This is a genomic window from Sphingobium lactosutens, from assembly GCF_013393185.1.
In the GTDB taxonomy this organism is placed as follows: Bacteria; Pseudomonadota; Alphaproteobacteria; order Sphingomonadales; family Sphingomonadaceae; genus Sphingobium; species Sphingobium lactosutens_A.
In genome coordinates, this window is the sequence record NZ_QJQX01000070.1 from 57,216 (window position 1) to 113,687 (window position 56,472).

Below are 56,472 nucleotides of genomic sequence, written 5' to 3' on the forward strand. Positions count from 1 at the left end.
TGGCATGACGACCTTTGCCTTGCCGGACCTGCGCGGCCGCGCTCCGATCCATGTCGGACAGGCGCCGGGTCTGCCCAATTATGATCTGGGTCAGATCGGCGGCACCGAAGATGTCACGATCACTGTAAACAACATGCCGGCTCACAACCATTCGGTCGCGGCGACCAACCTGCCCGCCAACAAGGGCGGTCCTGGCGGCAAGTTTCTCGGTTCCGACGCGAACCTCAACAAATATTCCGACACGGCTACGCCCAATGTCACCATGAACTCGCAAATGGTCGGCGTGACCGGTGGTGGCCAGCCGTTCAGCGTGCGCGATCCCTATCTCGCCATGCGCTGGTGCATCGCCATCTACGGCATCTATCCTTCGCGTCCCTGATCGGGCGGCAGGGGGCGTTGTGAGGGTACGGGGCCACGCAGCGCTTCACCGGACATGTCGTGCGGCCGCCTGTCCCGACGCCGCACGACCTGGCGGCGAGAAGCCCGTGAATGACATCAATGAATGAAAAGGGGTGAATGACAGGCGTGCGTGCCGGGCCAGACCGGGGGCAAATCGGTCTGGTCGGACGACATGCCCGACATGTCACCAATGTGGACGATTCCGCCGCAATATTGCGCGCGGCGACCGCAACAGGAGGGAATATGCACAATATGATCGGAAAATTGTTTCTGGGGCTGGGGATTTTCCTGGCCGCTCCCCTATCGGTCGCTCATGCGCAGGCGACACGCACCTGGGTTTCCGGTGTCGGTGACGACGTCAATCCCTGCAGCCGCACGGCGCCCTGCAAGACCTTTGCCGGCGCCATTTCCAAGACGGCTGCGGGCGGCGCGATCAACGTGCTCGATCCGGGCGGCTTTGGCGCCGTCACCATCACCAAGTCGATCACGATCCGGTCGGATGGTGCCGAAGCCGGAATTCTGGCAGCGGGAACCAACGGCATCATCATCAATGCAGCCCCCACCGACCGCATCGTGCTGGAAGGGCTGGATATCGATGGCGGTTCGCCCATATCGCCCGGGATCGACGGCGTCCGCATCCTGGCCGCGGGCGAAGTCGTGATCAACAAGTCCGTCATCCGCAACTTCATCGGCGGCGGCTCGGGTACGGGCGTCAATATCAACGCATCCACCAAGGTTCGGGTGACGATCGCCGACAGCGTCATCAACAATAATCTTTACGGCGTGCGCATTCCCGCCCTTGCTACCAATGACATGCACCTCAAGATGTTCGACACGTTGCTGGTGGCGAACAGCACGGCAGGCCTCAGCGTCGCTGGTGCCGGGAATGACGCTCTGATTTCAGGCAATAAGTTCATCGGTCCGAAGTCGCTGGAGATATTGACCAGTGGAAAGGTCACTTCCTATGGCGACAACGTGCTGACCAGTGGCAGTACGCCGACGACCACGGTTCCCCTGGGCTGATCTTTCCGCACAGGCCTGATGACGAAAGCCGCCCTGCCCTTTGGCACGGGCGGCTTTTTCATGGCTGACCACAGGCGGGATAGTGGATTCGCGCGCCCGTCAGTCGGGAGAGGTCGCGCATCTCTTCGCCCAGAAGAGCATGGACGAACGCCCGATCCTCCGCACGTGGTTCGGACGGATAAGCGATGGCCGGACGCTGATGCGCCCGGACCGGCGGCGTGCGTGGAAACGGGGCGATGTCGAGGAAATCGCTGATCCGCGCCAATACCCCGTCCTGATCGCGGGCCAGATCCTCCGCGGTCAGCAGCAGCAACTGATCGTCGGGAAACAGGGACTGCACCCGGCGCAACTGGCTCCCATAGGCCCCTCGCGCGACATAGCTGAAATGGCGATGGCCAGCGTCCCCTATCGGCAGGTTCCGCAGCCGGTCCCGCTCCGCCCTGATGGCGGCGGCGAAGGGCAGCTTTTCCCTGCCGCGCGCATATTGCATGCACCAATGCGACCAGGCCCGTTCGAACGGATCGCGAAACAGCAGGATCAGCCGGGCGTCGGGATTGTAGCGCTGCAACCGTTCCATCGACTGGGGCCAGAAGCAATAGATCGGCGTGACGTCGAACCGATGGCCGTCGCCGCTATTTTCGAAGTGAAGCTCCAGATCGCCATAATCGGGCGCTGTCCAGTCGCGACGTTCATCGTCGAAAAAATGCAGTTCCTTGCGGCTGGGCGCAGCCAGGGCGGGGTGGCTGCGGAGCAATTCAAACAGGCTGGTCGTCCCCGCTTTCTGGACGCCCACGATGAAATAGTCGATCCTTTTCGCCAACATGCTCCCCCAGGCGGCCCTTCATAAGATATGCTGCTCATCCTGGGCGACGGGCAAGATACTGTCAAAATAAAGGGCAAGCCAAATGTCGCGATTCCCGTGCGGCGTCGGACCGGTTTCGCTTGTGCCAGCTTCTCGCGCCATCTCGTCCCCATCATATCGTCAAGCATCTGGTGTAGCGCGACATGCAACCCGACTGATCGCCAATGGGCGGGCGGCACAGGGCGCCGCCCGCCGGCTTTCTCTTATCGGTCGGCCTTTTCCCGCGCGGCCAGCTGGCGCGCGGCCGTTGCTGCGGCGTCGGCGGCGGTGACGATGCCATCCTTGTCATTATCCTGCTCGGCAAAGGCGCGCGCGCCCGACGCGTCATATTCGGCCTGGGTCATCTTGCCGTCCTTGTCCTTGTCGAGGACACCGAAACGGACATGGGCCTGGCGCATCTGACGCTGGCGTTCCTCGGTCTTCTTGTCCTCGCTCCGATCGGACGCGGCAAGCTGCTGTTCCAGCCGGGCATGATATTCGCCGACATATTCCTCTTCCGACAGCCAGCCGTCGCCATTGGCATCGGTCGCCTTGAAGCGGGCGACGCGGCCGGCGTCGAATTCGGCGCGCGTGACCTGGCCGTCATGATCGGCGTCATAGTCGTGGATGAAGGCCGACCCTTCATGCGGCGCGGCGACAGCGGTGCCGGCTATCCCGAGCAGGGCGACGGCGAGGGGAAGATGGATTTTCATAATGTCTCCGAAGAAAGGCAATGCGGCGATCAGGCCGCGTCGAAGGTCAGGGTGTAGGTATAGCTGCGATAGGGCGTCTCGGACCCGGCCGGCGCCGCGCCGCGATGGCGCACCAGGATCAGATAGGTGCCGGCGTCCTCGGGCTTCAGGTTGAAGCGGCCATCGGCGCCGCTCCTGACCTGCGCCACCACCTTGCGCCCGTCATAAACGCCGGCGCTGCGGAACAGGGTGATGTCGGCTTGCGGGAGCGGCCTGCCGTCGAACAGCAGGGCGAAGCTGGCGTCCGATCCGGCGACGATCCCGTTGGGATGGGTGATGGCCTGGATCTCCAGCGCCTTGCCCAGCGGTTTCAGCGCCGCATCGGTCGGCTTGCCGCGCGTCACATAGGCGTCGGCCAGCGTCATGCTCTGCACCTCGACCTGCTCGGCATCGGCAGGCGGCTCGCCGCCTTCGCCGCGCATCTTCCATTCGCTGTCTTGCCTGAACATCTTGCCCTTGCGCCCGGCGCGCTGGCCGCTGGTGACGCGATAGGTGCCGTCGGCGGGAATCGCCGCCTCGAAGACGCTGAGGTCGCGCAGATGGGTGACGGGACCGGTCGGTAGTTGCGCCCCGTCCGGCCCGACCAGATGGAAGGGCGCGTCGCGCATCGCGACTTCGGGCAGGAAAGCGTCCTCGGCAAAGGCCGCCTCAACGGTGACATGGTCGCCCTTGCCCAGATCGAACAGGGTCGGCAGCACATAGGGCATGTGCGCCTGCGCAGCCGAAGCGCCGATGAGGGTCAGCAGCAGGACCGCGGAACGGAATCGCAATATTTTCATAAAGTCCCCTTTCTGCGTCGGCAGCTATAACTAATGAGACTCACTTGCAATATCATTTATACCTGTTAGGTGCGAGGCCGTTCGGGGCGTCAACGCCCCATCGCACATCGCCAAAAGGGGGCCGCGAATCATGAAGAAGACCAGACTGCCGCTGCTGTTGGGAACCGCACTGATCATCGCACCGATCCCGGCGCTGGCGCAGGATGAGGGCGATGCGCCGGAAACCACGCGCATGGCGCTCGACCGCATGGTCATCTCCGCCGGTACGGAAAAGGTCGCGATCGACACGCCGCAGGCGGTCAGCACGCTCGATCAGGAGGATATCGATCAGGTTCAGGCGACCACCATCGGCGACCTGCTGGAAGGGATGCCGGGCGTCAACGTTCAGGGCGGCGTCGGCCAGCTGGGGCAGGGCTTCAACATTCGCGGCATGGGCACGGCGATCGGCGACAGCGATAACCGCATTCTGCTGACGGTCGATGGCGTCACCAAATTCTACGAACAATATCGCATGGGCGCGCTCTTTACCGAGCCGGAACTGTACAAGCGGGTCGAAGTGCTGCGCGGGCCCGCCTCATCGACCCTCTATGGCGCCGGCGCGCTGGCGGGCGTGGTCAACTTCACCACCAAGGATGCGTCCGACTTCCTGAGTGAGGGCGATCCGCTGGCGGTGCGCCTCAAGGCCGCGACCGAAACCAATGCGGAAGCGCGCACCTTGTCGGGCATCGTCGCTGTGCAGCCGACCGAAGGCGTCGAACTGCTGGGCAGCTACAACTACCGCCGTACCGACGATTACAAGAGCGGCAATGGCGACACGGTCGCCGCCTCCGCAACCGAATCCGACAGCTGGCTGGTCAAGGGCCGCGTCTCGATCGGCGGCAACAGGAATCATGCCGTCTGGGCCAGCTATCAGGACTGGATCAGCGATGCGCCGCAGGTCTATGATCAGGTGTCCGCCACGACGGGCAGCGCCCTGATGCGCCGTCGCGTCCACGACAAGACGGCGGTGATCGGTTATCTTAACGATTTTAATGGCAGCAAGCTGCTCAACGTCGAGGCGCAGGCTGCCTATTCGCTGTCGAAGGTGCACCAGACCGAAACCGCCTTCCTCGGCCCGCTCGCCTATTCCGAATTTTCCTATGAAAGCTGGCAGGCGAAGGTCCAGAACACCAGCGAGTTCGACATGGGCGGCGACTGGACGACCTTCCTGATTTTGGGCGGGCAATGGAGTGAGCAGAAGCGCCGCAATCCCCGCGTCGCCACCAACGGCACGGTGACGCCGGGCGCAGGCACCCATCCCGAAGGCGACATGACCCGCTACGGCCTATATGGCCAGCTGGAGATCATCTGGTCCGACAAGCTGACCATCATGCCCGGCGTCCGCATCGACTGGACCGACCTGAAGCCCGGCGCCACGGTCGTCGGCGGTACTGTGCTGACCGATCGCGTGAAGCATGACGGCGTATCTCCCAAGCTGGCCGCGCTTTACAACGTCACCCCGTGGTTCGGCCTGTTCGGGTCGGTGGCGCGCACCGTGCGCATGCCCAATATCGACGAAGTCTTTACCCGTGCGGCGACCCCGGCCCCGCTCGGCCGTCCCAGCAACCCCGATCTGCGACCGGAGAAGTCAGACAATATCGAGGCCGGTTTCACCCTGTCCTTCGACGGACTTCTGGACAAAAACGACCGCTTCCGCGCCAAGACCACGCTGTTCCGCAACGACGTCAAGGATCTGATCATGCAGACCACGGCGGCATCGGGTGTGCCCTACTTCCAGAATATCGGGCGCTCGCGCTTCAAGGGGCTGGAGGTCGAGGCGGAATATGGCTTCGGCGGTTTCTTCGCGCGCGGCAACGCCTCCTTCATCGACGGCAAGGATCGGCTGACCGGCAATTATCTCAACACGATTCCCGCAAACGACTATCGCCTGACGCTCGGCTATGCCGATGCGGATACCGGCCTGTCGGGCGGCTGGACCGGCGAGTTCGCCGAGCGGCAGGACAAGGTGGCGACCGGTCCCTTCTCCTCCGCCGGGTCGGGCATCGCGACGCCGGGCTATACCGTCCACAACCTCTTCTTCGCCTTCAAGCCGCAGAGCGGCCCGGCCAAGGGGTTCGAATTCCGCATCGCTGTGGATAACGTCTTCGACAAACAATATCGCCGCCACCTGTCCGCGCTCGCGGCGGAGGGGCAGAGCTTCAGGTTCACCGTGGCGAACACATTCTGACGCCATGACCCACGCAGCGCATCCTTTCCGTATCGGTGGACCGGCAGCGGCATCGCTGCTGGTCAACGCCCTGCTGATCGCGGCGCTGCTCAACCTTGGCATGGGGCATGTCAGCCGGCGGACCGAGTCCCCGGCAATGACGGTCCTGTCCCTTGCCCTGCTCAAGGGGGTGGAGCAGGGCAAGGAAGAGGCGGAGACAGCGGCGCCCAGCACGCCCGCCGCCGTCCCGCCTCCGCTCGCCGATCCGCTCCTCGCGCCGCAGCCGGCGACAGTCGCAGCGGTCGCGCCGCCGGTCGTGGCGGTTCCGTCGCGCCTTTCCTTGCCGCTGCCGGTCCAGCCGGCCGCCGTACCCGCTGCCAGTGCCGCCCCGGCTGCCTACCAGCCCGCCCGCCCGGCGATGGCCGCCGCCGCTTCTCCGTCGGCAGCATCGCCTGCGCGGCGCGGCGCGGCCGACGGCCTCGACGTCAAGGCGCCGCCGGGTACCAGCCGCAGCTACGCCGCCAAGGTCCGGTCCTGGCTCTACGCGCATAAAATCTATCCCCGTCGCGCCCGGATGCGGCGGGAGGAGGGGCAGGTGCAGGTCCGCTTCGTCCTCGACCGCGCCGGCATGTTGCTGGAAGGCGCTGTCATCCGGGGATCGGGCAATGCCGTGCTGGACGAGGAAGCCGAAGCGATGCTGCGCCGCGCCGCGCCCTATCCCCGCGCCCCGGCCGAACTGCCCGGCGAGCGCATCGAGTTCACCGCCCCGATCATCTTCACTCTGCCGGTCTGATCGCGGACAGCGCGCAACGCATCGTGTCGCGTCGCATTCCTCTTGTGCCATCGGTGGCACAAATGCTATTCGGCGATCATGGATACGCTTTCGATGACAAGACCGGCGCTCCCCGACGCCGTGCAGATCGCCCCGGAGGATCAGGTCGCGGTCGCCCTGCGCGCGCTGCAGGCCGGGGAGACGGTGCATGTCGGCGGCATCGATCTGTGCATCGCGGAACCGATAGGGCGCGGGCACAAGGTGGCGCTGCGGCCGATCGCGGCGGGCGAGCCGGTCAACCGCTATGGCTGGCCTATCGGCACCGCAACACGCGCCATCGCAGCGGGCCAGCATGTCCACAGCCACAATCTCGTCACCAATCTGAAGGCCGAGGAGCCTTATGACTATGCGCCGATCGCGGCGCGGGCGCTGCGCGCGCCGGGGCAATGGCATTTCCGGGGCTATCGCCGCGCCGACGGGTCGGTCGGCACGCGCAATGAAATCTGGGTGATCCCGACCGTCGGCTGCGTCGCCCGCACCGCTGAGCGGGTGGCCCAGCGTGCCGCGAAAACGCATGCCGGCATTGTCGATGACGTTGTCGCCTTCCCGCACCCGCTAGGCTGTTCGCAGCTCGGCGACGATCTGGACGGCACCGCCCGGCTGCTGGCGGCGCTGGCGAGCAGCCCCAATGCCGGCGGCGTACTGCTGATGGGGCTGGGTTGCGAGGAGAATCAGCTGGCCGCGCTGCTGGAGCGCGTCCCCGAAGCCCGGCGCGCGCGCATCCGCACCGTTGGCGCGCAGATGAGCGCCGACGAATATGATGCCGCGGCGGAGGCGATCGACGAACTGGTCGCGATCGCCGCGCGCGACCAGCGCGAGGAGGTGGACCTCAGCGCCATGCGTATCGGCCTCAAATGCGGCGGGTCGGATGGGTTGTCGGGCCTCACCGCCAATCCCCTGATCGGCCGCATCGCCGACATGGTGACGGCGGCGGGCGGGCAGGCCATCCTGACCGAAATCCCTGAAATCTTCGGTGCCGAACGGCTGCTGATGCAGCGCGCCACGGATCGTGCCGTATTCGACGACCTTGTCGCGCTGGTGAACCGCTTCAAGCGCTATTTTATCGATCATGGCGAGCCGATTTCCGAAAATCCCAGCCCCGGCAATGTCGCGGGCGGCATCACCACCCTGGAGGAAAAGTCCCTGGGGGCGGTGCAGAAGGGCGGCCTTGCAACCCTGACCGATGTGCTGAGCTATGGCGAACGGTTGCGCCGTCCGGGCCTGTCACTGCTGGAGGCGCCGGGCAATGACGCCGTGTCGACCACCGCGCTCGCGGCGGCGGGGGCGACCATCACCCTCTTTTCCACAGGGCGCGGCACGCCGCTCGGCAGCCCGGTGCCGACGCTCAAGCTCGCGACCAACCATGACCTCGCCGAACGCAAGCCCGGCTGGATCGACTTCGACGCGGCCATGGTGCTGGACGAAGGGCTGGATGCCGCCGCCGATGCGCTGATGGCCCGAATCTGCGCCATCGCCTCAGGCGAGCCGGCACGCAACGAAGCCAATGGCGAACGCGACATCGCCATATGGAAGCGCGGCGTGACGCTCTGAATCAGGGGTTATGATTTCCGTGATTTCCGAGCCGTGAAATGTTCCATTTCACTCGAAATCACTCACGCCGTGACGCGGGCCGTGCGGTCGCGCTTGGCCTGGATCGCGCGGCGCGCTTCCTCGACCGCTTTCTCTTCGGTGGCGAAGAGCAGGCTGTCGAGCACCGCCGATAGATGCGCCCGCATCGCCGCGCGCGCGGCCGCGGGATTGCGGTCCTTCAGCCCCTGCAATACCGCGCTATGCTCATCCACCACCGGCTTGACATTGGCGGTCCGCGCCTTCTGGTGCAGCAGCGAGGCTTCGGGCGATGTGTCGCGCAGCCGCCAGAGCTGTTCGACCGCCTCGAAGACAGCCTGATTGCGGGTCGCGCGTGCGATCGCCAGGTGAAAGGCGCGATCGGCCTGAACCGATCCGGCCGGGTCCAGATTTTCCCGCGCAATCTCGGCAACCAGCGCCTCGATCTCGACCAGTTCCTTATCCGTCACCTGGGTCGCGGCCAATGCCGCCGCCTCGCCCTCGAACAGCAGGCGGGCCTCGGTCAGTTCGATCGCGCTGATGTTGAAACCGGGCACATCCTCCTTGCCTGGCAGGCGCACCACATAGGCGCCCGACCCGATCCGCACCTCGACCAGTCCCTGCACCTCCAGCGCGATGATCGCCTCGCGCACCGTCGGTCGGCTGACGCCATGCTGCTGCGCGAGTTCGCGTTCGGCGGGCAGCCGCGCCCCTACGCAATAGCGCCCGGCCGCCAGTTCCTCCAGCAGCGCGCGCGCCAGATCCTGATAGAGTCGTTCCTGTCCCCGCGCGGTCATGACCAGTTCCTTTGGCATTACCGAATGAAGGATAAGGCCTTACCAAAAAAGCGTCAACGCACCGGTCCGTGGAACTCCGCCTCGACGATGCCCAGATGCCAGCCCGGCGGCACGGCGTCGGCGCCGGTATCTCCGGCCGCCTTGGCGTTGTTCAGTTCCACCACCTTGCCGAAGGCATCCTTGTCTGCGACCGCGCCGGTCTGGCGGATGCGCAGGGTGGTTCCGGTCGTCGCGGGGAAATCCAGCGTCACATAGCCGAGCGACCGGTCGGTTATGCCCTGCCAGACCGTTTTGCCGTCCATGCTGATCTCCAGCGGATAGGCGCGCGATCGCCAGCCGACCAGCTTCAGGTCGACCGCGTTCAGCTCCACCGGCGCGGCGAAGCGATAGTCGATCCAGGCGTTGCCCGGCTGCCCGTCGCTTGACCAGCGGGTCAGTTCATTGTCGTCCAGCGTGCGTCCCGCCTCCGCCTGACCGGAACCGGCCGTGACGCCCTGCGGCAGATGGGTCGTGCGATGTGGCTGGAAGGATGGTCCCTCCGGCGTCGGCCCGCGCGCCAGCGAACCGGGCTGATGCGCCTCCGGGAAATCCGCCGAGAGGCCGCCCTTTGCCGGCGCCACCGCCTTCCCCGCGATCGCCAGATGCGCCGGCGGCAAACCCTCGGCGCTCACGGTCAGCCCGACTGTCCCCGCCTTCGTCCCCGCGCGCAGCAGCACGCGGTTGATCCCGCCCTCCAGCGGCAGATGCTGCGACAGGATATGATTATCCTCCTCCCGTGCCGTCCCGGCATAGCTGGTCGTGCCATCGACCGCATGCGCCCTGGTCACGACAGCCTCGCCCGTTGTTTCGCCGGCGCGCCGCTTGCCGGAGGAATCCCCCTGCGCAATGCCGCCGCGCCACAGCGCCGGGCCGTCGAGGGTGAAATGCAGCATGCGGTTGTCGATCGGCACGCGCCGTCCCCTGGCATCGACCGCCTCGACATCGACCAACGCAATGTCCGCCCCGTCCATGACGAAGCCGCGCGGCGAAACATGCGGCGTCAGTTTCAGCCCCACCGCCGGACCGGCGGTTTCGAGGCTGGCTTCCGATGCCTGCCCACCGTCATGCGTCGCCACCGCACGCAGCCTTCCCGGCGCGAAGGCCACATCCTTCCAGCGGAACAGGAACGTGTCGCTCCGCTCGCCCTTGCCCAGAGACCGGCCGTTCAGGAACAACTCCACCGCCGCGCCATTGGACACGACCGTCACATCCTTGCGCGTGCCGGGCGCATAGCTCCAGTGACCGATAATGTGCGTGGCGGGGGTGACGCTGTCGACCCAGTCGCTCCACATCACCTTGTGTGCGTAGAAGCCCTGCTTGGGGATGCGTACCGCATCGACCTCGCCCGAACGGCGGTAATTATTGTCGCCGCGGAAATGGGTGTTGCTGTCGCTGAAGATGATGTTGACGCCGCCCGAGCTGACCCGCGTCCCCGTGCCCGGCCGCGCCCGATAATAGTCGTTCCAGCGCCGCACATCCTCGATCGCATGGCTGTCCTGGTTGCGATTATAGTCGGGCGCATCCGTGTGGAAGGGTGGGGTCAATGCGTCCTGATAGAGCCGCGCGCTTTCATCGCGCGAATATTCCATCGCCCACATCGGATGCTTCGCGCTCTTGTTGATGTAGAGCATTTCCCCGCCATATTCGGCGAGCTTGCTGTCCAGCATCTCGCGCGATCCGATCGCCCGGCCGCCATGCGGATCATAGTGGTCGCGGATCGCCTTCAGCTCGGCCATATGCGCCTCGCTGATGCTCTCGTTACCGCCCTCGTAGAAGAGGATCGACGGGTTGTTGCGGTTGTAGAGGATGGCGTCGCGCATCACCTCCTTGCGCTGCTCCCAGCGCCGGCCGCTGGTGTCGCTTTCCGCGTCGCCCGCCGGCATAGCCTGCATCAACCCGACGCGATCGGCGGATTCGATATCCTGCTTCGACGGCGTCACATGCATCCAGCGGACCAGATTGCCGCCGCTCTCGACCATCAGCGCGTTGGAGAAATCGCTGATCCAGGGCGGGATGGAGACGCCGACCGCCGGCCATTCGTTGGAGGTGCGCTGGGCATAGCCATGGACCTGGATCGCCCGGCCGTTGAGTTCGACCATGCCGTCGCCGAAGCGGGTCTGGCGGAAACCGGTGCTGGTATCGACGCTGTCGATCACCCGGCCGCCCTCGATCAGGCTGGTGGTGACGGTGTAGAGATAGCCATAACCCCAGCTCCAAAAATGGAGGTCGCCCACCGGCTGCGCGGCGGCTAGTATCGCCGTCTCGCCCGGCGCGACCTGTGTGGGCGTTCCCTCATAGCGCGCGACGCCTTTGCCCGATGGATCGCGTATCTCCACCCGCAGCGTCAGGTTGCGCGCACGCTCGCTTTCATTGCGGACCTGCGTTTCGGCATGGATGGTGGCGCGGCGCGCCTTCAGGTCGAACGCATCGGCCCAGACATATTGGCCGGTGGTGCCCAGCCCCGAAAAGAGCGGCAGCGTCTGGTAGACCGGGCCGGTCAGGTGCAGCCGCACATTCTTGGTGATGCCGCCATAGTTGACGTTGAAATTATCATTATTCCACTGGAAGCCGCTCGCCGATGCGCGCTCCTTATATTTCCAGTCATTGTCGACCCGCACCGCGACGACATTCTCGCCCGGCCGCAGCGCGGCGGTGATGTCCGCGCCGAACGCCATAACGCCATTTTCGGACAGGGCGACCGACCGGCCGTTGACCCAGACTTCCGCCGCCTGCCGCACGCCCTCGAACTCCAGCAGCGCCTTGCCGCCCCCCGTGCCCAATCGCCCGTTGCGGGGGAGGGTGAAGCGCTTGCGATACCAGATGATGCCGGTCGACAACTGCTTGATGTCGCGGGCGAAGGCCTCCGTCTCGTTGAAGGCGTTGGGCAGCGTCACGGTACGCCAGCCGCTGTCGTTGAAGCGCGGCTGCTCCGCCCCGGCCGGGTCGCCGGTCATGCTCAGCCAGCCGGGATTGAGATTATAGCTCTGCCGGGGCGAGGCGACCGCGCGGGACGCATCATGGGCATAAGCCGACAGCGAAATAGACAATGCCGATCCCGTCGCCAGCAAGGCTAGTCCGATCAGCGCGCCGCGCATCGTTCCTCGGTCAGACCCGTTCCGCATGCCGCACCCTCTCCTGATTTGGTCAGGCCAGTTTGGAGCGCTTGCGCAGGTTGGTCAACCATAATCCCAAAAAGCGGCGATATGGTTCACATGGTGAAGACTGTCAGTCGGAAAGCCGCGTCACGATCGCTTTCGCCGCGCGCGTCACATCGTCCCAGGTCACATCGAACCCGGCTTCGTCGCCAAAATAGGGGTCGGTGACGCCGCTCCCCTCGCGCCCTGGCACCATGTCCATCAGCAATTGCAGGCTGGCGGTCCCGTCCGCCGGGCGGATGCGCTTCAGGTTGTGCAGATTGTCCGCGTCCAGCGCGAAGACATGGGTGAAGCGGCGGAAATCCTCCGCCGTTACCTGTCGCCCGCGATAGCCGGAAATGTCGATCCCATGGCGCAGCGCCACCGCCTGCGCGCGGCGATCGGGCGGGCTGCCGACATGCCAGTCGCCGGTGCCGGCCGAATCCACGAGCAGGTCCAGCCCCGCCTTCTCCGCCTCCGCGCGCAGGGCAGCCTCCGCCAGCGGCGATCGGCAGATATTGCCAAGGCAGACGAACAGGATGGAAGGCGTTTCGGTCAATGATGATCTCCTACCTACCGCCGTTCGTTTCGAGCGTAGTCGAGAAACGATGGAGATGTGGGTTGAAGGACGCCCATCAATCCACCGCCGCCGTCGACAGGCCCAGCCCCGGTAAGCCGATCGACCGCTTGCCCGAAAAATCGGTGCGCGCGACGATCACGCCCAGCTTCTCCATATAGTCGATCAGCCGCCGCACCCGCCCCGGCGAGCTGGTGCCATAGGCGCGGCCCAGCGCCGCGTCGTCGGGGCAGGTCTGCCCGTCCAGCGCCGCGCGCGCGATCAGCAGGAAAGGCGCGAGCATATCCTCCGGCACCGGCTCCGCCGCGCGGATCGCATCCTGCCATCGCGGATCGTCGGCATCGGCCATGCCTGCCTGCGCCATGGCGAAGCGCTTGCGGAAGGCGGGCAGGTCCAGCGGCGAACGCTTCAGCCCCTTCATCCGGCAGCGCACGCCGAAATCCTGATAGAGCGCCGACACGCTGGGCGCGGCATCACCCAGGTCCGCGACGATATCCTCCAGCACGGCGATGACGATCGGCTCATTCTCACCGAAATCCAGTTCGGGCGCGGCGGGCTTGGCCGACGGCGTGTCGGCCAGCGCGCGCATGATCTCCTCGGCCGGGCGCGGCGGCGGTTCGGCGCGCGGGGGCGGAGGCGGCAGCGCCTCTTCCTCGACTTTTGCGAAGAGCAGTTCCTGAAAATCCTCGCTGGTGGCGACCGGGGGCGGCATCAGCTTGTGGGTGCCGCCGCGCGTGCCGGTCTTGACCGCGCCGATCTTCACGGCGACCGGCCGCCGCGCGATCGCGGGGCCAAGGCCAAGGAAGCGGCCGCGCTCCAGATCGCGGATCTGCTCCGCCTGCCGCCGCTCCATGCCGAGCAGGTCGGCCGCGCGCGCCATGTCGATGTCGAGGAAGGTGCGCCCCATCAGGAAGTTGGACGCTTCGGCCGCGACATTCTTGGCGAGCTTGGCGAGGCGCTGGGTCGCGATCACCCCGGCAAGGCCCCGCTTGCGCCCGCGACACATGAGGTTGGTCATGGCGGCCAGCGACAGGCGGCGCGCCTCGTCCGACACGTCGCCGGCGGCGACCGGCGCAAACATCTGCGCCTCGTCCACCACCACCAGCGCGGGATACCAATGGTCGCGCGGCGCATCGAACAGGGTCGACAGGAAGGTCGCGGCGCATTTCATCTGCGCTTCCAGTTCGAGGCTGTCGAGGCTCAGCACCACCGACGCGCGATGTTCGCGGATGCGCGTCGCCATCTTGACGATCTCGCGCTCATTATAGTCGCCCGCGTCGATCACCACATGGCCATACTCGTCGGCCAGCGTCACGAAGTCGCCTTCGGGATCGATCACCACCTGCTGCACCATGGCGGCGCTCTCCTCCAGCAGGCGGCGCAACAGGTGCGACTTGCCCGACCCCGAATTGCCCTGGACGAGCAGCCGGGTGGCGAGCAATTCCTCCACGTCGACGACGACGGCATTGCCGTGGGCGTCTGTTCCTATGCTGATGCTGGCGGTCACTGATGCCCTTTGGCCCAAGCGGGCAGGGGAGTGCAAGGGCGCGATTGGCATGCTGGGACAATCGGTCCGCTGGCCGCCGCCCTCTTCCCTGCGCTAGGACGGTAGGATTGAAGGAGCATCGAGTTGCGGTTTCCCCTGTTGGCGTCGTTCATCCTGCTGTCCCTTTCGGCATGTGGCGACGACCGGCGGGAGGAGCGACTACGCGCCGCCGGTCCCAATCCGTCGCTTGCAGCCTTGATGAAGGTCGCCGATGCCGATGCCGGCGCGCGCAAGTTCGGCGTCTGCGCCGGCTGTCACAAGGCGAGCAAGGGGGCGCCCGATTTCGGCGGTCCCAATCTCTACGGCATAATGGGCCGGCAGATGGGACAGAATAGCAGCCGGTTCGGCTATTCGACGGCGCTGGTCGAGAAAGCGGGCCGATGGGACGCCGCCACGCTCGACGCCTGGATCGCCAATCCGCGGAAGGTCGTACCCGGCACCAACATGCAGTTCATGGGCGTCGGCGACCCGCTCGACCGGGCGGACATCATCGCCTTTCTCGAACGCCAGTCGGATTGAGGCGGCGGACGGATAAATATCCATGCTCCCGCCTTGACCGATGGATTGTTGCGGTGCAGCATAACCCCATTATGGAGAGCATAGCACAAGCCCAATCCGCGCCTGCGATCACGCAGAATCCCGATATCCGCTATCTGGGGCGCCTGCTGGGCGACGTCATTCGCGCCTATGGGGGTGAGAAGCTCTACAAGCAGACCGAATATATCCGCTCCGCCTCGGTCGACCGGGCGCGCGGGGTGCAGGGCGCGGACCTGACCGACACCGGGCTGGATGCGCTCAGCCTCGACGATACGCTGAATTTCACGCGCGGTTTCATGCTCTTCTCGATGCTCGCCAACCTGGCCGAGGACCGGCAGGGCGTTGCGGCGGAGCCGGGCGCGGACGTGGCGTCGGCGGTCGCTAAGCTGGAGGCAGAAGGCGTGAGCCGCGACGCGGTGCTGGAACTTCTCTCGCACAGCCTGATCGTGCCCGTCCTCACCGCCCACCCGACCGAGGTGCGGCGCAAGAGCATGATCGACCACAAGAATCGCATCGCCGACCTGATGCACCTGAAAGACGCCGGCCGTACCGAAACCGACGAGGGCGAAAATCTGGACGAAGCGATCTTCCGCCAGATCGCGCTTCTCTGGCAGACCCGCCCGCTGCGCCGTGAAAAGCTGTTCGTGCAGGATGAGATCGACAATGTCCTGACCTATTTCCGCGACATCTTCCTGCCCGTCTTGCCAGCGCTCTATGCGCGCTGGGAACGGGTGCTGGGCGCGCGGCCGCACAGCTTCCTGCGCGTGGGCAACTGGATCGGCGGCGACCGCGACGGCAATCCCTTCGTCCAGGCGCCGCAGCTGCGATCCGCGCTGGGGCGCGGGTGCGAAGCGGCGCTCGTCTTCTATATGGACGGGGTCCACGGCCTGGGCGCGGAACTCTCGCTTTCGACCGAACTCGCCCATGTGCCGCAGGCGGTGCTGGATCTGGCGGAGGCCAGCGGCGACGCCTCGCCCAGCCGGCAGGACGAACCCTATCGCCGGGCATTGTCGGGCATCTATGCGCGACTCGCCGCCACCTATGCCGCCTTGGTGGGCAAGGCGCCGCCGCGCCCCTCCGCGCTCAAGGGAGAGGCCTATGCCAACCCCACCGACCTGCGCCACGATCTGGTGCTGGTCGCGCAAGGGCTGGCGAGCGAGGGCGACGGCGCGCTGTCGACCGGCGGCGCGCTTGGTCGCCTGATTCGCGCGGTCGAAACGTTCGGCTTCCACCTCGCCACGCTCGACATGCGTCAGAACAGCGCCGTGCATGAACGGGTCGTGGCCGAACTGCTCAAGGTCGCGGGCGTCGAGGCGGACTATCTCGCGCTCGACGAATATGCGCGCATCGCGTTGCTGCGCCGGGAACTGGCGAACAACCGGCCGCTCGGCGGGCGCTTTTCCGCCTATAGCGAGGAAACGGCGTCCGAACTGGCGATCGTCCATGCCGCAGCGCAAGCGCATCGCACTTACGGCCCGCAGAGCATCACCCACTATATTATCTCCAAGGCCGAAAGCGTGTCGGACCTGCTGGAGGTGAACATATTGCTCAAGGAAGCGGGCCTATGGCAGGCCGGCACCGACGGCGCGCCGCCGCAGGCCGCGATCATGGCGATTCCGCTGTTCGAGACGATCGCCGACCTTGACGCCGCGCCCAGCATCATGACCGCCTATTTCGGCCTGCCCGAAATCGCCGGCGTGGTGAAGGATCGCGGCCATCAGGAAGTGATGATCGGCTATTCCGACAGCAACAAGGATGGCGGCTACATCACCTCCACCTGGGGTCTCTACAAGGCGAGCCAGGCGCTGGAGCCGGTCTTCGCCGATGCGGGCGCGGCGATGCAGCTCTTCCACGGGCGCGGCGGCGCGGTCGGGCGCGGCGGCGGCTCGGCCTTCGCCGCGATTCAGGCCCAGCCCAAGGGGAGCGTGCAGGGCCGCATCCGCATCACCGAACAGGGCGAGGTGATCGCCGCCAAGTTCGGCACGCGCGACGTCGCCATGACCAATCTTGAAGCGATGACCAGCGCCACCCTGCTCGCCAGTCTGGAACCGGAGGGCATTTCGCAGAAGGACGCCGCCCGCTTCGCAGGGGCGATGGACGAACTGTCGAAGAACGCCTTCTCCGCCTATCGCGATCTCGTCTACGGCACGAACGGGTTCAAGGAGTTCTTCCGCGAACTCACCCCGATCCAGGAAATCTCCGGTCTCAAGATCGGATCGCGGCCCGCCAGTCGCACCAAAAGCACCGCGATCGAGGATCTGCGCGCCATTCCCTGGGTGTTCAGTTGGGCGCAGGCGCGTGTCATGCTGCCGGGCTGGTATGGCGTGGGTCATGCGCTGTCCGCCTTCGAGGACAAGGCGCTGCTGGCCGACATGGCGCAGCACTGGTCGTTCCTGAAGTCCGCGCTCGCCAATCTGGAGATGGTGCTGGCGAAGTCCGACCTCGGCATCGCCGCCCGCTACCTGCCGCTGGTCGAGGATCAGGCGGCGGGGGAGGCGATCTTCGGCCGTATCCGCGACGGGTGGGCACAAGCGCATGACGGCCTGCTCACTGCCACCGGCCAGTCGCGCCTGCTGGAGAAGAGCCCGGCGCTCGACACCTCGATCCGGCTGCGCCTGCCCTATATCGAGCCGCTCAATCTGCTCCAGGTCGAACTGCTGAAACGCCACCGTGCCGGCGAGGATGACGCGCGGGTGAAGGAAGGCATCGAACTGTCGATCAACGCGATCGCCACGGCGCTGCGCAATAGCGGGTAGGGTGGACGGCTATCCTTCTCCCCTTATCCTAGGGGCGGGTTATCCATTCCTTCCCTATCGTCGTTCCCGCGCAGGCGGGAACCCATGTCTCTCCACCCGATTCGATTACCGAAGGCGAGATGGATCCCCGCTTACGCGGGGATAACGGGTCATCCACCACTACGATCATACCGCTGGAACAGCTTCTCGGTGGTGATCTTTGCAATCGGATTGGCCACCAATGCGGCCAGCAGTACAGTCATCACAGCCCATCCCTTGAGGTCACTCGGTGGTGCAATGAATATCCACGAAAGCCCAAGGATCAGGATGGAGGTCGGGATAACCCAGCGCGTGACCACACGTCCAAAAGCCGGGTTTGCTCTGGCAATTCTTTTTCCCGCCAGAAAATAGAACAGAGCGGTAGCAGCCGCCACGGACAGGCCGACTGCACCAATCGCCAGCAGATCTTCCAACGCGTTCCAGCGCCATTGTTCCAAGCAGCCTCTCCCCGCAATGTCAGCAGATTTGTGCGTGAGGTGATGTTGGCTGACAGTTGCTGACCGGGCAACGCCGTATGCTCTGTCCTACATCCCGCTCCCTATGCGATAAGCCCGCCCAAGCCCCACAAACACATTGCGCCGGACTGCCCGATAGGATCAGCCCGGCGCAACATAATGTCAGAATCTGCGGGAAAGGTGCGAAGTTAAGCCCGCGCCTGTCTCACGCCAGCGGGTCGGAGGCCCAGCGCTTCAGCCGCGCATAGAGGCCTGCGATCACGCCCGCGAAGATCAGTACCGCGAGCGGCACCGCCCAGTGGCTTTCGCCCACCAGCGCCAGCGGCGCGTCGCTGTCGGTGCCCGCGACGATGCCCGCGAAGGCGACCCCGAACAGGCTTTCGCCGACGATGAAGCCGGTCGCCATCAGCACGCCCATGCGCTCGGCGAATTCCGGGTTGCTCTGGCGCAGCGCCCAGCGGTTGTAGACATGGCCGATCAGCGCGCCGACCGGGATCAGCAGGGTCAGCGCCATCGGCAGGTAGATGCCCATGCCGACCGCGAGCGGCGGCAGGCGCAGCCTGCCCGACTTGCCCAGCAATTCGTCGATCGCGATCACGACGACGCCGATGCCCGCGCCGATGCCGATCAGGCCCCAGTCGAGGTCGCCGCCCAGCACGCCCTTGGCCAGCGCCGAGATCAGCGCGGCCTGCGGGGCGGGCAGCGCGCTCGCCTTGGCGCCCGGCGCCCCGGCAAAGCCGAAGGCGCTGTTCAGCAAGTCCAGCACCGGCGGGATGACCAGCGCGCCGAAGATGACGCCCAGCACCAATGCGACCTGCTGTTTCCACGGCGTCGCGCCGACCAGCTGGCCGGTCTTCAGATCCTGGAGATTGTCGTTGGAAATGGTCGCGATGCCGAAGACGATCGCGGTGGTGAACAGCGCATAGGCGATCAGCGCCTGGGTCTGCGACGGATCGCTATGGCCCGACCCATAAATGGCGGCGAGCAGCAGCGACGCGCCCAGCACGGCGAGGATGCCGACGCCCGAAATCGGGCTGTTCGACGCGCCGATCAGGCCCGCCATATAGCCGCAGACCGATGCGATGACGATGCCCGCCACCAGCACATAGGCCAGGGTCAGCGCGATCACCGGAATGGGATTGGCGGCGATCGGCCCGCCCTGCGCGAAGATCCAGAGCAGCACGCCGATCGGCAGCAGCGCGGCCAATATGGTGCCGCCGACGATGGAGATCGGCAGGTCGCGCTCGGTAATGTCGAGGCTGGCGGCATTGCCCGACTTGCGCGTGGCGTTGGCGGCCAAAGCGGAGCGGATGCCGCTGACGATCGGGCCGAGGATCTTGAGCAGGGTCCAGATCGCCGCGACGCCGATCGTGCCCGCGCCGATGAAGCGCGCCTTCATGCGGAAAGCGGTGCCGACGATGTCGGACAGGTCCGCGCCGGCGGGCAGCGGGGCGGTCAGATAGGGGACGAGGCCGGTCCAGCTGATCAGCAGGCCGATGAACATGGCGACGCCCACCGACAGGCCGACCAGATGGCCGACGCCGATCAGCGCCATAGAAAAGCTGGTCGAGACCGATGTCGCGCCCGCGCCGAACTTGAAGAAGGTCGCGGCTTCCTCCGCGATGATCTTCGTCTTGGCGACGATCGAGAAGCTCGCGGCGGCGATGGCGCTGGCGACGATGGCGGCCAGGCCGCGCTTATTCTCTTCCAGCCCCTCGCGCGAACCTGCACCGACCTTCAGCACTTCGGCCGCCGCGACGCCTTCGGGATAGGGGAGGTCGGACCCGGTGACGAGCGCGCGGCGCAGCGGCACCGAATACATGACGCCCAATATGCCGCCGGTCGCGATGGTGAAGGCGGACAGCCAATAGGGGAAGCCCTGCCACCAGCCGATGATGACCAGGCCCGGCAGCACGAAGATGATGGCGGACAGGGTGCCGGCGGCCGACGCGATGGTCTGGACGATGTTGTTTTCCAGGATCGTGCCGGTCGCGAACAGTCGCAGCACCGCCATGGAGATGACTGCTGCCGGGATCGACGTCGCGAAGGTCAGGCCGATCTTGAGGCCCAGATAGACGTTCGCCGCGGTGAAAACGAGGGTGATGAGCGCGCCCAGAATGACGCCGCGCAGCGTCAGTTCGGCCATCCCGCTGGTCTGTGGCCCATGGCCCTTACCGTCCGTCATCAGCATCATTTCCTTAGCGTGGCAGCATATGTCGATCGGCTGGTAATAATGTTGCTTGACCGTGGATCAATCGGAAAGTGGGTCAGGAGGCGCTTTCCGCCTTGGCCTGTGCCGGTGCGACACGGTCGAGCCAGGCGTCGACCAGCCCGGTCCAGCGCTGATAGCCGCGCGCATTCATGTGCAGGCCGTCGGGGCGGAAGAGCGAGGCGTCGGGCAGGCCGTCCGGCGCCAGCAGCACCGTGCCGACGTCGAGATAGGCAAAGCCGTCCGCCCTGGCGCGGGCGGCAACGGCGGCATTGACCTGCTCCATCTTGGGGTGGAGCGTCCAGCGGATCGGGCTGGGCTTCAGCGACAGGAAGGCGATGGGCGCGCGCGGATAGTCGGAGCGCAACTTCTTCAGCAGCGCCAGTATGTCGCGCGTCACCGTTTCGGGCGCGGTGCCGGCAGCCAGATCATTCTCGCCCACATAGACGACGATCGAGCGGGGCGCGACCGGCGGCAGAAGCCGCCTGTAATAATGGAGCACATGCGCCGTGGTCGCACCGCCAAAGCCGCGGTTGACCGTGCCGATATCATGGAAGCTGCCGCTGATGTCCCACAGCCGGATGCTGGAACTGCCGAGGAACAATGTCGCGTTGCGCACCGGCGGCCCGGCGACGTTGGCCTTGGCGAATGCTTCCACTTCCCGCGAGAAGGGGAAGACCGGGTCGGCATTGGGCGGCGGCGTGGCGGCGGCGGACAGTGCGCAGGCGAACAGCAGCACGCCGAGGCCGCCGATGGGCGCCCATGATCGCCTAGTGGCGATGGAGCGGGCGAAGGCGATATTTGCCGTCTGCATAGCTGCCGAACATGTCGGTGATGGCGGGGTGGTCGATCGGCTCGTCGCTGTCGTCCGACACCAGATTCTGCTGGCTGACATAAGCGACATAGCTCGACTCGCCATTTTCGGCGAGCAGATGGTAGAAGGGCTGCTGCTTGTCGGGCCGGGCATGTTCGGGAATCGCGTCATACCATTCCTCGCTGTTGGCGAAGACCGGATCGATATCGAACACGACGCCGCGGAAACCGAACATGCGATGCTTGACCACATCGCCGATATTGAAGCGGGCATGGACGATCGGCGGGGCGGAAACACCGGCGCCGAAAATCTGAATCGTGTCTCTCATATGACCAATTTAGGACTCTGTGCCGCCGACACAAGAAAAATACCTGATTGCCGGCTTGGCAAGCGCGATTTCATTCGCTAATGGCCGCCCCTCGACCGGAACGGCCCAGCGCCGGACCTTCTGCGGAGAGGTGGCAGAGTGGTCGAATGCACCGCACTCGAAATGCGGCGTGCCCGCGAGGGTACCGAGGGTTCGAATCCCTCCCTCTCCGCCACTTACTTCCTAAGTCATGGTTTTATCGCAACAATAGTGGGTCGATCCCAAGCTCAGCCGGCTTGCGGGATGCCGGGCAGATGGGCAACATGGGGCAAGGGCCATCGCGCCCGCCAGTCTTGCGAGTATCCAGCCCATGTTTCTGTCCGCGACCGTGGCGACCAATCCCATCCCTTCTGCGAACGGGCCGCGGCGCTAGGGCGCGCCGGTCATGTGGGTGCTGCTCGGCATTGCCGTCATCGTCGCGGGCTTTCTCCTGCGCTTCCATCCGTTGCTCGTCATCCTGGCCTCGGCGGCGGTCACGGGGATCGCGGCCGGGCTTGATCCGCTCGCCATCCTCGCCGCCTTCGGCAAGGCGTTCAACGAGGCGCGCTATGTCAGCATTATCTGGATCGTGCTGCCCGTGGTCGGCTTGCTGGAGGCGAACGGGCTTCAGGAGCGGGCGCGCGGCCTGATCGCCCGGATGCGCGGCGCGACCGTTGGGCAGTTTCTAGCCTTCTACATGCTGTTGCGGCAGGGGCTGTCGGCGGTCGGCCTGACCTCCGTGGCGGGCCATCCCCAGACCGTCCGGCCGCTGGTCGCGCCCATTGCGGAAGCGGCGGCGGAAGCGCAGGCGGGTGGTCTCAACGAACAGGAGCGCGAGGAAGTGAAGGCCTGGGCGGCGGCGACCGACAATATCGGCCTCTTCTTCGGCGAGGATATTTTCCTCGCCATCGGTTCGATCCTGCTGATCAAGGGGCTGCTGGAGCAATATGGCATCATGCTGGAGCCGCTCCAGCTGTCGGTCTGGGCGATCCCGACCGCGATCGCGGCTTTCCTGATCCATGGGTTCCGGCTGTGGATGCTGGACCGGCGGCTGAAGCGTCGGCGGGCGGAGACGCAGCCATGATCACGCTGCACTGGGTCTATGCGGTGGCTGGCGCCATGTTCGCGGCCTTCGCCTTGCTTGGCGCGCGCGACCGCACCCATCCGCGACGCTGGATGAACGCCGCCTTCTGGGGTCTGCTGGCGCTTAGCATGTGGGCGGGCGACAGGCTGGGCGATGTCGGCAACGGCGTGCTGGTGTTGGGGCTGATCGGCATCGGCGCGCTGGGCGGCCTCAGCCGGGGCGACGGCGTGGTCCCGGCGGAGATACGGCAGGCGCGCGCCGACCGGTTCGGCAATCGCCTGTTCGCTATCGCGCTCATCATCCCGGCGACGGCTCTGATCGGCACCTTCCTCTTCAAGCTGGCGCCGGGCTGGTTCGACGGCAAGCAGGCGACGCTGATCGCGCTCGCGCTGGGCGTCATCATCGCCATGACGGTGGGCTGCCTGTGGCTGCGCGCCGGGGCGCAGGTGCCGTTGCAGCAGGGACGGCGGCTGATGGATTGCATCGGCTGGGCCGCGATCCTGCCGCAGATGCTCGCCAGCCTGGGCGCGGTGTTCGCGCTTGCGGGCGTGGGGGAGGCGGTCGGCGGCATCGTGCAGCAGGCGATCCCGCAGGGCAGCCTGATCGGGGCGGTCATCGCCTATGGTGTCGGCATGGCGCTCTTCACCATCGTCATGGGCAATGCCTTCGCCGCCTTTCCGGTGATGACGGCGGCGATCGGCATCCCGCTGCTGATCCGCACCTATCATGGCGATCCGGCGATCATCTGCGCCATCGGGATGCTGGCCGGTTTCTGCGGCACGCTGATGACGCCGATGGCTGCCAACTTCAACCTCGTCCCCGCCGCCCTGCTGGAACTGAAGGACCAGCATGGCGTCATCAAGCGGCAGGTCGGCACCGCGCTGCCGCTGCTGATCGTCAACATCCTCCTCATCTACTGGCTGGCTTTCCCATGACCCTCCTGACCCAAGACATTGCCGGCCGCTTTGCGACGCTGACCCTGTCGCATCTCGGCAAGCGCTATCCCTTCAAGATGGATCTGGTGCTGAACGGGCCGGAGGATGCGCGCGAACCGGCCGATCATCATCCGATCTTCCATGGCAGTTTCGACTGGCATAGCTGCGTCCATGGCTGGTGGCAGGTAATGCGGCTGATGAGCTTGTTCCCCGACCTGCCCGAAGCCACCGCGATCCGCGCCCGCGCCGACGCCATGCTGGTGCCGGACAAGGTGGCGGGCGAGCGCGCCTATCTCGCTCGGCCGATGAGCGCCGGGTTCGAGCGGCCCTATGGCTGGGCCTGGCTGCTCGCCCTGCATCAGGAACTGGCGCAGCATGACGCCCCCTGGGCGACGGCGCTGGAGCCGCTGGCCGTCGATTTCGCCGCGCGCTTCCACGCCTTCCTGCCCAAGCTCACCTATCCGCTGCGCGTCGGCAGCCATTTCAACATCGCCTTCGCGCTGGTGCTGGCGCTGGGCTGGGCGCGGGAGCGCGACCCCGCGCTCGTCGCGCTGATCCGCGACCGGGCGCTGCACTGGTTCGGCAAGGACCGCGCCTGCCAGGCATGGGAACCGGGCGGCGACGAGTTTCTCTCCCCCTCGCTGTGCGAGGCGCTGCTGATGAGCCGCCTGCTGGAACCGGCGGATTTCGCGCAGTGGTTCCACGCCTTCCTGCCCAACCTTGCGCTGGGAGAGCCAGTGACGCTCTTCACCCCCGCCACCGTGTCCGACCGCAGCGACGGCAAGATCGCGCATCTCGACGGCCTCAACCTCAGCCGCGCCTGGTGCTGGCGGGCGATCGCGGCGGCGCTGGGGGAAGGCGATCCCGTCTTTGCGTGCGCGCAGGATGCCGCCCGCGTCCATATCGACGCCAGCCTGCCCCATGTCGCGGGCGACTATATGGGCGAACATTGGCTGGCGACCTTCGCCCTGCTCGCGCTGGAGTGACAGGTCAGGCGCTGACGGCGTGGACGAACATATAGCCTTCGTTGCGGATGGTGCGGATCACCGGTCCCTTGAGGCCGGAGGCGGCGAGCTTGCGGCGCAGGCGGCAGAGCTGGACATCGATCGACCGGTCGAAATGCTCGCTGGTCCGGCCATGAACCTCGTCCAGCAGTTGCGCGCGATCCAGTACCTGGCGCGGATGCTCGATGAAGACGCGCAGCAGCTGGAACTCGCCGTCCGACAGCAATATGGAGGTGCCGGCGGGATCGAACAGCTGCCCGGTCTGGAGATCGACACGCCAGCCGGCGAAGCGCACCGCGCTGGCGGGCGCGACGCTGGGCTGCGGTTCGGTCCGCCCGCGCAGCGCCGTGCGGATGCGGGCGAGCAATTCGCGCGGATTGGCCGGCTTGCTCAGGCAATCTTCGGCGCCCATTTCCAGCGCCGCGATCCGTGTCGTTTCGGTGCAGGCGACCGAATGGAGGATCACCGGCACGCCATGATCGGCCACCAGTTCGCGCAGCAGCGCGCCGCCATTGTCGGCGTCGACCAGCGGATCGAGCACCACCAGCGCATAATCATGCTGCGCCAGCATCGTTCGCATGGAGCCGGCCGTGGGGGCGCCGTCGGCAAAAAAGCCGTAACGGGCGAACAGGTCGGCCAATTGAGCTGTCAGCGGGGCATCATCATCGACGATGAGCAGGCGTTTGTGGGGAGCGGTCATCGCCTCAATGACGCTGCCGCCAGCGCACAACCGTCTCCGACCGATCGGTCTGGTCCTGCCAGCGGAGGCGCGCCGCCAGCAATGCTTCCGATGGCGCATAATGCGCGCGCAGTCGCGCGGCCAGCCGCCCGTCCATCAGTTCGTTGATGCGCAGCGGCCGTCCGAACCGTCCTGACCCGTTCGCGCGGCGCAGCAGACGGCGGCTGATGCGATACCAGCCGGGAATATGGACCAGCCAGTTCTTGTCGGCGACGGCACGGCGGGTGAACAGGTTCATGCCCCGCGCCAGCCACAGCAGGGGCCTGCTGAGCGATGGATTGCACGCGTCGAAATCGATCCGCGACAGGTCCACCTCCAACCCGAAGCGCGCGGCGAAGGCGGAAGCGAAGCCGCGCGGATCGGCGCGAAAATCCTCATAGCGAAAGACATGGACGCGGTCCGGGCCGAACAGCATGTCATAATGGACGATCAGCCGGTGATAGTCGAAATGCTCCAACCGAAAGCCCGGTGCCTCGTCGCGCTCAGGGGCGACGGGGCTGAGCCGGTCACGGCCGAACAGATAGCGATGGAGGCCGAAGGTGCCGCCCCCCTTCACATATTGCAGCCAGGCCGCGCCGATCGCGGACACCGGATCGCGTACGAAGATCACGATGTCGGCATCGGGCAGCGCCGCATGCAGGCGATGGGCGACGTCCTTGGACAGGGCGCCGGCCAGCCCGCCATTATGCAGCCCGCCGGTCAGATTCTCCTCGCACAAAATCGCCCGATCCCGATCATATCCCAATATATGCCGCGCTTCGGCCGGATCGAAATGCAGTGCGCCCGGTGCTAGGAAGGCGGCGCGGGTGGTCCCGCGCGGCAGGTAGTTGCGATTGCGGACGGCCGGGTAGAAGACGTCCTGGAACCAGGTCGTGCCGGTCTTGTGATAGCCGATATGGACGATCGCACCCATGTCAGGCCGCCTGCGGCAGGGCCGTGGTGGGCAGGGCGTCGTCCGCCTCTTCCAGACAAAGCCGGACATGCCGGTCCCAGGAGAGGTTGGCCTGCGCCCAGGCCCGCGCGCGCTCGCCGATCCGGCTGCACAGCGCAGGGTCGCGCACCAGCAGTTCGACCGCGCCGCGGATCGCGTCCACCGACCGGCCATCGACGATGAAGCCGGTGACGCCGTCGCGCACCAGTTCGGCCGGACCGCCATCCTGCCCGACGATGCAGACCATGCCCTGCGCCATGGCGTCGGCGACCGACAGGCCAAAGCCTTCGATCTCCGCGCCATCCTCCAGCGCGATCTGCGGATGGAGGAAGATGTCGGACTGCGCATGGTGCAGCGCCAGTTCCGCGTCGGAGACATAGCCCGCCATGATGATCCGGTCGGACAGGTTCGCCTCGCGAATCACCTCGCGCACCCGCACGCTGTCGACGCCGCGCCCGACGATGACATGACGCAGCCCCGTGTCGCGCCGCGCACTGGGGATCACCGCGCGGACGGCGGCAGGGATATTCTTGCGCGCCACCAGACGGCAGACGGTCAGCAATTGCGGGCTGCCCGGCCCCTGTGCGAAGGGCGTGAGATCGCGCTGGTCCGGCATCACCACGCCGTTCCAGGCGGTGACGGTGCGGGCGTCAAGATGCGGCAGCCGATCAAGCAGCAGGTTGCGCGTCACGTCGCTGACGGCGACGATCCGACGCGCCCGTCCCAGCGTCAGCCGCAGCAGCAGGAAGGCCAGCCCGCGTGGCCGTCCAACCTCCCGGCCATGGACGGTGACGATCAGCGGCCGGGGAAAGAGCAGCGCCGGCAGCGCCGCACGCCAAGTGCAAGCATGGATCAGGTCGGGTCGATTCCCCGCCATCCAGGTGCGCAGCATCGCCCGGAACAGCCGCCAATAGACGGTCAGCATCGCCGCCGCGCCGACGTCGATCAGCATCACGCCCCCTTCCTGCACCCGGCGCGGCCCGGCGGAGGATTTGGCGAAGATGGTGACGCGCCGCCCCTGGGCTGCATAGGCGCGGCCGACTTCGCGCGCATAGGTCTGCACGCCGCCCTCATCGGGATCGTAGACACGGGCGACCAGCCAGATATGGGACGCGGAATCAGGCATTGGGCAGGGGTTCCAGTCGAGTGAGGGCCGCCATCGGCTGGACGGCTGCGGCGGGGCGGCTGCGGTGGAGATAGGCGGCCAGCGCGCGGGCGGCGCGGACCGAGGCCGGCTGGGCGCTTGTATCGAACGTATGGGCGACGCCGCGTCGTTGCGCCGCTTCATAGGCGGCATGGTTGGCGATCGCCGCCTCCGCCTCGTCGACGATGTGCGCGGCGCTTTCCAGCACCGGGCCGTAGCGCCAATGGCCATAGCTCGGATCGTCATGCCAGTCGGCACGATGGCCATTCAGGAACAGGCAGGGTCGGGGCCGGGCCAGATATTCATAGATCTGGCTGCTGACGTCGCCCAGATAAAGGTCGGCCATATGGACGTAGCGCATGTCGACGCTCGCCCGGCTGCCCAGGTCGACATGGACATGGGGCAGCGCGGCAAAGGGCGCCAGCCGCCGCTCCATCTCCGCCCGTCGGCGACGATGATCGAACAGGCGGATATGTGGCGCGACGATCAGGTTGAAGCGATCGTCGGCGGCGAAGCGCGCGATCACCTCGCGGCCCATGTCCGGCCAGGACGACAGCGTCGGCGAGAAATGCGGGTTGTAGAGGATGACCGGCCGGGCGTTGGGAAACAGCCGTTGCCGCCCCGTCCCCTGCGTCAGGTCGAACTTGGAATAGCCGGTGATGGCATAATGACCCTCGCGGATCAGCCCTTCGTCCAGCATTCGCCGCCGCTGCTTGTCGCCGGCGAGCAGGACATAGTCGAACTTTGCGATGCGCCGGTCATAGCCGACCGCCCGGTCGCCCGCGCCATGGCAGGTATGGATGAAGCGCGTGTGGTTCAGGCCAAGGCGCTTGAGCAGCAGCGAGGTCCGCTCCGGCACCACGATCGCATCATAGGCGGCAAGCCGCCGCCGCGCTGCCAGCAGCACCGGCAGCTTGGGCGGTGTCGTGCCGCCCGCCAGCCGCGCCAGCGTCTCCAGCCAGCGCCCTCCACAGCGCAGGAAGCGGATAGGCCCGGCGCCGCGTGCCGCCACGATATCGCGGGCCAGCGCCAGATGCTCGTCCGTGGCGGCCATCAGGTCTACTGCAAAGGCCGGGTCGCGCGACAGCTCGATCGCGACCGGCAGCGCGTGCAGCAACTGGTGAATCTGCGCGTTGAAGAAGAAGCAGAGCCGTTGCGGCGCGGACGCGCCGAAAGCCAGCGGGGTCTCGTCGCGTTGGACGAACCAGGCGCGTCCCATATTGTCCTCCATTCGTACAGACCCGATGGAGGCGGGATGGCGCTTTATTGTCGCGAGGGAATTTCACGATGCGTCGGCGCATTGCAGCGCCTGCAACAATGCTGACATGCGGGGCTTGGGGCAGAAATGTCCGCCCCAAGCTCCCCTTTCATTTTCCGTTCGTGTCGAGCATGTCGAGGCACAGGCAGCGCGAACGCTTCTCGACTCGCTCGAAGCGAACGGATGCGTCGCCTCAGTCGCGCAGCAGTTCGTTGATGCCGGTCTTGGACCGGGTCTGCGCATCGACGCGCTTCACGATCACGGCGCAATAGAGGCTGGGGCCGGGCGTGCCGTCGGGCAGCGGCTTGCCGGGCAGCGATCCGGGGACGACCACCGAATAGGGCGGCACTTCGCCAATGAAGACTTCGCCCGTGGCGCGGTCGACGATCTTGGTCGACATGCCGATGAACACGCCCATCGACAGCACCGAACCCTTGCCGATGCGCACGCCTTCCACGACTTCGGAGCGCGCGCCGATGAAGCAGTCATCCTCGATGATGACCGGATCGGCCTGGAGCGGCTCCAGCACGCCGCCGATGCCGACGCCGCCCGACAGATGGACATTCTTGCCGATCTGGGCGCAGCTGCCGACCGTCACCCAGGTGTCGACCATCGTGCCTTCATCGACGAACGCGCCGATGTTGACGAAGCTCGGCATCAGGATGACGTTCTTGGCGATATGGCTGCCGGCGCGGGCGAAGCTGCCCGGCACAGCGCGGAAGCCGGCGGCGCGGAAGGCGGCCTCGTCCCAGCCGGCGAACTTACTCGGCACCTTGTCCCACCAGTGGCCCGCGCCCGGGCCATTGTCGATCATGGCATTGTCGTTGAGGCGGAACGACAGCAGCACGGCCTTCTTCGCCCACTGGTTGACCTGCCAGCCGTCAGCGGTCGGCTCGGCGACGCGCAGTTCGCCCTTGTCGAGCAGCGCCAGCGCCTTGTCGACCGCCTGGCGGACGTCGCCCTGGGTCTGGAGATTGACGTTGGCGCGGTCTTCCCACGCGGCGTCGATGGTGGCGATCAGGTCTTGGCTCATGGTTCAGTCCCCAATGATGTCGGCCAGGAATGGCGTCAGATGGTCGGTTTCGAAATCGATGAAATCGGGATGATGGTCATGGTCGCCCGCTTCGGACCCGTTATTGACCCAGATGGTGGTCATGCCGATCGCCTTGGCGGGCTTCAGATTGCGGGCCATGTCCTCGAAAAAGGCGGCGCGGGTCGGATCGATGCTATGCACGCGGCACAGTTCGGCATAGCCCGACGGGTCGGGCTTGGGCACATATTGGCAGGCGTGAATGTCGTGGATCAGCTCGAACGCGCCGGTGAGGCCCAGTTTGTCGAGTACGCGTCCGGCATAGGCAGCGTCGCCGTTGGTGAAGATCAGGCGGCGGCCCGGCAGCGCGGCGATGCGATTGTTGAGGTCGTGGTCGACTTCCAGCCGGTCCATCGAGATGTCATGGACATAGTCGAGGAAGGCGCGCGGCTCGATGCCATGATGGTGCATCAGGCCCGACAGGGTCGTGCCATGCTCCATGAAATAGCGCTTCTGCGTCTGGCGCGCGATCACCGGGTCGCAGCCCAGCAGGCCCTGGATATATTCGCCCATCTTCACGTCGATCAGCGCGAACAGGTCCGCCTTCGCCGGGTAGAGCGTATTGTCCAGATCGAAGATCCAGGTGTCGACATGGGCCATATCCGCGCGCATGGCCGCGCCCTAATCCCCTGCGGATGGAAGGGCAAGCGCAGAGGGGCATTCGCGCAATATCCGTTCGTTTCGAGCGTGCCATATGGCCTGTGCCCGGCACGCCCGAACCGGAGGGAAGCGATCAGCAGCCGGGCGCTTCGCTATCCTGATAGAAGGCCTGCACCGCCGCCCAGCCTTCCTCAGCCGTCTCGACCCAGGTCAGCAGGTTGAGGTCAGTCGGCGAGATCACGCCTTCGTCGGCCAGCGCTTCGAAATCGACGACGCGGGTCCAGAATTCCTTGCCGTAGAGCAGGATCGGGATCGGCTTCATCTTGCCGGTCTGGATCAGCGTCAGCAGTTCGAACATCTCGTCGAACGTGCCGAAGCCGCCGGGGAAGACCGCCAGCGCGCGGGCGCGCAGCAGGAAATGCATCTTGCGCAGCGCGAAATAGTGGAACTGGAAGCTCAGCTCGGGTGTGACGAAACGGTTGGGCGCCTGCTCATGCGGCAGCACGATGTTCATGCCGATGGTGGTCTGGCCGACATCCACCGCGCCGCGATTGGCCGCTTCCATGATCGACGGACCGCCGCCCGAGCAAACGACGAAGTGACGGCAACCCGCCGCATTCACCGGATATTCGGCCGCGATCCGCGCCAGCTTGCGCGCTTCCTCATAATAGCGCGCCTTCTTGCCCAGATTTTCGGCGACGCGCTTCTGCTCAGGGGTGGCGGCGGCGTCGATCCGTGCCTGCACCTGATCCGGTTCGGGAATGCGGGCGGACCCGTAGAAGACGAAGGTCGATTCGATCTTCGCCTCGTCCATCAGCAATTGGGGCTTGAGCAATTCCAGCTGGAAGCGAACCGGCCGCAGATCCTCGCGCAGCAGGAATTCATTGTCCTGGAAGGCCAGCTTGTAGGCCGCGCTCTGCGTCTGCGGCGTATCGATCTGTTTGCGGGCGTCATGGGCCTCTTCGCGGGCTGGACGGAATTTGCGTTCTTCGATTTCTTTTCTTGTCATTTGCACCAACGTAGAGTGATTTCGAGTGAAATGGAACATTTCACGGCTCGGAAATCACGGAAAACAAAAGAAAACAGAGCTTATTCTGATTCAATCTGAGCAGAATAAGCTAGTGCGCAGCGGTGACAAATCCAAGTCCGTCGGACGACATAATCATTCAGCGGCAGAAGCCCCCCTTGCCCCCCATGTCGAAATGGAAATGGTCGTGGTGTGCGGCATTATAGTCGGGGCTGAGGACGGTGTTAAACCGCTTGCAGGCGCTGGCATGGATCAGGCTCAGAAACTGGCGGGTCTGCCTGTCGCCGTGCCAGTCCTTCTGGATGCTGATTCGCCGCCCATCGGACAGGACGAAGGCGGACACGTCGATCGCATTGCTGTGGGCATGTTCGCTCAGCTTGCCGCTGCCCGCGATCGGCCGGCAATTATAGGTGCCGAACGTCTCGATCTTCTCGACCTCCGCCCCCAGCACCAGCCGCGCGGCGGGCTGCACGCCATAGCGCGCCCAGGCCGCGAAATTGGCGGCGAGGTTGCAGGTCATCGCGCCCAGCCCCGTCGCGGGCACGCCGATATCGAGCAGCTTGACGCTGCCGATCGCACTGCATCCGCCACCGAAATTCTGGTCGGGCAGGGGGGTGAAGGACACGGACTGGGATTCCAGCCTGGCAAAACATTGCCGGGTTTCCATGGCGGGCTGGGCGGGCGCGCGGACCGGCTTCGATGCGCGCGGCGCCTTGCCGCGCGGCACCAGGTCGCCGCTGCATCCCGCCAATGTGATCGTGCCCGCCAGCACCATGGCCGTGGCCATAGTGCGCAGCGTGCCCTTCGCCCGCTCTTCCATGAATCGACCATTTACCACTGCAAGCAAGACGGTGGGTTAACGGCGCCAACCATTCGTCGCATTCCGACATTCGGCTTGACTCTTCCCCCGATCTCTTTAGGGCGGCCGACGGGCCACGCGGTCCCAACGCCGCGCGTGCTCTCTGTAAGGAGAAGCATTACATGACTGATTTGACTGCCGTTGACGCCACCATTGCGCCTGCTGAAAAGCCCGCCAGCCGTCCGGCCCGCCCCTTTTTCTCTTCCGGTCCCTGCGCCAAGCCTCCGGGCTGGGACGCCGCCAAGCTGGCCACTGAGTCGCTCGGCCGCTCGCACCGCGCCAAGATCGGCAAGACCCGCCTCGCCTACAGCATCGACCTGATGCGCGAGCTGCTGAACCTGCCCGACACCCACCGCATCGGCATCGTGCCCGGTTCCGACACCGGCGCCTTCGAAATGGCGATGTGGACGATGCTGGGCGCCCGCCCGGTGACGACGCTCGCCTGGGAAAGCTTCGGCGAAGGCTGGGTGACGGACGCGGCCAAGCAGCTGAAGCTCGATCCCACCGTCATCCGCGCCGACTATGGCCAGCTGCCTGACCTTTCCACGGTCGATTTCAGCAACGACGTGCTGTTCACCTGGAACGGCACGACGTCGGGCGTGCGCGTGCCGAACGCCGACTGGATTCCGGCGGATCGCGAAGGCCTGACCTTCGCCGACGCAACCAGCGCGGTCTTCGCCTATGAGATCGACTGGACCAAGATCGACGTCGCCACCTTCTCCTGGCAGAAGGTGCTGGGCGGCGAGGGCGGCCATGGCGTGCTGATCCTCGGCCCCCGCGCCGTGGAGCGTCTGGAAACCCACACCCCGGCCTGGCCGCTGCCCAAGGTGTTCCGCCTGATGGCGAAGGGCAAGCTGGCCGAAGGCGTGTTCAAGGGCGAAACCATCAACACCCCCTCGATGCTGGCCGTCGAGGACGCGATCTTCGCGCTGGAATGGGGCAAGTCGCTGGGCGGCCTCAACGGCCTGATCGCGCGCAGCAACGCCAATGCCGCCGCGCTGAACAAGATCGTGGAAGATCGCGACTGGCTCGGCCATCTCGCCACCGACGAAGCGACCCGCTCGACCACCAGCGTCTGCCTCACCGTCGAGGGTGCGGACGAAGCCTTCATCAAGGCCTTCGCCGGCCTGCTCGAAAAGGAAGGCGCCGCCTATGACGTCGCGGGCTATCGCGACGCCCCGGCGGGCCTGCGCATCTGGTGCGGCGCGACCGTCGAAACCGCCGATATCGAAGCGCTCGGCCCGTGGCTCGACTGGGCCTATGCGACCGTGAAGGCTGCTTAACTAACCTCTCCCTTTATATTCCCGTCATCCCAGCGAAAGCTGGGATCTCAGGCCTCTAGGTACGACTTCGCCGCCTGAGATCCTGACTTTCGTCAGGATGACGAATTGCAAGAAAGGCAATTCGTCATGCCCAAAGTCCTCATTTCCGACAAAATGGACCCCCGCGCCGCCGCGATCTTCCGTGAGCGTGGCGTCGAAGTCGACGAAATCACCGGCAAGACCCCCGAAGAACTGATCGCCATCATCGGCGACTATGACGGCCTCGCCATCCGCAGCTCGACCAAGGTGACGAAGGCGATCCTCGACGCCGCCACCAACCTCAAGGTCATCGGCCGCGCCGGCATCGGCGTCGACAATGTCGACATCCCCTATGCCTCGGCCAAGGGCGTGATCGTCATGAACACGCCGTTCGGCAACTCGATCACCACCGCCGAACATGCCATCGCGTTGATGTTCGCGCTGGCCCGCCAGTTGCCCGAAGCCAATGCCCAGACGCAGCAGGGCCTGTGGCCGAAGAACGGCTTCATGGGCGTGGAAGTCACCGGCAAGGTGCTGGGCCTGATCGGCGCGGGCAATATCGGCTCGATCGTCGCCAGCCGCGCGCTGGGCCTCAAGATGAAGGTCGTCGCCTTCGACCCCTTCCTGACGCCGGAACGCGCAGTCGAAATGGGCGTGGAAAAGGCCGATCTCGACACGCTGCTGGCGAAGGCCGACTTCATCACGCTGCACACGCCGCTGACCGACCAGACCCGCAACATCCTGTCGAAGGAAAATCTGGCCAAGACCAAGAAGGGCGTGCGCATCGTCAACTGCGCGCGTGGCGGGCTGATCGACGAAGCGGCTCTCAAGGAAGCGATGGATTCGGGCCATGTCGCGGGCGCCGCGCTCGACGTGTTCGTGCAGGAACCGGCGAAGGAATCGCCGCTGTTCGGCACGCCGAACTTCATCTGCACCCCGCATCTGGGCGCGTCGACCGACGAAGCGCAGGTGAACGTCGCGCTCCAGGTCGCCGAACAGCTCAGCGACTATCTGCTCGACGGCGGCATCACCAATGCGCTGAACGTGCCGTCGCTCAGCGCCGAGGAAGCGCCGAAGCTCAAGCCCTATATGGCGCTGGCTGAAAAGCTGGGCAGCCTGGTCGGCCAGCTGGAAGGCGACCAGATCACCGGCGTGGCGGTCGAGGTCGAGGGCCATGCCGCCGAACTCAACCAGAAGCCGATCACCGCAGCGGTGCTGGCTGGCCTGATGCGCGTCTATTCGGACACGGTGAACATGGTCAACGCGCCCTTCCTGGCGAAGGAACGCGGCCTCGACGTGCGCGAAGTGCGTCACGACCGCGAAGGCGACTATCAGACCCTCGTCCGCGTCACCGTCACCACCGCGAACGGCGACAAGTCGGTTGCGGGCACGCTGTTCGGCCATGCCCAGCCGCGTCTGGTCGAACTGTTCGGCATCAAGGTCGAAGCGGATCTCGACGGCCAGATGCTCTACATCGTCAACCAGGACGCGCCGGGCTTCATCGGCCGCCTGGGGTCGACGCTGGGTGAGGCGCAGGTCAATATCGGCACCTTCCACCTCGGTCGCCGCGACCAAGGCGGCGAAGCCGTGCTGCTGCTGTCGGTCGACGGCACCGTGGCCGAGGGCCTGCGCGCTGATCTGGGCCAGTTGACCGGCGTGAAGACGGTCAAGCTGCTGCGCTTCGCATAAGCTCTGACACACTCCGTTCGTGCTGAGTAGGGACTGAGCGAAGTCGAAGTCCCGTATCGAAGCATCCTTCGATACGCCATTTCGGCAAGCTCAATGGCTACTCAGGACGAACGGAGGCTGGATAATGTGGCATTATCCGCTAAAGGGCCAGACATGAGCATGATCCCGCCAAGTCTTCTCCCGGAGGGCCTCTCCGACCGCCTGCCGCCGCAGGCCGAAGCCTCCGCGCGCCTCGCGCGCCGCGTGCTGGATACGGTCGCAACTCATGGCTATGAACGGGTCATGCCGCCGCTGGCGGAGTTCGAGGATACGCTGACCCAGCGCCTCAAATCGATGCGCGCGCAGGATCTGGTCCGCGCGGTCGATCCCGTTTCCCAGCGCAGCCTCGCCTTCCGCCCGGACATGACCGCGCAGGTCGGCCGCATCGCCGCTACCCGCCTGCGCGCTGCGCCGCGTCCGCTGCGCCTGTCCTATGCCGGCCCGGTGATCCGCCAGAAGGCGAGCCAGATCCGCCCCGAGCGCGAGAAGATGCAGCTTGGCGCCGAACTGATCGGCAGCGACAGCACGGCCGCCGCGGTCGAGATCGTTAATATCGCGATCGAGGCGTTGCAGGCCGCCGGCGTCACCGGCATCACTATCGACTTCACCTTGCCCGACCTGATCGACATGCTGGCCGCCGGCCCGCTGCCGCTCGCGCCCAATGAGGTCGAAGCCGTACGCACCGAACTGGACGCCAAGGATGCCGGCGCGCTGGCCGCGATCGGTCCGCAGGCGGCCGCCTATCTGCCGCTGATCGAGGCGACCGGTCCCTTCCACGCCGCGATGGAGCGGCTGGAAGCGTTCAGCGCCAGCATCGGCGGCGCGATCGACAGCCGCATCGCGGGTCTGCGCGCGATCGCGAAGCCGATCGGCTGGGACATCACCCTGACGCTCGATCCGACCGAGCGGCACGGCTTCGAATTCCAGAACTGGTTCGGTTTCTCCATCTTCGCCGAAGGCTTTATCGGCGAAATCGGCCGCGGCGGCAGCTATGCTATCGCCCGCGCCGACGGCGCCGATGAGCCGGCCATGGGCTTCTCCCTCTATCCAGACCCGCTGATCGACGCTGGGTTCGGCGGCGAAGCGCCCCGGCGCCTGTTCCTGCCGCTCGACCATGACGCCGCCCGCGCCGCCGAATTGCGCGCGGAAGGCTGGCACACGGTCGCGGCGCTGGCGGAAGGTGAGGATGGCGCGGCCCAGCGCTGCTCGCACTGGCTCGAGGGCAGCGAACCGCGCGCCTACTGAATCGGGGTCAGCTTTCTGCCAGTCGGCGACGGATCGCGGGCGCCGTGGCGCAGGCGGGCGTTCCGTTCTTGCCGGTGCCGTTCACGACGATTTCGATGACGCCCCGCGTCTCGATCGCGCGCGCCAGCAGCGGCTCGTCAATGTCATGAATGTCGATCTTCATCCGGCGCGACCATGGCGATGACGGATCGCCAGCAGACTGGCCGACGCGAATATAGATGAAGCGCCGCACCGGGCCTTCGCGACGCACCTGATCGCCGAAAAATTTCGGCCCCGGCGCGACGCGGATCGACAGGTCGAACAGCAGCGGCTCGCCGGAGCGGGAGGCTTTCGGGTCGAGCGGCCGATCGTCCTTCTCCTGAAGGCTGTGGAGCACGCCGACAAAGGGCTGCTCGATGATGATCCGCAATCCGATGTCGGTCTGATCTGCCTTCGCCATGGGTTTCTGTATCGTGCATGGCTGCTGCAGGAAAGGTTGCACCCGCCTCATGCGCCTTGACGTGCCGCGTGCGCGGGGGTAACGCGCGCCCCGCACAGGACGCCGCCCGAACCTATGTCGGGACGTCCACTCTATCCTACCGGCATGCCGAGTCCCGTCGAAGGGCATGGCCGGTCCGCGCGGCGGGCGGAGGACTGTATCCATGGCAAATGTTACCGTGATCGGCGCTCAGTGGGGCGACGAAGGCAAGGGCAAGATCGTCGACTGGCTGTCGGAACGCGCCGACGTCGTCGCCCGTTTTCAGGGCGGCCATAATGCCGGCCACACGCTGGTGGTGGGTGAAAAGGTCTATAAGCTGTCGTTGCTGCCCTCGGGCATCGTGCGCGGCACGCTGTCGGTGATCGGCAACGGCGTGGTGCTGGACCCCTGGCATTTCCGTGACGAGGTCGCGAAGCTGAAGGGGCAGGGGGTCGACATCAACCCCGCCAATCTCCAGATCGCCGAAACCTGCCCGCTGATCCTGCCCTTCCACCGCGACCTCGATGGCCTGCGCGAAGACGCATCAGGCGCTGGCAAGATCGGCACCACCCGTCGCGGCATCGGCCCCGCCTATGAGGACAAGGTCGGCCGTCGCGCCATCCGCGTCTGCGACCTCGCTCATCTGGACGATCTCGACCTCCAGATCGACCGCCTGACCGCCCATCACGAAGCTCTTCGTGCTGGCTTCAATGAAAAGCCGATCGATCGCGCCCAGTTGATGGCGGACCTCACCGAGATCGCTGCGTTCATCCTGCCCTTCGTCAAGCCTGTCTGGCTGACGCTGAACAAGGCGAAGGCCGCCGGACAGCGCATCCTGTTCGAGGGTGCGCAGGGCACGCTGCTCGACATCGACCATGGCACCTATCCCTTCGTCACCTCCTCCAACACGGTGGCGGGTACGGCGGCGAGCGGCACCGGCCTTGGTCCCAATGCAGCGGGGTTCGTGCTGGGCATCGTCAAGGCCTACACCACGCGCGTCGGCTCCGGACCCTTCCCCAGCGAGCAGGAAAACGACATCGGCCAGCGCCTTGGCGAGCGCGGCCATGAATTCGGCACCGTCACCGGGCGCAAGCGCCGCTGCGGCTGGTTCGACGCCGTGCTGGTGCGCCAGTCGGTTGCCGTGTCGGGCGTCACCGGCATCGCACTGACCAAGCTGGACGTGCTCGACGGCTTCGAGGAACTGCAAATCTGCGTCGGCTACAAGATCGGCGACCAGACGTTCGACTATCTCCCCGCCCATGCGCAGGATCAGGCGAAGGCCGAACCCATCTATGAGTCGATCGACGGCTGGAGCGACACCACCGCCGGCGCGCGAAGCTGGGCCGACCTCCCGGCGCAGGCGATCAAATATATCCGCCGCATCGAGGAACTGATTGGCTGCCCGGTCACGCTCGTGTCCACAAGCCCGGAACGCGACGACACCATCCTCGTCCGCGATCCCTTCGCGGATTGATGTAATGGCAGGCGATCGCTTCGAGCGGCATAAGCAGCCCTGGACCCAGGATGAGATTCAGAAGCTGCACACGCTGGCCAAGAAGGGCATGGCGCTGAAGGCCATCGCCAAGGCGCTCACCCGCAGCGAGGAATCGACCAAGGCCCGTGCCAAGCAGGACGGGCTGAATATCGCCAAGCTGCGGTAAGAGTGGACGTTGCCGGGCGCCGGTGCGACAAGCCTTCCCACAGCAACAGGGAAGGCATCGCATGGCGCTCGACATCCTCGTCCTCTACGGCTCCTATCGTCGTGGACGGCTCGGCATCCGGCTTGCCGATTATCTGATCCGGGGCTTCGAGGAGCTGGGCCACAAGGCCGAACTGGTCGACGCGCAGGCGATCGGCCTGCCGATGCTGGATCTGCGCTACAGCGACTATCCACCCGGGGAAGCGCCTGCGGCCATGGCCTGGCTGGCCGAAAGGCTGACCGTCGCCGATGCGTTCGTCTTCGTCGCGGGCGAATATAATCGCGGTATGCAGCCGGGTCTCAAGAATCTGGTCGATCATTATCTCAGGGAGTTCGACCGCCGCCCCGCCGCCATCGCCAGCTATTCGATGGGGCGCTTTGCCGGAGTGAACAGCCATGCCGACTGGACGGTGACGCTGTCGGCCATGGGCATGGCCGTCGTGCCGGAACGCCTCAGCGTCGGCCAGATCGGCCAGACGCTGGACGAGCAGGCCCAGCTACAGGGCGAGGGCGGCGCGGCGCTGGAGCGCGGCTTTGCCGGTTTCGCGAAGAATCTCATCTGGTGGGCCGAGGCTGCGAAAGCCGCCCGCTGAACCAGCCGTCGATCCACACCAATAGATAGCCCGCCATCACGAAGCCGGTCGCGATCAGCAGCGCGTTGATCGCGACCTGCCCGATGCCGAGCCTGGCGACATTGATGAAGGGATAGGCATAGTGTCCCTCCATCATTCCGCGCAGCAGGGCGTAGGGCAGATAGGCGGCCGGAAAGATCGCCCAGACCCAGGGATCGCGCCTACCCAGCATCCCCTTGCGCGCGAAGGCCAGCCACCAGAGCGGCACCAGCAGCGGCGTGACTTTGTGCAGCAGCGTATCGGCCAGCAGCGCGCCGCCGCTGAGCGATAGCAGGCCGCGCAGCAACAGGCCGTAGATGATGCCGACCAGCAGGATAGACAGCAGCATGCCGCCGACCATCCGGGGCGACACGCGCTGGCCAAGCGCAACCGCCCCAAGGGTGAGGGTGACGAGAATATTGGCGAGGACGGTGAAGAAACGGATCAGGGTCCAGAGCGTTTCGCCGATCGATCCGGTCTGCGCCAGCGTGGCGTCGAACTGCACCAGCAGCCCCGCCATGCTCACCAGTGCGATGATCGCTGCGCCGATACGTTCTCCATTCATTCGGTGGCCCCTTCCCGCCCATCTTCGCCCGCCGCTATCACGGTCGCGGCCACCAGATCACCGGTGACGTTAAGCGATGTGCGGCACATGTCGAGGAAGCGATCGACCCCCAGCACCAGTCCGATGCCTTCGGGCGGCACGCCGACCATGCCCAATATCATCGCGACGACCGGCAGCGACCCGGCCGGCACGCCCGCCGTTCCGACCCCGCCCAATATGCACACCAGCATCACCATCAATTGCTGGCTCAGCGTCAGGTCGACGCCGAAGAATTGCGCGAGGAAGATCACCGTGATCCCCTCGAACATCGCCGTGCCGTTCTGGTTGGCGGTCGCGCCGATAGTCAGGACGAAGCGGGCAATGCGGCGCGGCAGGTGCAGATTCTGCTCCGCCACGCGGATAGCGGTGGGCAGCGTCGCGTTGGAGGATGCCGTGGCGAAGGCCATGACGCTCGCCTCCTGCACCGCCGCGAAGAAGCGCAGCGGCGACCGCCGCGCCAGCAGGGCGATCAGCAGCGAATAGACGCCGAACATCTGGAGCGCCAATGCCAGCAGCACCACGCCGACATAGGCCGACAGGCGGATCAGCAGATCCCAGCCGAACTGCGCGGCGAGGTTGAACATGAAGCAGGCGATGGCGATCGGCGCCATCCGGATGACGATGCCCATCAGCCGCATCGTCACTTCGAACAATCCCTCCATTGCGGTAAGCAGCCGCCGCGATTCCTTTGTCTGCACCAGCACCAGTCCGATGCCGAAGAAGAGGGCGAAGACCATCACCGCCAATATGTCATTGTCCGCCATGGCGCGGATGATGTTCTGCGGGATGATGTTCAGCAGCGCCTCCATCCCCGATGGCGTCTCGCCACTACGATCGAGGATCGCCTTTGCACCCTGTCCCGCGTCGGCCAGCAATGCCTGCGCCTGGGCGGGATCGACCCCGGCGCCGGGGCGTAGCAGATTGACCAGCAGCAGGCTGATGGCGACGGCAATGCCCGACACGATCAGCGTGTAGATCAGGGTCCGCACCCCCACCCGGCGCAGCGACCGCAACTCGCCCATCTCGGCAATGCCCACGATCAGCGCCGACACCAGCAGTGGAATGACCAGCATGAACAGCAGCCGCAGGAAGACCTGCCCGATCGGCCCGGTGACATAGGTGGTGACGGCATCGACCCAGCGCGCATCCGGCGCGGTCATATAGGCGATAAGGCCCAGGATCAGTCCGGTCAGGAACCCGACCAGCATTTGCCATTGGAGCGACAGGGCGGCCTTTTTCTCACCGTCGTCGGGCGGTGCGCTGGTCATCCCTGTCTCCTGCTTGCCCACTCCCGGTCGCCCACGCCCGCCTGATTGTCGTCCAACGTGCCATGGCTGCGCAGGTTGCAACTGCGGCAATATTTCGTTTCGCTATGGCATCAAGGGAGCATAGCCGCACCCTTAAGCGTTGCGCCGGTTGACCAGCAGGAGAAGTACATGATCGTCGATCCCGTCCCGAGCATGCGCCGCATCGCGTCCGAAGTCTGGATGCCGCTGACGGTGCTGTTCGTCTGGGACTGCGCCGTCACGATTACCTATTATGTCCTGCCCTTCAAGGCGCCCTCGCTGCCGCTCACCATCTTCGGTTCGGCGCTGGCGCTGTTCCTGGGCTTCCGGTCGAACAGCGCCTATCAGCGTTGGTGGGAAGCGCGAACCTTGTGGGGCGCGATGATCAATGCATCGCGCAGCCTGTCGCGCGCCACCCGCAATTTCCTGCCGGACCCGGAAGCGAAGGAGATGAAGCGGGAGATCATCAAGCGGCAGATCGCCTATGTGAACGCCCTGCGGTTTCAATTGCGCCGTCAGCCGATCGGCGAGGAAGTGACGAAGTTCGTGGCTGAACGCGACAAGGCCCACGCCCTGGCCCGCGCCAACCCGGCCAACGGCCTGCTCGACAGCACCGGCCGCCGGATCGACATCGCCCGGCAGGAAGGGTGGCTCGACACCATCCAGCAGGCGCAGATGGAGCGGGTGCTGGTCGATATCGCCAATGCGCAGGGCGGGATGGAGCGCATCAAAAATACGCCCTTGCCCTATCAATATCGTTTCCTGCCGACCCTGTTCACGCACATGTTCTGCGTGTTGCTGCCGATCGGGCTGGTGGAATCGCTGGGTTTTGCCACACCGCTCGGATCAACGGTCGCGGGCCTGATGTTCATGGCGGTGCTGCGGATCGGCGACGACCTTACCGATCCCTTTGCCGACAGCGTGCATGACGTGCCGCTGACCGCCATGTGCCGCACAATCGAGATCGACCTGCTTCAGTCGATCGGCGACGAAGCGCCGCCGCCGATCCAGCCGGTGCGTGGTATCCTCTGGTAAAACAAGAACGCCTCCGTTCATCGGGAACGGAGGCGTCTTTCGTTTCCAGAGGGAAGGATCGTTATCCCTTCCGCTCATCCTCGACCATGTCCGACGCGAGTTCCAGTCCCGCGCGGCCATGGGCGGGCGTATGCGCCGGCGCCTTGGGATGGGGCACGTCGATCGGCTCCTCGACCTCCAGCATCCCCTCCCACTTGGTGATGACCGACGTTGCGATCGCATTGCCCAGCACGTTGGTGGCGGTGCGGCCCATGTCCATGAAATGGTCGACCGCCAGGATGAAGGCGATGCCCTCGACCGGCAGGTCGAACTGGCCCAGCGTCGCAGCCACCACGACCAGCGACGCGCGCGGCACGGCGGCGATGCCCTTGCTCGTGACCATCAGGACCAGCAGGATGGTGATCTGCGTCGCGATCGGCAGGTCGATGCCATAGGCCTGGGCGATGAAGATGGTCGCGAAGGTCGAATACATCATCGACCCGTCGAGATTGAAGCTGTAGCCCAGCGGCAGCACGAAGCTGTAGATGCGGCGCGGAATGCCGAAACGGTCGAGCTGTTCCAGCATCTTGGGGTAGGCGGCTTCGGACGAGGCGGTCGAGAAGGCGATCAGGATCGGTTCGCGGACATAGCGGATCAGCTTGAACATCCGTTTGCCGAGGAAAATCGCACCGGCGCCGAACAGCAGCACCCACAGGCAGATGAGCGCGATGTAGAATTCGCCGACCAGCGCGCCATAGGTTTTGAGCACGCCCAGCCCCTGCACCGTCACCGATGAGGCGAGCGCGCCGAACACCGCGAAGGGCGCGACGCGCATCACATAGCCCGTGACCTGCAGCATCAGTTCGACCATCGATTCGATGACGGTGATGATCGGCTTGCCCTTGTCGCCGATGGCGGTCAGCGCGACGCCGACGAAAAGCGAGAAGACGACGATCTGGAGGATCTGGTTGTCCGCCATCGCGCCGATCATCGATGTCGGGAAGACATGGAGGATGAAGTCGCGGAAGTTGAGCGCTTCGGTGTTCACCCCCGAATCCGCGCCCGACCGGACCAGGTTGAGGCCCGCGCCCGGTTCGAAGAAATTGACGAAGATCAGGCCCAGCGTCAGCGAGATCAGGCTGGCGATGATGAACCAGGCGAGCGCCCGCCCGCCGATCCGCCCCAGCGCCGCGCTGTCGCCCATATGCGCAATGCCCGCCACCAGCGTGGAAAAGACCAGTGGCGCGATGATCATCTTTATGAGGTGCAGGAAGATGTCGGCCAGAAGGTGGAAATAGCCTGCCACATCCTTTGCCAGCGCCTGATCGCCCCCGACCCAGAGATTGGCCACGAAGCCGGTTAGCACCCCCAGGACCATGCCGATGAGGATGAAGGCCGTCAGTCTGTTTCGCATCAAATTCCTCTAAGGCCGCCCGCAGGCGCGCCCCTGCCTTATTTTTACGTCTGTCAGGCGACACCTAACAGGCGCATGGGCCGCTCGCAATCGGCGCGCATGCCCAGCCGCATGGGGAAAGACGAAGCAGCACGGTCTTTCCGCCCCCGATTTTTGGGTCCATGCCGGTGGTAACGGCAAATGTCACGGCCAGGGTCACGGCCAAGGTCACGGATATAGCAGGCCTTCGCGCCAGCCGTCCGCGGTCCGCTCGAACAGGCGGCGCTCATGCAGCCGATGCTCGCGATCCTGCCAGAACTCGATCCTTTCAGGCGTAACGCGAAAGCCCGACCAGTGCGGCGGGCGGGGCACCGGACCGTCCTCGAACCGGGCGCTGACGGCATCGAACCGGTCCATGAAGGTCTGCCGGTCCGGCAGCGGCCGCGACTGGTCGGAAGCCCAGGCGCCAAGCTGGCTGTCGCGGCTGCGTGTCGCGAAATAGGCGTCGGCAGTGGCATCGTCGACCGGACCGACCGGACCCTCGATGCGGATCTGGCGGCGCAGCGACTTCCAGTGGAGCAGCAGGGCGGCATGCGGATTTTCCAGCAGTTCGCCGGCCTTGCGCCCCTCGAAATTGGTGTAGAAGACAAACCCGTCCGGGCCATGCCCCTTCAGCAGCACCATCCGCACGGACGGCCGTCCCTGCGCGTCGGCCGTGGCCAGCGCCATGGCGTTGCTGTCATTCAATTCGGTTTCGCGCGCCTGCGCGTACCACTCGTCGAAAAGGGCGAAGGGATCGGTCATGCCCTGTCTTTAGGCGAGGGGGGCAGGGGTGTCGATACGGGGAGGCCCGTCGCCCGCGCGCCATCCTTGTCTTGCCATACTTGTCTTGAATGTATGCGCCGCATCGTCCACATAGACGGCAAGTGATGCTTTTGTGCAACAGGTAGATGAATGGCCGATCCTTATTCCACTCTGGGCGTAGCCCGCAGCGCCAGCGAGGCGGAGATCAAGTCCGCCTATCGCAAGCTGGCCAAGGAACTGCATCCCGACCGGAACAAGGATAATCCCAAGGCGGCGGAGAAATTCTCGGCCGCGACCAACGCCTATGATCTTCTGTCCGACAAGGACAAGCGCGCCCGCTTCGACCGGGGCGAGATCGATGGCGAGGGCAATCCGACCGCGCCCTTCGGCTTTGGCGGCGGCGGGGGTGGCGGCGGCGGTTTTCGCGGCCAGCCCGGCGGTGGCTTCGACACGGGCGGCACCGATTTCGGCGATATTTTCGAGGGGCTGTTCGGTGGTGCGGGTCGCCGTGCGGGAGGTGGTGCCGGTTTTGGCGGCTTCGGGCGACAGGCGCCGCCGCAAAAGGGCGCGAACGTCAATTACCGGCTCGCCGTCCAGTTCGTCGACGCCGCGACGCTCAGCCCGCAGCGCATCACGCTGCAGGACGGCAAGACGATCGACCTGAAGCTGCCCGCCGGCGTCGAGAGCGGCACGCAGATGCGTCTTTCTGGCAAGGGGCAGGCGGGGCCGGGCGGTGCGGGCGACGCGATCGTCACCATCGACGTGAAGCCGCATCCCCATTTCAAACGGGACGGCGACAATGTCCTGCTCGACCTGCCGATCACCCTCGACGAGGCGGTGAAGGGGGGCAAGGTCAAGGTGCCCACGGTCGACGGCCCGGTCATGCTGGGCGTGCCGGTCGGCGCCACCTCCGGCAAGACGCTGCGCCTGCGCGGCAAGGGCTTTACCGGCAAGGACGGCCAGCGCGGCGACCAGCTCGTCACGCTCCAGATCGACGTGCCCGCCGACGATCCGGCGATCCAGCAGCTGGTGGACAGCTGGCAGGACAAGCGGGCCGTGCGCGCCCATCTGGGCGTCTGATGCGTTAGGGCGCGAATGCCGATGCCTTCGCCCCTCTCGCCCGAGCAGCGCCGCCAGATGGCGCAGGAGGCGCGCGCCCATTTTCATCGGCAGATGAACCGGGTCCGGCCGGGTTCGCATGTCTTCGAGGTGATAAAGCGCGTCGCCGTCGGCACTTATAGCGACGGCTTCATCCATGCCGGGAACCTCGCCTATCTGTCGCTGATGACGCTCTTCCCCTTCTTCATCGTCGCGGCGGCGGTGGCGAGCATCTTCGGCCGGACCGAGGATGGCGTGCAGGCGGTCAACGCTTTCCTCATCACCGTGCCGCGCGGGGTCGCCGATGTCGTGCGCCAGCCGATCAGCGACGTACTGACCGCCCGGTCCGGCCCACTGCTCTGGCTTGGCGGGCTTGTCGGTCTATGGACGGTGGGCAGTCTGATCGAGACGATCCGCGACATTCTCCGCCGCGCCTATGGCACGAAAAGCACCAAGCCCTTCTGGCGCTATCGGCTGGGCGCGATCGGCATCACGCTGGCCAGCGTGTTCGCGGTGATGTTCGCCTTCTCGCTCCAGGTCGCGATCACCGGCGTCGATCAGTTTCTTCATCAGATCCTGCCCTGGGCGGATGAGGCGATCGCGCTGGTCGCGTCGGCGAAGCTGGTGCCGATGGGGATTACCTGCGTCGCGCTCTGGTCGCTGTTCGTCGCGCTGACGCCGACCCTCTACAAGGATCGCCGCTTTCCCAAATGGCCGGGCGCGGTGGCGACGGCCTTCTGGTGGTATGGCACGACCATGCTGCTGCCGCCTACCCTGTCGCTGCTTGGCGGCTATGGCCGCACCTATGGCAGTCTGGCGGGCGTGATGATCACCCTCATTTTTTTCTTTCTCGTCGGGCTTGGCGTGGTAATTGGCGCGGAATTGAACGCGGCGCTGGCGGAATTCCCCGAAGAGGAAGCGAACGGGGCCGTGCAGGACAAAGGGAACGGAACGATACAATGACAGGCTTGATGGCAGGGAAGCGCGGGCTGATCATGGGGCTGGCGAACGACAAGTCGCTGGCCTGGGGCATTGCGAAACAACTGCACGAACAGGGCGCGGAACTCGCCTTCTCCTATCAGGGCGATGCGCTGGCCAAGCGCGTGCGGCCGCTGGCCGAGCAGGTCGGGTCGGACTTCCTGATCGACTGCGATGTCACCGACATGGACAAGCTCGACGCCGCCTTCGCCGAGATCGAAGCGCGCTGGGGCACGCTCGACTTCGTCGTCCACGCCATCGGCTTTTCCGACAAGAATGAGCTGCGCGGCCTCTATGTCGACACCAGCCTCGACAATTTCCTGCTGACCATGAACGTGTCGGCCTACAGCTTCGTCGCCGTCACCAGGCGCGCACGCGCACTGATGCCCAATGGCGGCAGCATCCTGACGCTCAGCTATTATGGCGCGGAAAAGGTCATTCCCCATTACAACGTCATGGGCGTGGCCAAGGCAGCGCTGGAAACCAGCGTCAAATATCTGGCGATGGACCTCGGCCCGGAAAATATCCGCGTCAACGCCATCTCCGCCGGCCCGATCAAGACGCTGGCGGCCAGCGGCATCGGCGACTTCCGCTATATCCTCAAGTGGAACGAACTGAACTCGCCGCTGCGCCGCAACGTGACGATCGAGGATGTCGGCGGCGCCGGCCTGTATCTGCTGTCGGACCTGGCATCTGGCGTGACCGGCGAAATCCACCATGTCGACGCGGGCTATAACGTCATCGGCATGAAGGCCGAAGACGCGCCCGACATCGCGCTCGACAAATAAGGCGCGTGCCGACGGTCCTGCGCGAAGCCAGTCTGCGCGTGGTGATCTATACCGAAGACCATCCGCCGCCGCATGTCCATGTGTTCGGCGACGGCGAAACCAAGATTGCGCTGATCGGGCGCGATGGGGCGCCGGAAGTGGTCAGGATCGTCGGCGCCGACCGGCGCGAGAGTCGACGCGCCTTGGAGATTGTGCGAGAAAAGCGGGACGATCTGATCGAAAGGTGGAACGCTATCCATGGGTGAGCTGACCCAGGCGCAGTTTGATGAAGCGGTGAGGCGCGGCGACCGCGATCTCGCGATCAAGCCGCGTGCGCGCGCTGCCCGTTACGATCGCTCCACCGGGCAGGTCGTGATCGATCTGGTCAGCGGCGCAACATTCTCCTTCCCGGCTACGCTGGGACAGGGGCTGGAAAAAGCGACGGCTGAACAGTTGGAGGCCGTCGAAATCGCAGGTGCAGGCTTCGGGCTGCATTGGGAAGAACTGGATGCCGACCTGACGGTGGAAGGGCTGCTTGCCGGCCGCTTCGGCAGCGCACGCTATATGGCGCAGCGCTTCGGCTCTAATTGGGATAGCGAAGCAGCAGAATGAGTTTCAACAGTTTCGGTCGCGTGTTCCGGTTCAGCACCTGGGGCGAAAGCCATGGCCCGGCGATCGGCGCCATGGTCGACGGTTGCCCTCCGGGGCTGGAGTTGAGCGAGGCGGACATCCAACCATGGCTCGACCTGCGCAAGCCGGGCACGTCCAAATTCACCACCCAGCGCCGCGAAGCGGACGAGGTGCGCATCCTGTCGGGCGTGTTCGAAGGCCGGACCACCGGTACGCCGATCAGCCTGATGATCGAAAATACCGACCAGCGGTCGAAGGATTATTCGGACGTCGCCAAGGCCTATCGCCCCGGCCATGCCGACTATGCCTATGACGCGAAATATGGCTTCCGTGACTATCGCGGCGGCGGGCGTTCCTCCGCGCGCGAAACCGCCAGCCGCGTGGCGGCGGGCGCGGTCGCGCGGCTGGTGATCCCGGAAGTCGATATCTTCGCCTATGTCAGCGAGATTGGCGGCGACGCCATCGACCTTGCCAATTTCGATCCGTCGCAGATCGGCCAGAATCCCTTCTTCTGCCCCGACGCGGAAGCGGCGAAGCGCTGGGAAGCGCTGGTAAACGATGCGCGCAAGGATGGATCGTCTCTGGGCGCGGTGGTCGAATGCGTCGCGTCGGGCGTGCCGGCGGGCTGGGGCGCACCGCTTTATGCCAAGCTCGACAGCGAACTGGCGAGCGCGATGATGAGCATCAATGCGGTCAAGGGCGTGGAAATCGGCGACGGCTTCGCGGCCGCTCGTCTGCGCGGCGAACAGAATGCCGACCCGATGCGTCCCGGCAATGACGGCCCTGTCTTCCTCGCCAATCATGCGGGCGGTATTGCGGGCGGCATCTCCACCGGCCAGCCGATGAAGGTCCGTATCGCCTTCAAGCCGACCAGCTCGATCCTGATTCCCGTGGAGACGGTGACGCGCGAAGGGGAGGCGTCGGACATCATCACCAAGGGCCGTCACGACCCCTGCGTCGGCATTCGCGGCGTCCCGGTGGTCGAGGCGATGATGGCGCTGGTGCTGGCCGACCAGAAGCTGCTTCACCGCGCCCAGTGCGGCGAGCGGCCCGCCGACGACTGACGCGCTGAACCGCTCCGTCTCCACGCCCAACGGCCATTATTCGCGAGACGACTCGCTCCTGTTACGATAGGATGACATCCATCGCCCGCGGGAGGGCGAGCGGCAGAGCGTAAGCCTGGGGAGCGTCACCACGCGTCGAAGCGTTTTTCCTGAAAAACGCCAAGATTAAAAAGCGCGGATTGACGGTCAAAACGTCCCCTGAACGCCGCGACACGGGCCAGCCATGCAACCATGGCTGGCCCATTTCGTTTCACCTCCGTCAGGGACGCGACCGCGCGACCGAACAGGGGGCCAACGACCTATGCATTTCATTACCGCGCTGCTCGGCATCTATCGCGCGGAAATCGGCCTCCTCATCCTCGCCTGCATGTTCGTCGCCTTCGTGCGCGAACGCTATTCGCCGACCGTCATCGCCGTGGTGGGCGCCTGCGCCTATGGCGTTCTGGGCCTGCTCGATGAAAAGGCGATGTTCTCGGTCTTCTCCAACAGCGCGCCGCTGACCGTGGGCGCCATGTTCGTCCTGTCGGGCGCGCTCGTTCGCACGGGCGTGATCGGCCGGGTCGCGGACCTCATCATGACGCGGGCGCAGCGGCGACCGCGCCTCGCCCTGGCCGAAGTCACGCTTGGCACGCTGGCGCTCTCGGCCTTCCTCAACAACACGCCGGTCGTCGTGCTGCTGATCCCGATCATGTTCAAACTGGCGCAGGCGACCGGCTATCCGGTCAAGAAGCTGCTTATCCCCATGAATGTCGTGGCGGTGCTGGGTGGTTGCCTGACGCTGGTCGGCACCTCCACCAACCTTGTTGTCGCGGGGATCGCCGCCGATCAGGGCATGGCGCCGTTCGGCATTTTCGACATCACCCCCTATGGCGCGGCGGGCGCGGCAGCCGGCATCGTTGCGCTGCTTTGTTTCTCCTTCCTGCTGCCCAGCGACCCGCCCTCCGTAGCTGGAGAGGAAGGGAGCACGGTGCAGGACTATCTCACCGAACTCATCGTGCCGCAGGACAGCGAAGCGATCGGGCGGGAGATCGGCAGCTCCGGCCTGTTCGGCCGCTCGGTCCAGTTGCTGGGGCTGAAGCGGGGCGGCGACATCCGGCGTCGGGATCTGGCGCAGGAGGAACTGCATTCGGGCGACCGCCTGATCGTGCGGGCGGATGGCGCGGCGATCATGACGCTGCGCGAATCAGGCCGGTTCGAGATCGGGGTCGCCGCTGATTCGCGCACCAGCGCGCAGGACGGCACGGTGGTCGAGGCGATGATCGCGCCGAGCCATCCGTCCATCGGCGAGCGGCTGATCGACATACCCTTTCTCCATGCGCTGCGCGTGCGCATCATCGGCATCCATCGCGCCCGCCACATGCCGGGGCCGGAACTGGCCGAAACCCGGATACGCGGCGCGGACCGGCTGCTCGTCGCGGGCGGCGACGACGCGATGCGCGCGCTCAAGGACAATCCCCACCTGATCGGCGTCGACGTCAGCCGCACCCGCGCCTTCCGCCCGCGCAAGGCGTGGATCGCCATCGCCGCCATGGCGGGCGCGGTGCTGCTCTCCGCGTTCGACGTGGTCGGCATCGGCCTTGCCGCCGTGATCGCTGTGGGTCTCATCCTCGTCACCCGCTGCATCGACCCGGAAGAAGCCTGGGGCGCGATCGACGGCGACACGCTGATTCTGATCTTCGCCATGCTGGCGGTGGGGCTGGCGCTGGAGCAGGCGGGCAGCGTCGCGCTGATGGTGGGCTGGATCACCCCGATGATGGAGGTCGCGCCCGAATGGACCTTGGTCTTCATCATCTATTTCGCCTCGCTGCTGCTATCCGAACTGCTCAGCAACAATGCGGTGGCGGCGCTGCTGACGCCCATCACCATCGCGCTGGCGCACCAGTTGGGCGTCGATGCCCGCCCGCTGGTGATCGCGCTGATGATCGGCGCATCAGCCTGTTTCGCGACGCCGATCGGCTATCAGACCAACGCGCTGGTCTATGCGGCGGGCGATTATCGCTTCGCCGATTTCGTCCGCATCGGCGTGCCGATCAACATCGTCGTCGGGCTGGCGGTATGCAGTGCTATCGTAATGCTGGGGTAGACGGCCAATCCGGCAAGGTCGGCCCTGTTCGTCCCGTTACACGCCCGGCATCAGGGGCGAAACGACAAGGACAGTGTCATGACCAACTCGATGCTCAGTTTGGCCTTCACCCAGGTCGACGCCTTCGCCGACGCGCCCTTCATCGGCAATCCCGCCGCCGTGATGCCGCTCGACGCCTGGCTCGACGACGCCACGCTCCAGGCCATTGCGGAGGAAAACAACCTCTCCGAAACCGCCTTCACCGTGCCGACGCCAGACGATCCGGAGGCGGACTATGCACTGCGCTGGTTCACCCCCGCCGTGGAGGTGAAGCTGTGCGGCCATGCCACGCTGGCGAGCGGCCATGTGCTGATGGAGCGGGATCAGGTCCGGTTCCGCACGCGCCATGCCGGTATCCTGACGGTATCGCGCGAGGACGACGGCTATGCCCTGTCACTCCCCGCATGGGACATGGCGCCCAAGGCGCTGCCCGAACTGGCGGCCGGGCTGGGCGGGCAGCCGCTCGAATCGCACTGGCGCGACGGCGGCTACAGCCTGTTCCTGTTCCCGGACGAAGCGGCCGTGCGGGCGCTGACGCCCGATTTCGCGGCGCTCAAGGCGCTGGGCGACATCATGCTGATCGCGACCGCGCCGGGCGAGGACAACGACATCGTCAGCCGCGTTTTCGTGCCCGGCGGCGGTGTGGATGAAGACCCCGTCACCGGTTCGGCCCATTGCCTGCTCACCCCCTTCTGGGCGGAGCGGCTGGGGAAGACGCAGATCAGCGCCTTTCAGGCCTCGGTCCGTGGCGGCCGGCTGGGCTGCGCGCTCGCGGACGATCGCGTCATCCTGACCGGCGCCTGCCGCACCATGATCGAGGGACGCTTCTTCCTCTAACCCGGAAACAGCCCCATCAGCTTCGCCAGCGCCCCGCGCACCGCGCGGCGCTGGTCCTTGTCGGGCGACATGCCGATCCGCACCACCGTCAGCCGCTGCGACGGGGAAATGAGGATATATTGCCCATTATGCCCGACGCAGCCGAACAGGCTCTCGGGCGCCTGCCCCGGCATCAGCGCGCTTTCGCTGCTGTCGCGGTTCAGCCAGATGTGCAGCCCATAGGCCGGGTTGCGGCGCGATGGCGTGGTCATCAGGTCGATCCACTTTTCCGGCAATATCTGGTGCCCACTGGGCGACCGTCCCCGGCGGCGCAGCAGGTCGCCGAACCGGCCATAGTCGCGCACGGTCATGTGCACGATGCTGCCGCCGATCATCGTGCCGTTGGCGTCATATTCCGGCGTCAGGCTGGGCAGCTTGCCCGGCGCCTTCAGCCGTCCGTCGATGAACATCTGCATCGCCCGCCGCCGCACGTCGGGATGCGGGCTGCTGGTCAGCATCCGCGTCATCAGGTCGGACAGGATCATGCTGCTGCCGGTCGAATAGGCGAATTCCTCGCCCGGCGCATGGGCCAGCGGCTTGGCCTCGGCATAAGCCGCCATGTCCTGCGCGCCGTCGGCGAACAGCATCCGCACCGTATCGCCATCGGGCAGGGGATCGCCGTCCTCGACATGGTCGAGGCCCGAACTCATCGTCAGCAACTGGCGCAGCGTGATGCGCCCGCGCGGGTCGCCCGGCTGGCTCCACGCCTGCACCGGCACCGGCGCGTCCAGCGCCAGCCGCCCGTCGGCCACCATCAGCCCCACCAGCACCGCCGTCACGCTCTTGGCGATCGACCAGGACAGCAGCTTCGTGTCCGGGCCGAAGCCGGGCGCATAGCGTTCCGCGATCACCTTGCCGTCGCGCATCACCACCAGCGCGCGGGTCTGGCCCATGCCGTCATCGTCGAACAGCGGATCGATCGCCCCGCGCAGCGCGCTTTCGCCCACCACCGCGTCGGACGCGACGCTGTAGACGGGTTCCGGCCCCTGCTGCGCCGCGCGCCCGGCCAGCGTCGCCGCCACGACGAGCGCGGCGATGCCGGCGCCCATCCCAAGGCGCTTTACGATTCGGCTGTCGATCTGCATAAGCCGGCGCCCTTACATGGAGGCGTGGAAAAGAGCCATGGCGGTTCGGCGGAAATGGTGGATAACGGCGTTGCTGGTCCTTGCGGCGCTGCTGGGCGTGCTGGCGTGGCACTCGACCGGCCTCAGCGCGCAGGCGCGGGCGGGCGCGGCCTATGGCGCGCGAATCGGCTGTTCCTGCCGCTATGTCGAAGGACGCTCCATGGGCAGCTGCCAGCAGGACAAGGAACCCGGCATGGCGATGGTCCGCCTGACCGACCTGCCCGAGGAGAAGGCCGTCAAGGCCAGCGTCCCCCTCCTCGCCAGCCGCACCGCGCACTTCAGGCCAGGCTGGGGCTGCCTGCTCGATCCGGTAGGATGAGGGGCGGGATACTCGTTGGTGTTGACGCTTGAGGGCGGAGAATGGACTTCCCCACCCGTTCGGGCTGAACCTGTCGAAGTCCTGTTCTTTTCTTCGAGCCTCACTTCGGAATAAGCATGCCCTTCGACAGGCTCAGGGCGAACGGAGGCTTGGGTCTGGAAGCGACCATTTTTAGCCAGTAAATCGATCAGCTTTATAGCCGCAAAGTCGCCGAACCCATTGCCTGTAAAATACGAAAACGAACGTGGTTATCGGGATGGCACCGAAGATGGATAGTGGTGCGAGAATTTGTATGAAAAGGCTTGGAGGCGGGCATCCGGCAGGTTCCAGCGAACAAGCTGGCTCTACCGGTGCCGGGAATATGCCGAGAACGAGTAAAAAATAGAGCATCCAGAAGACCAGCGCTATCCCGGCAAAAGCCAGATAACAACAATAGCGGAATACGGTCTGCATACCGCCATCATTGGAGCCAATCTGATTGGCGTCAATGTCTATCATGCCGGGACGCCTTCCCGAAACCCGACAGTCTGCAAACCACCCCATTTCGTCATTCCCGCGAAGGCGGGAACCCATCTCCTGACCTTGCGTCCAGCACTAGGCTGGGGAGATGGATCCCCGCCTCCGCGGGGATGACGGTATAAAACAGACTGCTTGCTTCCCAGCCAAATCCACCCTCTCGCCGCCCCCCAAACCACATCCATCCCCTCATGACACTGGCCCCGCCGCCTTCCAGTCGCTAAGGCCGCCCGATGGCGCGCGACATCCCCACGCTTCTCCACGATATCTTCGGCTTCACCAGCTTCCGCGGGGTGCAGCAGCAGGTGGTGGGCCGCGTCATGGCGGGCCGGCCGACGCTCGCCATCATGCCGACCGGCGCGGGCAAGTCGCTTTGTTACCAATTGCCCTCTGCCGCGCTCGACGGCTGCTGCGTGGTGGTATCGCCGCTGATCGCGCTGATGCACGACCAGTTGCGCGCCGCCAACGCCGTGGGCCTGCGCGCCGCCAGCCTGACCAGCGTGGACGCCGACTGGCGCGAGACGCAGGATCGCCTGCGCAACGGCGACCTCGACCTCCTCTATGTCGCGCCCGAACGCGCCAGTCAGGAAAATTTCCTCAATCTTCTGCGCAGCACGAAGGTCGCGCTCTTCGCCATCGACGAAGCCCATTGCGTCTCCGAATGGGGCCATGACTTCCGTCCCGACTATCGGCTTCTGCGCCCGCTGCTGGACGAATTTCCCGACGTTCCGCGCTTGGCCCTCACCGCCACCGCCGACGCGCACACGCGCAAGGACATCCTCGTCCAGCTCGGCATTCCCGACGATGGCCTGATCATCTCGGGCTTCGACCGGCCCAATATCCGCTATGCCGTCCATCCGCGCGACGGCCTGTCGCGCCAGCTGGCCGATCTGCTGGCGACCGAGAAGGGGCCGGGCGTCGTCTATGCCCAGACCCGCGCCGCGACCGAGAAGCTGGCCGAGACGCTGGGCCGGTCGGGCCGCCCGGTGCGTGCCTATCATGCCGGCATGGACCCGCAGCAGCGCGCCGCCAACCAGGCCGCCTTCATCGCCAGCGAGGATATGGTGATGGTCGCCACCGTCGCCTTCGGCATGGGCATCGACAAGCCCGACGTGCGCTTCGTCGCCCATGCGGGCCTGCCCAAGTCGATCGAGGGCTATTATCAGGAATCGGGCCGCGCCGGTCGCGACGGCGAACCGGCTGTCGCCCATCTCTTCTGGGGCGCGGAGGATTTCGCCCGCGCGCGGATGCGCATCGCCGAACTGGAGCAGAGCCGCCAGCAGGGCGAGCGCGCGCGCATATCGGCGCTGGGCGCGCTGGTGGAAACGGCGACCTGCCGCCGCGCCATCCTGCTCCGCCATTTCGGTGAAGACCCGCCGGCGACCTGCGGCAATTGCGACAATTGCCTGACCCCGCCGGCCAGCGTCGATGCGACCGAAACCGCGCGCAAATATCTGTCCGCCGTCTACCGCACCGGCCAGAGTTTCGGCGCCGGGCATATCGAGCAGGTGCTGAGCGGCGCTACCACCGACAAGATCCGCGAGCGCGGTCATGACAGGATCTCCGTCTATGGCATCGTCGACGGCGACGAGACGACCCTGCTGCGCCCCGTATCGCGTGCGCTGCTGGTGCGCGACGCGCTGGAAACGACCGAGCATGGCGGGCTGATGCTTGGCCCCAATGCGCGACCAATCCTGCGCGGGGAGGAGGAGGTCCGCATCCTCATGCCCCCCAAGCGCACGCGGACCAAGCGCAGCGCCCGCAATGGCGCGGATGCCAACCCGGTCGGCGATCCGCTGTTCGACGCGCTACGCGCCTGCCGCCGCGAACTGGCGCAGGAGGCCGGCGTGCCGCCCTATGTCATCTTCCATGATTCGACGCTGCGCGAAATGGCCGAGCAGCGCCCGTCCAGCATCCGCGAGATGAGCCATATCAGCGGCATCGGCCAGAAGAAGCTGGATGCTTATGGGGATGCTTTCCTGGACGCGATCCGGCCCTTTCTCTGACCGCGCGCCACCTTCCTGTCCTATCGCGGCCGACCCTGCTATGGTGGTGGGACAGCGGCAGGGGCTTGAAATTATATTTTTCGAATAGGAAATATAATGTCGAAATCTACGGGAAATGTGCGAAGTTAAGCGCGGCAAATCCTATTTCCGCTGGGTGATGCACGGCCAAATGGCTTGAAACCCCGGCCCGCCCGGCGCATGGCTCCGGCAAAAGGAGAAGCCCATGTTCCGCAAGCTCACCGACCGCATCCTCGTCTCCCCGCAGATTAGTCTCGATCAGGTGGCGGAGGCCAAGGCGCAGGGCGTGACCGTCATCGTCAACAATCGTCCTGATGACGAGGAACCGGGCCAGCTCAACGGCGCGGCGGTCGAGGCGGCGGCAAAAGAAGCGGGCATCGCCTATGTGGCCGTGCCGGTCGCCCATGGCGGCTTCGCGCCCTGGCAGCTCGACGGCATGGCCGGTGCGCTGGAGCAGGCAGGAGAGGGCAAGGTCTTGGCCTATTGCCGGTCGG

Annotated in this window: 54 protein-coding genes and 1 tRNA gene (2 of these 55 running past the window's edge); 29 read left to right on the forward strand and 26 right to left on the reverse strand. The window is 65.7% G+C overall.

What is annotated here, in order from left to right:
- A protein-coding gene (locus DM806_RS19200; RefSeq protein ID WP_179044765.1) for a phage tail protein crosses the window boundary here: on the forward strand, window positions 1–379 show its 3' portion. The gene continues 230 nt to the left of window position 1, outside the view; only the last 379 of its 609 coding nucleotides appear in the window; its start codon lies off the left edge, out of view; it ends in the stop codon at window positions 377–379.
- A gap of 263 nt (window positions 380–642) precedes the next feature.
- Complete coding sequence (locus tag DM806_RS19205) at window positions 643–1,422, forward strand: hypothetical protein (RefSeq protein WP_218647575.1); 780 nt, start codon at window positions 643–645, stop codon at window positions 1,420–1,422.
- A 58-nt stretch (window positions 1,423–1,480) separates the two neighbouring features.
- On the opposite strand, the gene DM806_RS19210 is transcribed toward DM806_RS19205, so the two are convergent.
- From DM806_RS19210 to DM806_RS19220, 3 genes are all read right to left on the reverse strand, one after another.
- A complete protein-coding gene (locus tag DM806_RS19210; protein WP_179044766.1) occupies window positions 1,481–2,245 on the reverse strand; it encodes a sulfotransferase family protein in 765 nt (254 codons plus the stop codon).
- A 242-nt stretch (window positions 2,246–2,487) separates the two neighbouring features.
- Window positions 2,488–2,976: a hypothetical protein gene (locus tag DM806_RS19215; RefSeq protein ID WP_179044767.1), complete on the reverse strand. Its 489-nt coding sequence runs from the start codon at window positions 2,974–2,976 to the stop codon at window positions 2,488–2,490.
- A gap of 29 nt (window positions 2,977–3,005) precedes the next feature.
- The gene (locus DM806_RS19220) at window positions 3,006–3,794 is read right to left on the reverse strand and encodes a DUF4198 domain-containing protein (protein ID WP_179044768.1); all 789 of its coding nucleotides are present in this window, start codon (window positions 3,792–3,794) and stop codon (window positions 3,006–3,008) included.
- A gap of 130 nt (window positions 3,795–3,924) precedes the next feature.
- Here DM806_RS19220 and DM806_RS19225 point away from each other — a divergent pair, with 130 nt between their 5' ends.
- From DM806_RS19225 to DM806_RS19235, 3 genes are all read left to right on the forward strand, one after another.
- Entirely contained in the window at window positions 3,925–6,021 is a 2,097-nt protein-coding gene (locus DM806_RS19225) for a TonB-dependent receptor domain-containing protein (RefSeq protein WP_179044769.1), read from the forward strand.
- Between the two features lie 4 nt (window positions 6,022–6,025).
- Window positions 6,026–6,793: an energy transducer TonB gene (locus tag DM806_RS19230; protein WP_179044770.1), complete on the forward strand. Its 768-nt coding sequence runs from the start codon at window positions 6,026–6,028 to the stop codon at window positions 6,791–6,793.
- A 93-nt stretch (window positions 6,794–6,886) separates the two neighbouring features.
- Entirely contained in the window at window positions 6,887–8,383 is a 1,497-nt protein-coding gene (locus tag DM806_RS19235) for a UxaA family hydrolase (RefSeq protein ID WP_256869400.1), read from the forward strand.
- Between the two features lie 62 nt (window positions 8,384–8,445).
- Here DM806_RS19235 and DM806_RS19240 read toward each other — a convergent pair whose 3' ends face one another.
- The 4 genes from DM806_RS19240 to DM806_RS19255 all read right to left on the reverse strand — a co-directional run bounded on the left by DM806_RS19240 (window position 8,446) and on the right by DM806_RS19255 (window position 14,452).
- The gene (locus tag DM806_RS19240) at window positions 8,446–9,195 is read right to left on the reverse strand and encodes a FadR/GntR family transcriptional regulator (protein ID WP_179044772.1); all 750 of its coding nucleotides are present in this window, start codon (window positions 9,193–9,195) and stop codon (window positions 8,446–8,448) included.
- Window positions 9,196–9,248: 53 nt separating this feature from the next.
- On the reverse strand, window positions 9,249–12,356 hold the full coding sequence (locus DM806_RS19245) for a glycoside hydrolase family 2 protein (protein WP_256869401.1): 3,108 nt from the start codon (window positions 12,354–12,356) through the stop codon (window positions 9,249–9,251).
- Between the two features lie 103 nt (window positions 12,357–12,459).
- The gene (locus DM806_RS19250) at window positions 12,460–12,927 is read right to left on the reverse strand and encodes a low molecular weight protein-tyrosine-phosphatase (protein WP_179044773.1); all 468 of its coding nucleotides are present in this window, start codon (window positions 12,925–12,927) and stop codon (window positions 12,460–12,462) included.
- A gap of 76 nt (window positions 12,928–13,003) precedes the next feature.
- Window positions 13,004–14,452, reverse strand: coding sequence for a helicase HerA domain-containing protein (locus DM806_RS19255; RefSeq protein WP_179044774.1), 1,449 nt, complete (start codon window positions 14,450–14,452; stop codon window positions 13,004–13,006).
- 123 nt (window positions 14,453–14,575) lie between these two features.
- Between DM806_RS19255 and DM806_RS19260 the strand changes: the two genes are divergently transcribed.
- Window positions 14,576–15,010 (forward strand): c-type cytochrome, encoded by a 435-nt coding sequence (locus tag DM806_RS19260; RefSeq protein WP_256869402.1) that lies wholly within the window; start codon window positions 14,576–14,578, stop codon window positions 15,008–15,010.
- Between the two features lie 71 nt (window positions 15,011–15,081).
- Entirely contained in the window at window positions 15,082–17,784 is a 2,703-nt protein-coding gene (gene ppc, locus DM806_RS19265; protein ID WP_179044835.1) for a phosphoenolpyruvate carboxylase, read from the forward strand.
- A gap of 149 nt (window positions 17,785–17,933) precedes the next feature.
- Here the strand turns inward: ppc and DM806_RS19270 are convergent, their stop codons facing one another.
- From DM806_RS19270 to hspQ, 4 genes are all read right to left on the reverse strand, one after another.
- Window positions 17,934–18,260, reverse strand: a complete 327-nt coding sequence (locus DM806_RS19270) for a hypothetical protein (RefSeq protein WP_179044775.1) — start codon at window positions 18,258–18,260, stop codon at window positions 17,934–17,936.
- Window positions 18,261–18,483: 223 nt separating this feature from the next.
- Complete coding sequence (locus tag DM806_RS19275) at window positions 18,484–20,424, reverse strand: OPT family oligopeptide transporter (RefSeq protein WP_179044836.1); 1,941 nt, start codon at window positions 20,422–20,424, stop codon at window positions 18,484–18,486.
- Between the two features lie 121 nt (window positions 20,425–20,545).
- Complete coding sequence (locus DM806_RS19280; protein ID WP_179044776.1) at window positions 20,546–21,301, reverse strand: GDSL-type esterase/lipase family protein; 756 nt, start codon at window positions 21,299–21,301, stop codon at window positions 20,546–20,548.
- A complete protein-coding gene (gene hspQ / locus DM806_RS19285) occupies window positions 21,258–21,629 on the reverse strand; it encodes a heat shock protein HspQ (RefSeq protein WP_179044777.1) in 372 nt (123 codons plus the stop codon). Before hspQ ends, DM806_RS19280 begins: the two co-directional genes overlap by 44 nt.
- A gap of 124 nt (window positions 21,630–21,753) precedes the next feature.
- Between hspQ and DM806_RS19290 the strand changes: the two genes are divergently transcribed.
- From DM806_RS19290 to DM806_RS19305, 4 genes are all read left to right on the forward strand, one after another.
- A tRNA-Ser gene (locus DM806_RS19290) sits at window positions 21,754–21,843 on the forward strand.
- A gap of 210 nt (window positions 21,844–22,053) precedes the next feature.
- Complete coding sequence (locus DM806_RS19295) at window positions 22,054–22,731, forward strand: DUF969 domain-containing protein (protein ID WP_179044778.1); 678 nt, start codon at window positions 22,054–22,056, stop codon at window positions 22,729–22,731.
- The gene (locus tag DM806_RS19300; protein ID WP_179044779.1) at window positions 22,728–23,666 is read left to right on the forward strand and encodes a DUF979 domain-containing protein; all 939 of its coding nucleotides are present in this window, start codon (window positions 22,728–22,730) and stop codon (window positions 23,664–23,666) included. Before DM806_RS19295 ends, DM806_RS19300 begins: the two co-directional genes overlap by 4 nt.
- The gene (locus tag DM806_RS19305; RefSeq protein WP_179044780.1) at window positions 23,663–24,652 is read left to right on the forward strand and encodes a DUF2891 domain-containing protein; all 990 of its coding nucleotides are present in this window, start codon (window positions 23,663–23,665) and stop codon (window positions 24,650–24,652) included. The genes DM806_RS19300 and DM806_RS19305 overlap by 4 nt, the downstream gene beginning before the upstream one ends.
- A 4-nt stretch (window positions 24,653–24,656) precedes the next feature.
- On the opposite strand, the gene DM806_RS19310 is transcribed toward DM806_RS19305, so the two are convergent.
- From DM806_RS19310 to DM806_RS19345, 8 genes are all read right to left on the reverse strand, one after another.
- Window positions 24,657–25,370, reverse strand: coding sequence for a winged helix-turn-helix domain-containing protein (locus tag DM806_RS19310; RefSeq protein WP_179044781.1), 714 nt, complete (start codon window positions 25,368–25,370; stop codon window positions 24,657–24,659).
- Window positions 25,371–25,374: 4 nt separating this feature from the next.
- The gene (locus tag DM806_RS19315) at window positions 25,375–26,322 is read right to left on the reverse strand and encodes a sulfotransferase (protein ID WP_179044782.1); all 948 of its coding nucleotides are present in this window, start codon (window positions 26,320–26,322) and stop codon (window positions 25,375–25,377) included.
- A 1-nt stretch (window position 26,323) separates the two neighbouring features.
- A complete protein-coding gene (locus DM806_RS19320; protein WP_179044783.1) occupies window positions 26,324–27,466 on the reverse strand; it encodes a glycosyltransferase family 4 protein in 1,143 nt (380 codons plus the stop codon).
- Window positions 27,459–28,703, reverse strand: a complete 1,245-nt coding sequence (locus tag DM806_RS19325; protein ID WP_256869403.1) for a glycosyl transferase — start codon at window positions 28,701–28,703, stop codon at window positions 27,459–27,461. The genes DM806_RS19320 and DM806_RS19325 overlap by 8 nt, the downstream gene beginning before the upstream one ends.
- Window positions 28,704–28,935: 232 nt before the next feature.
- The gene (dapD, locus tag DM806_RS19330) at window positions 28,936–29,775 is read right to left on the reverse strand and encodes a 2,3,4,5-tetrahydropyridine-2,6-dicarboxylate N-succinyltransferase (protein ID WP_179044784.1); all 840 of its coding nucleotides are present in this window, start codon (window positions 29,773–29,775) and stop codon (window positions 28,936–28,938) included.
- 3 nt (window positions 29,776–29,778) lie between these two features.
- A complete protein-coding gene (locus DM806_RS19335) occupies window positions 29,779–30,444 on the reverse strand; it encodes a pyrimidine 5'-nucleotidase (RefSeq protein ID WP_179044785.1) in 666 nt (221 codons plus the stop codon).
- A gap of 121 nt (window positions 30,445–30,565) precedes the next feature.
- The gene (locus DM806_RS19340; protein WP_179044786.1) at window positions 30,566–31,441 is read right to left on the reverse strand and encodes an LOG family protein; all 876 of its coding nucleotides are present in this window, start codon (window positions 31,439–31,441) and stop codon (window positions 30,566–30,568) included.
- 157 nt (window positions 31,442–31,598) lie between these two features.
- Window positions 31,599–32,279: an extensin family protein gene (locus DM806_RS19345; RefSeq protein ID WP_179044787.1), complete on the reverse strand. Its 681-nt coding sequence runs from the start codon at window positions 32,277–32,279 to the stop codon at window positions 31,599–31,601.
- Window positions 32,280–32,440: 161 nt separating this feature from the next.
- On the opposite strand from DM806_RS19345, the gene DM806_RS19350 reads away from it, so the two are divergent.
- The 3 genes from DM806_RS19350 to DM806_RS19360 all read left to right on the forward strand — a co-directional run bounded on the left by DM806_RS19350 (window position 32,441) and on the right by DM806_RS19360 (window position 36,592).
- Window positions 32,441–33,601 (forward strand): phosphoserine transaminase, encoded by a 1,161-nt coding sequence (locus tag DM806_RS19350; RefSeq protein ID WP_179044788.1) that lies wholly within the window; start codon window positions 32,441–32,443, stop codon window positions 33,599–33,601.
- 126 nt (window positions 33,602–33,727) lie between these two features.
- The gene (serA, locus tag DM806_RS19355; protein WP_179044789.1) at window positions 33,728–35,308 is read left to right on the forward strand and encodes a phosphoglycerate dehydrogenase; all 1,581 of its coding nucleotides are present in this window, start codon (window positions 33,728–33,730) and stop codon (window positions 35,306–35,308) included.
- A 153-nt stretch (window positions 35,309–35,461) separates the two neighbouring features.
- Window positions 35,462–36,592 carry an ATP phosphoribosyltransferase regulatory subunit gene (locus DM806_RS19360; RefSeq protein ID WP_179044790.1) on the forward strand — a complete coding sequence of 377 codons (1,131 nt, stop codon included), beginning with the start codon at window positions 35,462–35,464 and terminating at the stop codon, window positions 36,590–36,592.
- A 7-nt stretch (window positions 36,593–36,599) separates the two neighbouring features.
- Here the strand turns inward: DM806_RS19360 and DM806_RS19365 are convergent, their stop codons facing one another.
- Window positions 36,600–37,031, reverse strand: coding sequence for a DUF5990 family protein (locus DM806_RS19365; protein WP_179044791.1), 432 nt, complete (start codon window positions 37,029–37,031; stop codon window positions 36,600–36,602).
- A 202-nt stretch (window positions 37,032–37,233) separates the two neighbouring features.
- Here DM806_RS19365 and DM806_RS19370 point away from each other — a divergent pair, with 202 nt between their 5' ends.
- From DM806_RS19370 to DM806_RS19380, 3 genes are all read left to right on the forward strand, one after another.
- On the forward strand, window positions 37,234–38,523 hold the full coding sequence (locus DM806_RS19370; RefSeq protein ID WP_179044792.1) for an adenylosuccinate synthase: 1,290 nt from the start codon (window positions 37,234–37,236) through the stop codon (window positions 38,521–38,523).
- Window positions 38,524–38,527: 4 nt separating this feature from the next.
- Complete coding sequence (locus tag DM806_RS19375; RefSeq protein WP_179044793.1) at window positions 38,528–38,710, forward strand: hypothetical protein; 183 nt, start codon at window positions 38,528–38,530, stop codon at window positions 38,708–38,710.
- A 61-nt stretch (window positions 38,711–38,771) separates the two neighbouring features.
- Window positions 38,772–39,341, forward strand: a complete 570-nt coding sequence (locus tag DM806_RS19380) for an NADPH-dependent FMN reductase (protein WP_179044794.1) — start codon at window positions 38,772–38,774, stop codon at window positions 39,339–39,341.
- Here the strand turns inward: DM806_RS19380 and DM806_RS19385 are convergent.
- The gene (locus DM806_RS19385; protein ID WP_179044795.1) at window positions 39,304–39,924 is read right to left on the reverse strand and encodes a Pr6Pr family membrane protein; all 621 of its coding nucleotides are present in this window, start codon (window positions 39,922–39,924) and stop codon (window positions 39,304–39,306) included. The two genes, DM806_RS19380 and DM806_RS19385, sit on opposite strands and share 38 nt — an antisense overlap.
- Complete coding sequence (locus DM806_RS19390; protein ID WP_179044796.1) at window positions 39,921–41,231, reverse strand: dicarboxylate/amino acid:cation symporter; 1,311 nt, start codon at window positions 41,229–41,231, stop codon at window positions 39,921–39,923. Before DM806_RS19390 ends, DM806_RS19385 begins: the two co-directional genes overlap by 4 nt.
- Window positions 41,232–41,399: 168 nt before the next feature.
- On the opposite strand from DM806_RS19390, the gene DM806_RS19395 reads away from it, so the two are divergent.
- Complete coding sequence (locus tag DM806_RS19395; RefSeq protein ID WP_179044797.1) at window positions 41,400–42,284, forward strand: bestrophin family protein; 885 nt, start codon at window positions 41,400–41,402, stop codon at window positions 42,282–42,284.
- Between the two features lie 61 nt (window positions 42,285–42,345).
- On the opposite strand, the gene DM806_RS19400 is transcribed toward DM806_RS19395, so the two are convergent.
- Window positions 42,346–43,677, reverse strand: coding sequence for a dicarboxylate/amino acid:cation symporter (locus tag DM806_RS19400; RefSeq protein ID WP_179044798.1), 1,332 nt, complete (start codon window positions 43,675–43,677; stop codon window positions 42,346–42,348).
- A 207-nt stretch (window positions 43,678–43,884) separates the two neighbouring features.
- Window positions 43,885–44,460 (reverse strand): pyridoxamine 5'-phosphate oxidase, encoded by a 576-nt coding sequence (gene pdxH, locus DM806_RS19405; RefSeq protein ID WP_179044799.1) that lies wholly within the window; start codon window positions 44,458–44,460, stop codon window positions 43,885–43,887.
- Between the two features lie 150 nt (window positions 44,461–44,610).
- On the opposite strand from pdxH, the gene DM806_RS19410 reads away from it, so the two are divergent.
- The 8 genes from DM806_RS19410 (at window position 44,611) to DM806_RS19445 (ending at window position 51,956) form a co-directional block, all read left to right on the forward strand.
- Window positions 44,611–45,540, forward strand: a complete 930-nt coding sequence (locus DM806_RS19410; RefSeq protein ID WP_179044800.1) for a DnaJ C-terminal domain-containing protein — start codon at window positions 44,611–44,613, stop codon at window positions 45,538–45,540.
- Window positions 45,541–45,555: 15 nt separating this feature from the next.
- The gene (locus tag DM806_RS19415) at window positions 45,556–46,521 is read left to right on the forward strand and encodes a YihY/virulence factor BrkB family protein (protein ID WP_179044801.1); all 966 of its coding nucleotides are present in this window, start codon (window positions 45,556–45,558) and stop codon (window positions 46,519–46,521) included.
- Window positions 46,518–47,324: an enoyl-ACP reductase FabI gene (gene fabI / locus DM806_RS19420; protein ID WP_179044802.1), complete on the forward strand. Its 807-nt coding sequence runs from the start codon at window positions 46,518–46,520 to the stop codon at window positions 47,322–47,324. The genes DM806_RS19415 and fabI overlap by 4 nt, the downstream gene beginning before the upstream one ends.
- Before the next feature lie 5 nt (window positions 47,325–47,329).
- A complete protein-coding gene (locus DM806_RS19425; RefSeq protein ID WP_179044803.1) occupies window positions 47,330–47,569 on the forward strand; it encodes a DUF4160 domain-containing protein in 240 nt (79 codons plus the stop codon).
- Window positions 47,562–47,915, forward strand: coding sequence for a DUF2442 domain-containing protein (locus tag DM806_RS19430; protein WP_179044804.1), 354 nt, complete (start codon window positions 47,562–47,564; stop codon window positions 47,913–47,915). Before DM806_RS19425 ends, DM806_RS19430 begins: the two co-directional genes overlap by 8 nt.
- The gene (gene aroC, locus DM806_RS19435; protein WP_179044805.1) at window positions 47,912–48,997 is read left to right on the forward strand and encodes a chorismate synthase; all 1,086 of its coding nucleotides are present in this window, start codon (window positions 47,912–47,914) and stop codon (window positions 48,995–48,997) included. Before DM806_RS19430 ends, aroC begins: the two co-directional genes overlap by 4 nt.
- 301 nt (window positions 48,998–49,298) lie before the next feature.
- Window positions 49,299–51,080 carry an SLC13 family permease gene (locus DM806_RS19440; RefSeq protein ID WP_179044806.1) on the forward strand — a complete coding sequence of 594 codons (1,782 nt, stop codon included), beginning with the start codon at window positions 49,299–49,301 and terminating at the stop codon, window positions 51,078–51,080.
- Between the two features lie 90 nt (window positions 51,081–51,170).
- Window positions 51,171–51,956 carry a PhzF family phenazine biosynthesis protein gene (locus tag DM806_RS19445; protein WP_179044838.1) on the forward strand — a complete coding sequence of 262 codons (786 nt, stop codon included), beginning with the start codon at window positions 51,171–51,173 and terminating at the stop codon, window positions 51,954–51,956.
- On the opposite strand, the gene DM806_RS19450 is transcribed toward DM806_RS19445, so the two are convergent.
- Complete coding sequence (locus DM806_RS19450; protein WP_179044807.1) at window positions 51,953–53,080, reverse strand: serine hydrolase domain-containing protein; 1,128 nt, start codon at window positions 53,078–53,080, stop codon at window positions 51,953–51,955. The two genes, DM806_RS19445 and DM806_RS19450, sit on opposite strands and share 4 nt — an antisense overlap.
- A gap of 37 nt (window positions 53,081–53,117) precedes the next feature.
- On the opposite strand from DM806_RS19450, the gene DM806_RS19455 reads away from it, so the two are divergent.
- Window positions 53,118–53,438 carry a hypothetical protein gene (locus DM806_RS19455; protein WP_179044808.1) on the forward strand — a complete coding sequence of 107 codons (321 nt, stop codon included), beginning with the start codon at window positions 53,118–53,120 and terminating at the stop codon, window positions 53,436–53,438.
- Window positions 53,439–53,609: 171 nt separating this feature from the next.
- Here DM806_RS19455 and DM806_RS19460 read toward each other — a convergent pair whose 3' ends face one another.
- Entirely contained in the window at window positions 53,610–53,936 is a 327-nt protein-coding gene (locus DM806_RS19460; protein WP_179044809.1) for a hypothetical protein, read from the reverse strand.
- A 251-nt stretch (window positions 53,937–54,187) separates the two neighbouring features.
- On the opposite strand from DM806_RS19460, the gene recQ reads away from it, so the two are divergent.
- Window positions 54,188–55,960 (forward strand): DNA helicase RecQ, encoded by a 1,773-nt coding sequence (recQ, locus tag DM806_RS19465; protein WP_179044810.1) that lies wholly within the window; start codon window positions 54,188–54,190, stop codon window positions 55,958–55,960.
- 223 nt (window positions 55,961–56,183) lie between these two features.
- Window positions 56,184–56,472, forward strand: the 5' portion of a protein-coding gene (locus DM806_RS19470; RefSeq protein WP_179044811.1) for a TIGR01244 family sulfur transferase. Its footprint extends 140 nt past the window's final position; the window shows 289 of its 429 coding nt (coding positions 1–289); its start codon is at window positions 56,184–56,186; its stop codon lies beyond the right edge, outside the window.

Coding starts and splice junctions, on each gene's coding strand:
- DM806_RS19205 (WP_218647575.1), top strand. CDS start 643: ATGCACAATATGATCGGAAAATTGTTTCTGGGGCTGGGGATTTTCCTG.
- DM806_RS19210 (WP_179044766.1), bottom strand. CDS start 2,245: ATGTTGGCGAAAAGGATCGACTATTTCATCGTGGGCGTCCAGAAAGCG.
- DM806_RS19215 (WP_179044767.1), bottom strand. CDS start 2,976: ATGAAAATCCATCTTCCCCTCGCCGTCGCCCTGCTCGGGATAGCCGGC.
- DM806_RS19220 (WP_179044768.1), bottom strand. CDS start 3,794: ATGAAAATATTGCGATTCCGTTCCGCGGTCCTGCTGCTGACCCTCATC.
- DM806_RS19225 (WP_179044769.1), top strand. CDS start 3,925: ATGAAGAAGACCAGACTGCCGCTGCTGTTGGGAACCGCACTGATCATC.
- DM806_RS19230 (WP_179044770.1), top strand. CDS start 6,026: ATGACCCACGCAGCGCATCCTTTCCGTATCGGTGGACCGGCAGCGGCA.
- DM806_RS19235 (WP_256869400.1), top strand. CDS start 6,887: ATGACAAGACCGGCGCTCCCCGACGCCGTGCAGATCGCCCCGGAGGAT.
- DM806_RS19240 (WP_179044772.1), bottom strand. CDS start 9,195: ATGACCGCGCGGGGACAGGAACGACTCTATCAGGATCTGGCGCGCGCG.
- DM806_RS19245 (WP_256869401.1), bottom strand. CDS start 12,356: ATGCGGAACGGGTCTGACCGAGGAACGATGCGCGGCGCGCTGATCGGA.
- ppc (WP_179044835.1), top strand. CDS start 15,082: ATGGAGAGCATAGCACAAGCCCAATCCGCGCCTGCGATCACGCAGAAT.
- DM806_RS19275 (WP_179044836.1), bottom strand. CDS start 20,424: ATGGCCGAACTGACGCTGCGCGGCGTCATTCTGGGCGCGCTCATCACC.
- DM806_RS19280 (WP_179044776.1), bottom strand. CDS start 21,301: ATGCAGACGGCAAATATCGCCTTCGCCCGCTCCATCGCCACTAGGCGA.
- hspQ (WP_179044777.1), bottom strand. CDS start 21,629: ATGAGAGACACGATTCAGATTTTCGGCGCCGGTGTTTCCGCCCCGCCG.
- DM806_RS19295 (WP_179044778.1), top strand. CDS start 22,054: ATGTGGGTGCTGCTCGGCATTGCCGTCATCGTCGCGGGCTTTCTCCTG.
- DM806_RS19300 (WP_179044779.1), top strand. CDS start 22,728: ATGATCACGCTGCACTGGGTCTATGCGGTGGCTGGCGCCATGTTCGCG.
- DM806_RS19305 (WP_179044780.1), top strand. CDS start 23,663: ATGACCCTCCTGACCCAAGACATTGCCGGCCGCTTTGCGACGCTGACC.
- DM806_RS19310 (WP_179044781.1), bottom strand. CDS start 25,370: ATGACCGCTCCCCACAAACGCCTGCTCATCGTCGATGATGATGCCCCG.
- DM806_RS19315 (WP_179044782.1), bottom strand. CDS start 26,322: ATGGGTGCGATCGTCCATATCGGCTATCACAAGACCGGCACGACCTGG.
- DM806_RS19320 (WP_179044783.1), bottom strand. CDS start 27,466: ATGCCTGATTCCGCGTCCCATATCTGGCTGGTCGCCCGTGTCTACGAT.
- DM806_RS19325 (WP_256869403.1), bottom strand. CDS start 28,703: ATGGGACGCGCCTGGTTCGTCCAACGCGACGAGACCCCGCTGGCTTTC.
- dapD (WP_179044784.1), bottom strand. CDS start 29,775: ATGAGCCAAGACCTGATCGCCACCATCGACGCCGCGTGGGAAGACCGC.
- DM806_RS19335 (WP_179044785.1), bottom strand. CDS start 30,444: ATGCGCGCGGATATGGCCCATGTCGACACCTGGATCTTCGATCTGGAC.
- DM806_RS19340 (WP_179044786.1), bottom strand. CDS start 31,441: ATGACAAGAAAAGAAATCGAAGAACGCAAATTCCGTCCAGCCCGCGAA.
- DM806_RS19345 (WP_179044787.1), bottom strand. CDS start 32,279: ATGGAAGAGCGGGCGAAGGGCACGCTGCGCACTATGGCCACGGCCATG.
- DM806_RS19350 (WP_179044788.1), top strand. CDS start 32,441: ATGACTGATTTGACTGCCGTTGACGCCACCATTGCGCCTGCTGAAAAG.
- serA (WP_179044789.1), top strand. CDS start 33,728: ATGCCCAAAGTCCTCATTTCCGACAAAATGGACCCCCGCGCCGCCGCG.
- DM806_RS19360 (WP_179044790.1), top strand. CDS start 35,462: ATGAGCATGATCCCGCCAAGTCTTCTCCCGGAGGGCCTCTCCGACCGC.
- DM806_RS19365 (WP_179044791.1), bottom strand. CDS start 37,031: ATGGCGAAGGCAGATCAGACCGACATCGGATTGCGGATCATCATCGAG.
- DM806_RS19370 (WP_179044792.1), top strand. CDS start 37,234: ATGGCAAATGTTACCGTGATCGGCGCTCAGTGGGGCGACGAAGGCAAG.
- DM806_RS19375 (WP_179044793.1), top strand. CDS start 38,528: ATGGCAGGCGATCGCTTCGAGCGGCATAAGCAGCCCTGGACCCAGGAT.
- DM806_RS19380 (WP_179044794.1), top strand. CDS start 38,772: ATGGCGCTCGACATCCTCGTCCTCTACGGCTCCTATCGTCGTGGACGG.
- DM806_RS19385 (WP_179044795.1), bottom strand. CDS start 39,924: ATGAATGGAGAACGTATCGGCGCAGCGATCATCGCACTGGTGAGCATG.
- DM806_RS19390 (WP_179044796.1), bottom strand. CDS start 41,231: ATGACCAGCGCACCGCCCGACGACGGTGAGAAAAAGGCCGCCCTGTCG.
- DM806_RS19395 (WP_179044797.1), top strand. CDS start 41,400: ATGATCGTCGATCCCGTCCCGAGCATGCGCCGCATCGCGTCCGAAGTC.
- DM806_RS19400 (WP_179044798.1), bottom strand. CDS start 43,677: ATGCGAAACAGACTGACGGCCTTCATCCTCATCGGCATGGTCCTGGGG.
- pdxH (WP_179044799.1), bottom strand. CDS start 44,460: ATGACCGATCCCTTCGCCCTTTTCGACGAGTGGTACGCGCAGGCGCGC.
- DM806_RS19410 (WP_179044800.1), top strand. CDS start 44,611: ATGGCCGATCCTTATTCCACTCTGGGCGTAGCCCGCAGCGCCAGCGAG.
- DM806_RS19415 (WP_179044801.1), top strand. CDS start 45,556: ATGCCGATGCCTTCGCCCCTCTCGCCCGAGCAGCGCCGCCAGATGGCG.
- fabI (WP_179044802.1), top strand. CDS start 46,518: ATGACAGGCTTGATGGCAGGGAAGCGCGGGCTGATCATGGGGCTGGCG.
- DM806_RS19430 (WP_179044804.1), top strand. CDS start 47,562: ATGGGTGAGCTGACCCAGGCGCAGTTTGATGAAGCGGTGAGGCGCGGC.
- aroC (WP_179044805.1), top strand. CDS start 47,912: ATGAGTTTCAACAGTTTCGGTCGCGTGTTCCGGTTCAGCACCTGGGGC.
- DM806_RS19440 (WP_179044806.1), top strand. CDS start 49,299: ATGCATTTCATTACCGCGCTGCTCGGCATCTATCGCGCGGAAATCGGC.
- DM806_RS19445 (WP_179044838.1), top strand. CDS start 51,171: ATGCTCAGTTTGGCCTTCACCCAGGTCGACGCCTTCGCCGACGCGCCC.
- DM806_RS19450 (WP_179044807.1), bottom strand. CDS start 53,080: ATGCAGATCGACAGCCGAATCGTAAAGCGCCTTGGGATGGGCGCCGGC.
- DM806_RS19455 (WP_179044808.1), top strand. CDS start 53,118: ATGGCGGTTCGGCGGAAATGGTGGATAACGGCGTTGCTGGTCCTTGCG.
- DM806_RS19460 (WP_179044809.1), bottom strand. CDS start 53,936: ATGATAGACATTGACGCCAATCAGATTGGCTCCAATGATGGCGGTATG.
- recQ (WP_179044810.1), top strand. CDS start 54,188: ATGGCGCGCGACATCCCCACGCTTCTCCACGATATCTTCGGCTTCACC.